Annotated in this window: 54 protein-coding genes (1 of these 54 cut by a window edge); 12 read left to right on the forward strand and 42 right to left on the reverse strand. The window is 66.1% G+C overall.

Features of this window, described 5'->3' with window-relative positions:
- Window positions 1-257 precede the first annotated feature (257 nt).
- The 7 genes from NLR35_RS29650 to NLR35_RS29680 form a co-directional block, all read right to left on the reverse strand.
- A complete protein-coding gene (locus NLR35_RS29650; RefSeq protein ID WP_257170083.1) occupies window positions 258-581 on the reverse strand; it encodes a hypothetical protein in 324 nt (107 codons plus the stop codon).
- 119 nt (window positions 582-700) lie between these two features.
- Entirely contained in the window at window positions 701-895 is a 195-nt protein-coding gene (locus tag NLR35_RS29655) for a hypothetical protein (RefSeq protein ID WP_257170084.1), read from the reverse strand.
- 42 nt (window positions 896-937) lie between these two features.
- Entirely contained in the window at window positions 938-1171 is a 234-nt protein-coding gene (locus NLR35_RS29660) for a type II toxin-antitoxin system HicB family antitoxin (RefSeq protein ID WP_257170085.1), read from the reverse strand.
- Window positions 1168-1767 (reverse strand): hypothetical protein, encoded by a 600-nt coding sequence (locus NLR35_RS29665; protein ID WP_257170086.1) that lies wholly within the window; start codon window positions 1765-1767, stop codon window positions 1168-1170. Before NLR35_RS29665 ends, NLR35_RS29660 begins: the two co-directional genes overlap by 4 nt.
- 167 nt (window positions 1768-1934) lie before the next feature.
- Window positions 1935-2393: a hypothetical protein gene (locus NLR35_RS29670; RefSeq protein ID WP_257170087.1), complete on the reverse strand. Its 459-nt coding sequence runs from the start codon at window positions 2391-2393 to the stop codon at window positions 1935-1937.
- 472 nt (window positions 2394-2865) lie between these two features.
- Entirely contained in the window at window positions 2866-3192 is a 327-nt protein-coding gene (locus NLR35_RS29675; protein ID WP_257170088.1) for a hypothetical protein, read from the reverse strand.
- Between the two features lie 62 nt (window positions 3193-3254).
- The gene (locus tag NLR35_RS29680; protein ID WP_257170089.1) at window positions 3255-4184 is read right to left on the reverse strand and encodes a hydrogen peroxide-inducible genes activator; all 930 of its coding nucleotides are present in this window, start codon (window positions 4182-4184) and stop codon (window positions 3255-3257) included.
- Window positions 4185-4413: 229 nt separating this feature from the next.
- Here NLR35_RS29680 and katG point away from each other — a divergent pair, with 229 nt between their 5' ends.
- The gene (gene katG / locus NLR35_RS29685; RefSeq protein WP_257170090.1) at window positions 4414-6594 is read left to right on the forward strand and encodes a catalase/peroxidase HPI; all 2181 of its coding nucleotides are present in this window, start codon (window positions 4414-4416) and stop codon (window positions 6592-6594) included.
- A 301-nt stretch (window positions 6595-6895) separates the two neighbouring features.
- Here the strand turns inward: katG and NLR35_RS29690 are convergent, their stop codons facing one another.
- Window positions 6896-7711: a lytic transglycosylase domain-containing protein gene (locus NLR35_RS29690; RefSeq protein ID WP_257170091.1), complete on the reverse strand. Its 816-nt coding sequence runs from the start codon at window positions 7709-7711 to the stop codon at window positions 6896-6898.
- A 363-nt stretch (window positions 7712-8074) separates the two neighbouring features.
- Between NLR35_RS29690 and NLR35_RS29695 the strand changes: the two genes are divergently transcribed.
- Together NLR35_RS29695 and NLR35_RS29700 are read left to right on the forward strand one after the other, a co-directional pair.
- Window positions 8075-9238, forward strand: coding sequence for a patatin-like phospholipase family protein (locus NLR35_RS29695; protein WP_257170092.1), 1164 nt, complete (start codon window positions 8075-8077; stop codon window positions 9236-9238).
- Between the two features lie 114 nt (window positions 9239-9352).
- Window positions 9353-9937, forward strand: coding sequence for a PepSY domain-containing protein (locus tag NLR35_RS29700; protein ID WP_257170093.1), 585 nt, complete (start codon window positions 9353-9355; stop codon window positions 9935-9937).
- A 66-nt stretch (window positions 9938-10003) separates the two neighbouring features.
- Here the strand turns inward: NLR35_RS29700 and NLR35_RS29705 are convergent, their stop codons facing one another.
- The 9 genes from NLR35_RS29705 to NLR35_RS29745 all read right to left on the reverse strand — a co-directional run bounded on the left by NLR35_RS29705 (window position 10004) and on the right by NLR35_RS29745 (window position 19791).
- A complete protein-coding gene (locus tag NLR35_RS29705; RefSeq protein ID WP_257170094.1) occupies window positions 10004-10696 on the reverse strand; it encodes a TetR/AcrR family transcriptional regulator in 693 nt (230 codons plus the stop codon).
- A 150-nt stretch (window positions 10697-10846) separates the two neighbouring features.
- Window positions 10847-11569, reverse strand: coding sequence for an HAD-IA family hydrolase (locus tag NLR35_RS29710; protein WP_257170095.1), 723 nt, complete (start codon window positions 11567-11569; stop codon window positions 10847-10849).
- On the reverse strand, window positions 11566-12510 hold the full coding sequence (gene cbbX, locus NLR35_RS29715) for a CbbX protein (protein WP_257170180.1): 945 nt from the start codon (window positions 12508-12510) through the stop codon (window positions 11566-11568). Before cbbX ends, NLR35_RS29710 begins: the two co-directional genes overlap by 4 nt.
- Before the next feature lie 162 nt (window positions 12511-12672).
- The gene (locus tag NLR35_RS29720; protein WP_257170096.1) at window positions 12673-13092 is read right to left on the reverse strand and encodes a ribulose bisphosphate carboxylase small subunit; all 420 of its coding nucleotides are present in this window, start codon (window positions 13090-13092) and stop codon (window positions 12673-12675) included.
- 73 nt (window positions 13093-13165) lie between these two features.
- The gene (locus NLR35_RS29725) at window positions 13166-14626 is read right to left on the reverse strand and encodes a form I ribulose bisphosphate carboxylase large subunit (RefSeq protein WP_257170097.1); all 1461 of its coding nucleotides are present in this window, start codon (window positions 14624-14626) and stop codon (window positions 13166-13168) included.
- 35 nt (window positions 14627-14661) lie between these two features.
- Window positions 14662-15744 carry a class II fructose-bisphosphate aldolase gene (gene fba, locus NLR35_RS29730; RefSeq protein WP_257170098.1) on the reverse strand — a complete coding sequence of 361 codons (1083 nt, stop codon included), beginning with the start codon at window positions 15742-15744 and terminating at the stop codon, window positions 14662-14664.
- A gap of 44 nt (window positions 15745-15788) precedes the next feature.
- Window positions 15789-17813, reverse strand: a complete 2025-nt coding sequence (gene tkt / locus NLR35_RS29735) for a transketolase (protein ID WP_257170099.1) — start codon at window positions 17811-17813, stop codon at window positions 15789-15791.
- Window positions 17810-18685, reverse strand: coding sequence for a phosphoribulokinase (locus tag NLR35_RS29740; protein ID WP_257170100.1), 876 nt, complete (start codon window positions 18683-18685; stop codon window positions 17810-17812). Before NLR35_RS29740 ends, tkt begins: the two co-directional genes overlap by 4 nt.
- 50 nt (window positions 18686-18735) lie before the next feature.
- Window positions 18736-19791: a class 1 fructose-bisphosphatase gene (locus NLR35_RS29745; protein ID WP_257170101.1), complete on the reverse strand. Its 1056-nt coding sequence runs from the start codon at window positions 19789-19791 to the stop codon at window positions 18736-18738.
- A gap of 146 nt (window positions 19792-19937) precedes the next feature.
- Here NLR35_RS29745 and NLR35_RS29750 point away from each other — a divergent pair, with 146 nt between their 5' ends.
- Complete coding sequence (locus NLR35_RS29750; RefSeq protein ID WP_257170102.1) at window positions 19938-20858, forward strand: LysR family transcriptional regulator; 921 nt, start codon at window positions 19938-19940, stop codon at window positions 20856-20858.
- Window positions 20859-20918: 60 nt separating this feature from the next.
- On the opposite strand, the gene bchJ is transcribed toward NLR35_RS29750, so the two are convergent.
- From bchJ to bchF, 16 genes are all read right to left on the reverse strand, one after another.
- Window positions 20919-21560, reverse strand: a complete 642-nt coding sequence (gene bchJ, locus NLR35_RS29755; protein WP_257170103.1) for a bacteriochlorophyll 4-vinyl reductase — start codon at window positions 21558-21560, stop codon at window positions 20919-20921.
- A 1-nt stretch (window position 21561) separates the two neighbouring features.
- The gene (gene bchE / locus NLR35_RS29760; protein WP_257170104.1) at window positions 21562-23166 is read right to left on the reverse strand and encodes a magnesium-protoporphyrin IX monomethyl ester anaerobic oxidative cyclase; all 1605 of its coding nucleotides are present in this window, start codon (window positions 23164-23166) and stop codon (window positions 21562-21564) included.
- A gap of 99 nt (window positions 23167-23265) precedes the next feature.
- Window positions 23266-24477, reverse strand: coding sequence for a 5-aminolevulinate synthase (gene hemA, locus NLR35_RS29765; protein WP_257170105.1), 1212 nt, complete (start codon window positions 24475-24477; stop codon window positions 23266-23268).
- Window positions 24474-25511, reverse strand: a complete 1038-nt coding sequence (puhE, locus tag NLR35_RS29770) for a putative photosynthetic complex assembly protein PuhE (RefSeq protein WP_257170106.1) — start codon at window positions 25509-25511, stop codon at window positions 24474-24476. The genes hemA and puhE overlap by 4 nt, the downstream gene beginning before the upstream one ends.
- 13 nt (window positions 25512-25524) lie before the next feature.
- Complete coding sequence (gene acsF, locus NLR35_RS29775) at window positions 25525-26586, reverse strand: magnesium-protoporphyrin IX monomethyl ester (oxidative) cyclase (protein ID WP_257170107.1); 1062 nt, start codon at window positions 26584-26586, stop codon at window positions 25525-25527.
- Window positions 26583-26888, reverse strand: coding sequence for a hypothetical protein (locus NLR35_RS29780; RefSeq protein ID WP_257170108.1), 306 nt, complete (start codon window positions 26886-26888; stop codon window positions 26583-26585). Before NLR35_RS29780 ends, acsF begins: the two co-directional genes overlap by 4 nt.
- Entirely contained in the window at window positions 26885-27376 is a 492-nt protein-coding gene (puhC, locus tag NLR35_RS29785; RefSeq protein ID WP_257170109.1) for a photosynthetic complex assembly protein PuhC, read from the reverse strand. Before puhC ends, NLR35_RS29780 begins: the two co-directional genes overlap by 4 nt.
- 10 nt (window positions 27377-27386) lie before the next feature.
- Complete coding sequence (puhB, locus tag NLR35_RS29790) at window positions 27387-28040, reverse strand: photosynthetic complex putative assembly protein PuhB (RefSeq protein WP_257170110.1); 654 nt, start codon at window positions 28038-28040, stop codon at window positions 27387-27389.
- Window positions 28037-28816, reverse strand: coding sequence for a photosynthetic reaction center subunit H (gene puhA / locus NLR35_RS29795; protein WP_257170111.1), 780 nt, complete (start codon window positions 28814-28816; stop codon window positions 28037-28039). The genes puhB and puhA overlap by 4 nt, the downstream gene beginning before the upstream one ends.
- Window positions 28817-28835: 19 nt before the next feature.
- The gene (locus NLR35_RS29800) at window positions 28836-30263 is read right to left on the reverse strand and encodes a BCD family MFS transporter (protein WP_257170112.1); all 1428 of its coding nucleotides are present in this window, start codon (window positions 30261-30263) and stop codon (window positions 28836-28838) included.
- Window positions 30260-30961: a magnesium protoporphyrin IX methyltransferase gene (gene bchM, locus NLR35_RS29805; protein WP_257170113.1), complete on the reverse strand. Its 702-nt coding sequence runs from the start codon at window positions 30959-30961 to the stop codon at window positions 30260-30262. The genes NLR35_RS29800 and bchM overlap by 4 nt, the downstream gene beginning before the upstream one ends.
- Before the next feature lie 13 nt (window positions 30962-30974).
- On the reverse strand, window positions 30975-31880 hold the full coding sequence (gene bchL / locus NLR35_RS29810; protein ID WP_257170114.1) for a ferredoxin:protochlorophyllide reductase (ATP-dependent) iron-sulfur ATP-binding protein: 906 nt from the start codon (window positions 31878-31880) through the stop codon (window positions 30975-30977).
- Complete coding sequence (locus tag NLR35_RS29815) at window positions 31877-35470, reverse strand: magnesium chelatase subunit H (RefSeq protein WP_257170115.1); 3594 nt, start codon at window positions 35468-35470, stop codon at window positions 31877-31879. The genes bchL and NLR35_RS29815 overlap by 4 nt, the downstream gene beginning before the upstream one ends.
- Window positions 35445-37001: a ferredoxin:protochlorophyllide reductase (ATP-dependent) subunit B gene (gene bchB / locus NLR35_RS29820; RefSeq protein WP_257170116.1), complete on the reverse strand. Its 1557-nt coding sequence runs from the start codon at window positions 36999-37001 to the stop codon at window positions 35445-35447. Before bchB ends, NLR35_RS29815 begins: the two co-directional genes overlap by 26 nt.
- 1 nt (window position 37002) lies before the next feature.
- Window positions 37003-38289 carry a ferredoxin:protochlorophyllide reductase (ATP-dependent) subunit N gene (locus tag NLR35_RS29825; RefSeq protein WP_257170117.1) on the reverse strand — a complete coding sequence of 429 codons (1287 nt, stop codon included), beginning with the start codon at window positions 38287-38289 and terminating at the stop codon, window positions 37003-37005.
- Complete coding sequence (gene bchF / locus NLR35_RS29830) at window positions 38286-38876, reverse strand: 2-vinyl bacteriochlorophyllide hydratase (protein ID WP_257170118.1); 591 nt, start codon at window positions 38874-38876, stop codon at window positions 38286-38288. The genes NLR35_RS29825 and bchF overlap by 4 nt, the downstream gene beginning before the upstream one ends.
- Before the next feature lie 93 nt (window positions 38877-38969).
- Here bchF and NLR35_RS29835 point away from each other — a divergent pair, with 93 nt between their 5' ends.
- From NLR35_RS29835 to NLR35_RS29860, 6 genes are all read left to right on the forward strand, one after another.
- A complete protein-coding gene (locus NLR35_RS29835; RefSeq protein ID WP_257170119.1) occupies window positions 38970-40004 on the forward strand; it encodes a B12-binding domain-containing protein in 1035 nt (344 codons plus the stop codon).
- 138 nt (window positions 40005-40142) lie between these two features.
- Window positions 40143-41510: a transcriptional regulator PpsR gene (ppsR, locus tag NLR35_RS29840; RefSeq protein ID WP_257170120.1), complete on the forward strand. Its 1368-nt coding sequence runs from the start codon at window positions 40143-40145 to the stop codon at window positions 41508-41510.
- Between the two features lie 60 nt (window positions 41511-41570).
- A complete protein-coding gene (gene chlG, locus NLR35_RS29845; RefSeq protein ID WP_257170121.1) occupies window positions 41571-42485 on the forward strand; it encodes a chlorophyll synthase ChlG in 915 nt (304 codons plus the stop codon).
- Window positions 42482-43813, forward strand: coding sequence for a BCD family MFS transporter (locus NLR35_RS29850; protein ID WP_257170122.1), 1332 nt, complete (start codon window positions 42482-42484; stop codon window positions 43811-43813). Before chlG ends, NLR35_RS29850 begins: the two co-directional genes overlap by 4 nt.
- A 2-nt stretch (window positions 43814-43815) precedes the next feature.
- Window positions 43816-45021: a geranylgeranyl diphosphate reductase gene (locus NLR35_RS29855; RefSeq protein ID WP_257170123.1), complete on the forward strand. Its 1206-nt coding sequence runs from the start codon at window positions 43816-43818 to the stop codon at window positions 45019-45021.
- Window positions 45022-45032: 11 nt separating this feature from the next.
- The gene (locus NLR35_RS29860) at window positions 45033-45296 is read left to right on the forward strand and encodes a hypothetical protein (RefSeq protein WP_257170124.1); all 264 of its coding nucleotides are present in this window, start codon (window positions 45033-45035) and stop codon (window positions 45294-45296) included.
- Between the two features lie 265 nt (window positions 45297-45561).
- Here the strand turns inward: NLR35_RS29860 and NLR35_RS29865 are convergent, their stop codons facing one another.
- Window positions 45562-45996, reverse strand: coding sequence for a cytochrome c family protein (locus NLR35_RS29865; protein WP_257170125.1), 435 nt, complete (start codon window positions 45994-45996; stop codon window positions 45562-45564).
- 327 nt (window positions 45997-46323) lie between these two features.
- On the opposite strand from NLR35_RS29865, the gene ppsR (NLR35_RS29870) reads away from it, so the two are divergent.
- A complete protein-coding gene (gene ppsR, locus NLR35_RS29870) occupies window positions 46324-47694 on the forward strand; it encodes a transcriptional regulator PpsR (RefSeq protein WP_257170126.1) in 1371 nt (456 codons plus the stop codon).
- Window positions 47695-49869 carry a GAF domain-containing protein gene (locus tag NLR35_RS29875; RefSeq protein ID WP_257170127.1) on the forward strand — a complete coding sequence of 725 codons (2175 nt, stop codon included), beginning with the start codon at window positions 47695-47697 and terminating at the stop codon, window positions 49867-49869.
- 439 nt (window positions 49870-50308) lie between these two features.
- Here NLR35_RS29875 and NLR35_RS29880 read toward each other — a convergent pair whose 3' ends face one another.
- From NLR35_RS29880 to bchY, 8 genes are all read right to left on the reverse strand, one after another.
- Complete coding sequence (locus NLR35_RS29880; protein ID WP_257170128.1) at window positions 50309-50986, reverse strand: biliverdin-producing heme oxygenase; 678 nt, start codon at window positions 50984-50986, stop codon at window positions 50309-50311.
- 17 nt (window positions 50987-51003) lie between these two features.
- A complete protein-coding gene (gene pufM, locus NLR35_RS29885; RefSeq protein WP_257170129.1) occupies window positions 51004-51930 on the reverse strand; it encodes a photosynthetic reaction center subunit M in 927 nt (308 codons plus the stop codon).
- Between the two features lie 18 nt (window positions 51931-51948).
- Window positions 51949-52794, reverse strand: coding sequence for a photosynthetic reaction center subunit L (gene pufL / locus NLR35_RS29890; protein WP_257170130.1), 846 nt, complete (start codon window positions 52792-52794; stop codon window positions 51949-51951).
- A gap of 180 nt (window positions 52795-52974) precedes the next feature.
- Window positions 52975-53163: a light-harvesting antenna LH1, alpha subunit gene (gene pufA, locus NLR35_RS29895; RefSeq protein WP_006615514.1), complete on the reverse strand. Its 189-nt coding sequence runs from the start codon at window positions 53161-53163 to the stop codon at window positions 52975-52977.
- A 16-nt stretch (window positions 53164-53179) separates the two neighbouring features.
- Complete coding sequence (pufB, locus tag NLR35_RS29900; RefSeq protein WP_006615513.1) at window positions 53180-53407, reverse strand: light-harvesting antenna LH1, beta subunit; 228 nt, start codon at window positions 53405-53407, stop codon at window positions 53180-53182.
- Between the two features lie 173 nt (window positions 53408-53580).
- Entirely contained in the window at window positions 53581-53808 is a 228-nt protein-coding gene (locus NLR35_RS29905; RefSeq protein ID WP_257170131.1) for a hypothetical protein, read from the reverse strand.
- Between the two features lie 31 nt (window positions 53809-53839).
- Window positions 53840-55291 carry a chlorophyllide a reductase subunit Z gene (bchZ, locus tag NLR35_RS29910; RefSeq protein ID WP_257170132.1) on the reverse strand — a complete coding sequence of 484 codons (1452 nt, stop codon included), beginning with the start codon at window positions 55289-55291 and terminating at the stop codon, window positions 53840-53842.
- On the reverse strand, window positions 55291-56098 hold the 3' portion of the coding sequence (gene bchY / locus NLR35_RS29915) for a chlorophyllide a reductase subunit Y (protein WP_257170133.1). Its footprint extends 740 nt past the window's final position; 808 of the gene's 1548 nt are visible here — the last part of the coding sequence; its start codon lies off the right edge, out of view; it ends in the stop codon at window positions 55291-55293. The genes bchZ and bchY overlap by 1 nt, the downstream gene beginning before the upstream one ends.

Here is a 56098-nt window from a genome sequence, read left to right on the forward strand (position 1 = left end):
TCGGCCTTCTTGCCCCCATTTTGCGACAACGCGCCTTTGGCGCGTGCGCGGACCTCAGCATCGAGAGGCCAGGACCACACGACTTCGCCGTCCGCAACGCCTACGCTCGTCTGGCGCAGCCGTCACGTCCATCGCAGCCCACCTCCCGTATCGTGACGACGCGTACGTCCCTCTGCTCGAGGCGGGTTGCAGGGATAAGACCATGAATTCTGAAAAATAGCAAGATATTTTTACTTCAGCGAACAGGATGGTCGGCGTCAGCCGGTCTGGGACTGGCCAGCCCTGTCCTTCAGAACCTCGCGCGCCGCGGCCGCGATGCGCTGACACAGAGACAGCGCGGTCTCCCTGTCCCGGACATGGAAGATCTCGTCGCTGATCAGGCGGTCGTCGAGCCAGGCGCGAAAGGCCTGCTCGCTGTCGAGGGTGAACGTGCCCTCCTCGTAGAGGAAGCCGCTCAGCGGCCCCTCGATCACGAAGTCGGTATCGGCGGCAAGCTGCGAGGCGCGAGCGCATTGCGCCCAGATGCGGCCATCGGGGCCGACGAACGCCAGGACACCGTCGTCACGTTGCTCTACTCGCATCTTGGAATTCCCCGCACGACTATTGAAGCGAACTCTCTCCACGTCATTGCGGGCGGAAACAGATTGCCCTTATCGGCCACCGAGGACGCAGAGAGACAGCGAGCGATGCGCTCGCGCCACTAGCCCTGCTCCGGACAGCGGATCTCCTTGTAGACGGCATCCGCGAAGGCCTTGATGCCGGTGTTGATGCGCAGGGGCGAGGTCAAGGTCTGGTAGGTGACGATGCCACGGGTGATCGACAGCACCTTGTAGCTCTCGGCGATCCTGGTCTTGTAGCACTTGCCGACCTGGATGGCTTCCTCGGTCAATGGCATGATCCCTCCTCCTCGCTCAACCCTTCGGCCTCATGTGACGACTCACGCCGACGGCGCTGCCGCGCGGCGCGCGCCCGGGACGGGCGGCTCGCGGTCGACGGCCTTAAGCGCGTCGAGAGCCGCAAGCAGCGCCAACCGTCCGTCGGCGATCGCCTGTTGCGCGGTCTCGCCGATGCCGATGACCCCGGGGATGTCGGGAAAGATGACGAGAAAGCCGCCGCCGTCCCCGGCCGCCAACTCCGTCACGTCATAGAGATAAGCGTCGACATCGTTCATCGCGCGGCCTCATCCATGCCGTCGATCATCGCCACGAAGGCGCGGATGTGCGGCGGCCTGATCGGCGCCTTCAGCGGAATGGTCACGCAATGCGGCACCGAGGGATGCAGGAAGACCTCGTGCGTGCCGGTGATCTTGCGAAACTTCATCGCATATTGCGAGGCGATGATCTCGAGATCGACCGGCTTCCAGTCGTCACGCGGATTGGCGCGCAGCGCTTCGACGCGTTGGCTGTGTGTCCTGCCGTGTCGTTTTTCCGACATCGCGCCGGGCAACGGCGCAGCATTGTCGGTCGCAGCGCTGCCGTCCTCGGGCTGGACCAGGCGAACAAAGGCCAGGATGAAATCGCCGACGCTGTCGTTGCGATGGGCAAGCCGCCAGTTCTGCGACAACACGAGCCTCGCACCGCTGCGGGCGTTGTGGAGCGCGGCGAGTTCATCCATCATGGTCAGGACCCTGACGGCGCTGAGATTATAGGGCTCCTGCGTGAACTTGCGCTTGAGGTCGATGCGCTCCTTGCGCAGGCTGGCGTTCTTGACTAGCCAGTCGACGACCGTTCCGGCCCAGAATGCCTCGGTGTTGACAGCCTCAGACATGACCTTTCTCCGGACCACGCGCCGTGGGCGCGCGGCCGCTGCCCGGAGATCGATACAAGACCCATGCCACGGAGTCTCAACTGCCGGGCGGAAGCGCCGGCCCGGCCTATCAGTCCGTCTGCGCGAAGGCTCGCGCAGACGGCTTGCCGTGCTCCGTCAGCCGAAGCTCACCACAACGGGCCGCCCCAAGGTCCGCCACCCCAGCCGCCATAGTAACGGCGCGCATAATAGGGACGGCCGTAATAGGGCGCATAGCCGACGCCGACATAGCCGTAGGGGCCGCCGCCATAATAATAGGGGTCGTCGTCGTAGTAATAGGGCGTCGCCGCCGCCGCGATGCCCGCGCCGAGCAGTGCCCCGGCGGCCAGCGCGCCGCCGCCCCAGCCCCATCCGCCGCCACGCCAGCCACCACCGCGCCAGCCTCCGCCGCCGCGCCAGCCGCCACCATGCCAGCCGCCACCGAAACCATGGCCGCCATAGCGCACTTGCGTGGTGCCGAGCGGCGCGGCGTCGGGCTTCGCGGCTGCCGACAGCGCCGTCATCGGAGCAGACATCGCCGGCGCATTCACACCGGCCAGCAGCGCACCCGACAGGGCCAGCGCCGCCACGACATTCAAGCTTCGCATCACCAGGACTCCTCGACTGAGATCATCACGCATGGCGGCACCATCTGGATCGGGTGCCGCTGTCCGCCGCGACCGCGACGGCTTGGAGCACGTGAGTTGCTCGAATGCTACGAACGGCCGGTCCGCGCGGCCGTTCCACGCAAAGCGCCGGCCGTTGCCGGAACACGGGCGTTTGATGCAGCAGCCTGCCCCACCGCCGGTGCGCTCCCCTCCCCCTTGCGGGGAGGGGTTGGGGGTGGGGGTCTCCGGGCGCTGAACTTCGTCGTGAACAAGGTCCCCTTGACGATAGGAGAGATCACACGAGTGGCTGACGAGTCCGGTCATCATCACGGAGAGCGCGTTTCCGGGACCTCCACCCCCGCCCCCTCCCCGCAAGGGGGAGGGGAGTTCACTGCCGTTGCGGCTTGAGCTTGAATCCCAACTCGCTGCGTTGTGAGGGGCGACCAGCCAACAATGCTCACCCCGTCCGGCTTCAATGCCGGCCGAGATTGCTGGAGCTCCCGGAATTGTCGTCGCCGGTGCTCGGGCTGTTGTTGTTGAGCGAGCCGGTCGCATCATTCGGCGCCGACGGCGTGCGGCCCGATCCATTGCCGGGCGAGGCTGCGTCGTTCGAACTGCCCTGCCCCATGCCGGTCGTGCCGGTGTCGCTTGGCGCGGTCCCCGGTGCTGCCGTGGGCGCGGGATGCGAGGGCCCTGCGCTGCTGCCGCCGGTGCCGCTGCTTCCGTCCCCACTGCTCTGAGCCGCTGCGAGCGAGCTCGACAGCACGAGGGCGGCGGATGCGATCAAGATACGTTTCATGAGGACGTCCTTCGTTCGAGAAGGACGACAAGACAGGCTTGGCCGGGACGTTCCTCGGCGTGTCAGCTGCGCCGCTTGCGGCCCTGGCCCGCGGCGGCCTGCTTGCGCAGGCTCTCGGCGGCGCCGCCGACGATCTCGGAGATCTGCATCAGCTGCTTGGCGAGCGGGCTGGTCTTGCGCCAGACCATGCCGATGCTGCGCTGGGGCTGCGGCTCGGCGAAGCGCGCCAGCGACACCGAGGCCGAGCGCGTCTCGACGCCGACCGCCATCTCCGGGATCAGGGTCACGCCCATGCCGGCCCCGACCATCTGCACCAGGGTGGAGAGCGAGGAGGCATCGAGCATCTCGCGCGGCGCCTGCATGTTGCAGAACGACAGCGCCTGGTCGCGGAAGCAGTGCCCCTCCTCCAGCAGCAACAGCCGCATCTCGCGCAGGCTCTCGCTATTCGGCACCGCGGTGCCTTCATATTCGGGCGGCCGCACCAGCAGAAAATTCTCCGAGAACAGCGCCACCTCGGTCAGCGACGGTTCCGACACCGGCAGCGCGACGATGGCGGCATCGAGCCGGCCCTCGACCAGCTCCTCGATCAGCTTCGGGGTCTTGGATTCGCGGACATGGATGTCGATCTCGGGATGCTTGCGGGTGAGATCGCCGATCACTTTCGGGAGAAGATAAGGTGCGACGGTCGGGATCATGCCGAGCCGCAGCCGGCCCGTGAGCTTGTCGCGCGAGGCACGCGCGAAATCGCCGAGCTCGTCGACGGAGCGCAGGATCTCGCGGACACGCTCGGCGAGCTGCTCGCCGAACCGCGTCAGCACCACCTGGCGCGCATTGCGTTCCAGGAGGACCCCCCCGAGCGCGTCCTCCATCTCCTTGATCTGCATCGACAGCGCCGGCTGCGAGATCGCGCAGGCCTCGGCGGCGCGGCCGAAATGGCCGAGACGCGCCAGCGCGTCGAAATAGCGAAGCTGCCGCATCGTCAGATGGATCATCAGATTATCTTATCGTTCGTTGCTGCCGAGTCAAACTTTCCTGACCACAATCCCAGGATGCATCGACAACGCACAGTGCCGCGCTGCGTTGGGGCGCCGTCACATCATGTTCATCAGATAATCTTATCGTTACGATCATCAATCTCAATTTCCCCTGATCGGAGGAGCCGCGTAGGGTCCCGCCACCCACCCCAGGGGGGAACAATGCCGTGCAGGTCAGGAGGCAAACATGGATGACGTCAGCAAGTGCCCGTTTTCGGGCGGCTTGAAGGGATTCAAGAACAAGGACTGGTGGCCGAACCAGCTCGATCTGTCGGTGCTGCATCAGCATTCGAACCTCTCCGATCCGCTCGGCGAGGCGTTCGATTACGCCAAGGAATTCAAGAGCCTCGACCTCGACGCGGTGGTCAAGGACCTGACCGCGCTGATGACGGATTCGCAGGACTGGTGGCCGGCCGATTTCGGTCATTACGGCCCGCTGTTCATCCGCATGGCCTGGCATGCCGCCGGCACCTACCGCATCGGCGACGGCCGCGGCGGCGCCGGCACCGGTCAGCAGCGCTTCGCGCCGCTGAACAGCTGGCCGGATAACGCCAACCTCGACAAGGCCCGCCGCCTGCTGTGGCCGATCAAGCAGAAGTACGGCCAGAAGATCTCCTGGGCCGACCTGTTCGTGCTCACCGGCAACGTCGCGCTGGAATCGATGGGCTTCAAGACCTTCGGCTTCGGCGGCGGTCGCGCCGACACCTGGGAGCCGGAGCAGGACATCTATTGGGGTCCGGAAGGCAAGTGGCTCGCCGACGAGCGTTATAGCGGCGATCGCGATCTCGCCGGCTCGCTCGCGGCCGTGCAGATGGGCCTCATCTACGTCAACCCGGAAGGTCCGAACGGCAACCCCGACCCGGTCGCTGCCGCGCGCGACATCCGCGAGACGTTCGGCCGCATGGCGATGAACGACGAGGAGACGGTCGCGCTGATCGCCGGCGGTCACACCTTCGGCAAGACTCACGGCGCGGGTGATGCGTCGCTGGTCGGTGCGGAGCCGGAAGGCGCCGATATCGCGCAGATGGGTCTCGGTTGGGCCAACAAATACGGCTCGGGCAAGGCCGGCGACACCATCACCTCGGGCCTCGAGGTGATCTGGACGTCGTCGCCGACGAAGTGGAGCAACAACTTCTTCTGGAACCTGTTCGGCTATGAGTGGGAGCTGACCAAGAGCCCGGCCGGCGCGCATCAGTGGACGCCGAAGGGCGGCGCCGGCGCCAACACCGTGCCGGACGCACATGACAAGTCCAAGCGCCACGCGCCGTCGATGCTCACCACCGACCTCGCGCTGCGCTTCGATCCCGAGTACGAAAAGATCTCGCGGCGCTTCCTGGAGAACCCGGATCAGTTCGCCGACGCCTTCGCCCGCGCCTGGTTCAAGCTGACCCATCGCGACATGGGCCCGAAGGTGCGCTACCTCGGCCCGCTGGTGCCGAAGGAGGACCTGATCTGGCAGGATCCGATCCCGGCGCTCGATCACCCCGTCGTCGACGACAAGGATATCGCGGATCTCAAGGCGAAGATCCTGGCGTCGGGTCTCTCGGTGTCGCAGCTGGTCTCGACCGCCTGGGCCTCGGCCTCGACCTTCCGCGGCTCGGACAAGCGTGGCGGCGCCAATGGCGCGCGCATTCGCCTGGCTCCGCAGAAGGACTGGGCGATCAACAACCCGGCTGAACTGTCGAAGGTGCTCAGTAAGCTCGAGGGCATCCAGAAGGAGTTCAACGGATCGGCCAGCGGCGGCAAGAAGATCTCGCTCGCCGACCTGATCGTGCTGGCCGGTAGCGCCGGCGTCGAGGCGGCGGCCAAGAAGGCCGGCGTCGAGCTGACGGTGCCGTTCGCACCGGGCCGCACCGACGCCTCGCAGGAGCAGACCGACGTGGAGTCGTTCTCCGTGCTCGAGCCGACCCATGACGGCTTCCGCAACTATCTCAGCGGCAAGCAGTGGCTGTCGGGTGAGGAGCTCCTGGTCGACAAGGCCCAGCTGCTCAACCTGACCGCGCCGGAGATGACCGTGCTGGTCGGCGGCCTGCGTGTGCTCGGCGCCAATGCGGCCGGCTCCAAGCACGGTGTCTTCACCGCGCAGACGGAGACGCTCTCGAACGACTTCTTCGTCAACCTGCTCGACATGGGCGTTGCGTGGACTCCGGTCGACCAGGGCGAGCACACGTTCGAGGGCCGCGACCGCAAGTCCGGCGCCGTGAAGTGGACCGCGACCCGCGCCGACCTGATCTTCGGCTCGCACTCGCAGCTGCGGGCGCTGGCCGAGGTCTATGCCAGCTCGGATGCCAAGCAGAAGTTCGTCAAGGACTTCGTCGCCGCGTGGACGAAGGTGATGAACCTCGACCGGTTCGAGCTGAAGGCCTGAGGCAAAAGCCTGACTGACAACAGGCGGCGCTCCAGCGATGGAGCGCCGCTTTTTTGTTTGTTCAGGGGGCCTCATGGTTCGAGACGCGCGCAAAGGGCGCGCTCCTCACCATGAGGATCAAGAGCCGAGGGCGGCACTGCACACCGACCATGAACACGCCGAGAGGCGTGTTCATGAAAAGGAGTTGGCATTTCGCCGCGAACTCAGTCCTCGTCCTGAGGAGCCCGCCGGAGGCGGGCGTCTCGAAGGACGGAGGCGAGCACGCTGCCGGCGACAAGCTCTGCCGTTCCGGAGCAGCCCGTCAGCGCTCCGCGGCGGAGCCGCCGCCGTCGATCTGGCGGCCCATCAATGCGATGGCCTTCTGATAGACGCCGGCGGCGTTCCAGGCTTCGATGGCGGCGAAGTTCGGCTCGCCCGGCTGATAGCCGGCGCCGGCCTTCCAGCCATTGGCGCGCAGGAAGTTGGCAGTCGAAGCCAGCGCGTTCGCCGCAACGTCGAGATTGCCGACGCCATAGGCCAAGATGTTCTTCGGCATGAACTGGGTCTGCCCGACCTCGCCATGCATCGAGCCGCGGGTGTTGCCCGAGAGCACGCCGCGATCGATCAGCTTGAGCGCGGCATAGAGCTGGTCGGTGAAGAATTCCGGCCGGCGGCAGTCATAGGCCAGCGTCGCGATCGACGACAGCATGTGCTGGTTGCCGCGCTGGCTGCCGAACGCGCTCTCCATGCCCCAGATCGCAATCAGCGGCCCCGGCGGCACGCCGTAGCGCTGCTCGATCGAGGCGAACATCGCCGCCTGCGACTGCTTGAGCTGCCGGCCGCGCGCGACGATCGCAGGTGCCCCGCGCTTGGCGAGGAACTGGTCAAGCGACAGTTGGAAGCTGCGCTGGCCGCGATCGGCGGCAATGGTGGCCGAGGCGTAGTTCGTCTGCATCAGCGCCGATATCGCGGTGCCGCCGACGCCCTTGGCGCGCGCCTCCTCGCTGAACTCGCGTTTCCACGCCTCGAAGCCCGCCGGCGACGAGCCGCATTGCGCCGCCTGCGCACCGCCACCGAAAGCCGCGAACAGCGCAGCGACAGCGAGAGGAATCGTGAGAATGGCTCGGCGCTTGATCATCGATGCTCCTGTGGTGGCGTCCGGTCACGCGGGCCTCTGATGACACCGCCCGACATCGCAAGACGCAGCCGCGGCAATATCGGCCGCTGGGTTGAAACCGCGACAACCTATCGGAAATCGAAAAAAATCATAGCCGGTCACGCCGACCGCCGCGCGAGGTTTGCATGTCGACTGCGTGACACGACGTCGGCAAGTCTTGTCGACAAGTCTTGTCGGCAAGACTAGCCGGAAAGACTTGCCCGCAGGTTCCCCCACTCCGCTCCCGCAATCGTGATCAGCTCGCAACGGCGCCGCCGCCTCGCCCTTGATCAATCGGCAATAACAATACTATACGGTTCCGTTTATAGCGTTGGGAGTCAGCGGGTGCGATCGCGTTCGGTATTTGCGGCTGGTGGTCTGGCCGGGTTGTGCAGTCTCGTTCTGTTGCTCGGCGGCTGCGCCTCGGTGGAGCAGCGCACGGCCTATTCGGCCGATGATGCGAAGCGCGCCAGGATCGAAGGCTTCCAGGCGATTCGGATGTGGGCGGACGCTCCGGCCGAGAGCTTCGACAGTGCGTCGTTCAAGCCGCGGCCCCAACCCGGCAAGCCGTTCGCCTATCTGGCCTTGTCCGGCGGCGGCGGCGATGGCGCGTTTGGCGCCGGCATTCTCAACGGCTGGAGCGAGAGCGGCGCACGTCCGGAGTTCACCATCGTCTCCGGCGTCAGCACCGGCGCGCTGATCGCGCCGTTTGCGTTCCTCGGGCCGGCCTACGATCCGACCTTGAAGGAGATGTACACCAGCGGCCTCGCCAGTTCGTTCGCCGCTTCGCCCAATGCGCTGGGCGCGCTGTTCGGCTCGTCCGTCTTCGACGGCCAGCCGCTCCGCGACGCGATCGCGCATTACACGACCCCGGAGCTCCTGGAGGCGATCGCGAGGGAGCACGCCAGGGGGCGCCGGCTGTTCGTCATCACCACGGATCTCGACGCCGCGCGGCCGGTGCTGTGGAATATGGGCGAGATCGCGTCCGCACGGACGCCACGGTCGTTGCAACTATTCCGCCAAGTGCTGACCGCATCCGCCAGCGTTCCCGTCGCGTTTCCGCCGGCGCTGATTGCCGCCTCTTCCGACGGCAAGCCGATCGAGGAGATGCATGTCGATGGCGGCGTCTCGACCCAGGTCTTCACCTTTCCCGATCGCCTGCTGATGCAAACGGGATCGTCGCAGCGCCTGGCCGCCAAACCTGCCATCTACATCATCATGAACGGGCGGACGTCGGCTGATTTCCAGCCGGTCGAGAACAGCACCAAGGCGATCGCGATCCGGTCGCTCGGCATGAAGAGCAAGCGCGAGATCCAAAGTTACCTCTCGGCCACCTACCAGTTCGCCAGGCGCAACGGCATGGCGTTCAACATGACCGCGATCGATCAGTCCGTTCCCGAGAGCCAGGGCATCGGGTTCGATACCGACGACATGCGCGCGCTCTACGCGCTCGGTCACGACAGCGCGCGGTCCGGCCGGTTCTGGGCGCAGACGCCGCCGCTGCCTTGAGCTTGACAGCCGCCCGCCACGGAATTACAAAACTATACAGTTTCGTTTTATCACAACCGTTTCCCTGGGGATTGCTCTACAAGCACCGACCGAGATCGGAGACAGCAGGCCGCCATGAGACGATTCGCTCTGTTCACCATCATCCTGCTGTCCTGGACGTCGCTGGCGCACGCGGCCGTCGGCGCCGCCGCGACCGATCCCCAGGCCAGGGATCCGCAAGCCTCCACAGATCCTGCCCTGACCCAGGAGGCGATCGACCGCGAACTGGACAAGTTCCGCAAGACGGAGGTGTCCTTGCACCAGGCATTGCGGATCGCCGAGAAGATTCATCCGGGCTCCAGGACCGCGGACATCAGCTTCGAAGGCGGGCTCGACGTCCCCGTCTACAAGGTTCGCACCTTGCAGAGCGGGCAGATCTGGGAGTCCGACATCGATGGCGCGACCGCCAAGGTGCTCAACACCGCCCTGTTCTCGACCGTGCAGGGCCTGAACGAGAGCGACCGCAGCAGCCTTGCCGCGCTCGACACGATCAGCCTCAACATGTCCGATGCCATCAAGATCGCGGAGCGGTCCGCCGCGGGCAAGGCCATCAGCGGCGGCCTGACGACCAAGGACGGCAAGGTCGCCTTCATCATCGTCGTGGTCAGCGGCAAGAACCTGAAGCAGGTCACGCTCGAACCGACGCTGCGGCGGCGCTAACTCAGTCCGGGCTTCGCGCGGTCGCGGGACGCACGCCGCGACGAATGCCGATCCGGAGCTGCGACATCATGACTTGGTATGAAGGGCGAGGAAGATCTTGACTCGTTCTCGCACGAAGCCAGGCATCTCCTTACGGATCGTCTTCTCCTTCACCCCCATCAGCGCGCGCATCAACAGCGGCAGCACGATGAGGTCGATGAAGATCTCGGCGGACGCTTCCGACGTCTTGGACGGTCCCCGCTTTGCGCTCGCGGACACGCCGATCGTCTCTGCCAGCAGCACCGCGACCGGTTGAGTCGCCCGCTTGCGCGAGACCTCGTGAAACTGGCAGCTGAGATCGGGAAAGCGGTAGGCTTCGCCGATCGTGACGCGCAACAGTCCAAGCGACTGCTTCAGCACGCGGTCCACGATCGCGATCGCAACCCCAACCAGCTTCTCCTGCACCGTTCCCGGCGGAGGCGTGTAGGAGGGGCCGAGGTTCATCACCTCTTCGATCGAGCGCTCGACGATCGCGGCAAACAACGCCGGCTTGCCGGCATAGCGCGCATAGATGGTCGGCTTGCTGGCCGGGGCCCGCTCGGCGATCTCATCGATGCTGGTGCCGTCGAATCCACGCTCCAGGAAGACCTCGCGCGCCGCGTCGAGAATCCGCTCCTCGATGTTGCCGGCCAGGGCTTTCGGCGGCCGGCCCACCCGGCCGCGCGTCGTCACCGCGCGCGCGACGTCACTTCGTTTAACCTTGGCCTGGGTACGGGCCATACTCAACGACCTCGACTCGACATGTCCAACATGCCCAGCAAGGGATTACACGTTCTCTGCTGAACGGCAATAGAACGCGTGTATCGGAGCAGCTATGCGCCTTCTGTCATACATAATAAGCAATGCTTGCATGCCTTTCGATCAGGCACATCAAACAAAGAGCTCGCCGAGATCCTCCAATACCCCGAGCGCGCCATCGAACGTATCGTCATGAAAATAGAGGCTGCGCGTAATCAGGACGGGCACGCCGGCGCGGGTGGCGGCCAATAACCCATTACCGGAGTCCTCGATCGCGATGCAGCTCGCCGCGGGGAGATCGAGCTGCGACAGCACCTCCAGATAGACATCGGGCGCCGGCTTCTTGCGCGCGACGTCATCGGCCGCGACGACCGCGGCAAATCTGGTTTCCCAATCGCTGCCCAGCACGGGAGCCAGCAACGCGTCGATATTGACGCGCGTGGTGGTGGTGGCGATGGCGACACGCTGCTCGCGCGCCCAGGCGTCTTCGAGCAGCGCCTTGATGCCGGGACGTAAGGCGCATCCCTTGTCGGCCATCAAGGCGGCAAATCTTTCCGTCTTGATCCGGTGAAGCCTGGCGATCACGGCGTCGCTCAAGGGCGGACCCGAGCGCCGCATCTGGTCGAAGGCGCGAATGCGTTCCTTGCCGCCGGCGACGCGCAACAGCTCCTTGTAGACCCGCCGGCCCCAATGCCAGTCGATGCCGACGGCCACGAACGCCTCGTTGAACGCCTCGCGATGGATCTCCTCGGTCTCCGCCATCGTGCCGTCGACGTCGAAGATCAAGGCGCCGGCATCGGCAATTCTTTGCCGCAGAACATCGAATGGTGAATTCTTCACCAGCGCGAGACTCATGACTGGGCCTCCTCCTTGGTCTCACTCTTCACCTCGCTCTTGGCGAACACCCGGCTCGCCAGCACGTCGCTGGCCTCGATCGACATCACGTCGTCGGACGTCAGCACCCGGTCGAGCCGCGACACCAGCCGGTTGGCCTGGCGCAAGCGAATCCGATCCAGCGCATTCCGGATCGAGCGCGCGTTGGAGAACAGGGGCTGGGTGCGACGAACCACGATGTATTTTTCGAACGCCGCCCGCGCCTCGGGCGTGAAGCGATAATTCTGCCCCTCCAGCATCATCTCGGAAATCGTCAGCAGCTCGGCTTCGGAATAGTCCGGGAAGTCGATGTGATGGGCGATGCGCGAGCGGAAGCCGGGATTGCTCTGGAAGAATTTTTCCATCCGGTCGGCATAGCCGGCAAGAATGACCACGAGGTCCTCGCGCTGCGATTCCATGATCTGCAGCAGGATCTCGATCGACTCCTGGCCATAGTCGCGCTCGTTCTCGGGACGGTACAGGTAATACGCTTCGTCGATGAACAGCACGCCGCCCATCGCCTTCTTCAGCACCTCCTTGGTCTTCGGCGCGGTATGGCCGATATATTGGCCGACGAGATCATCGCGGGTGACGCTGATGACATGACCGCGGCGAACGAAGCCGAGCCGGTGCAGGATGCCGGCCATGCGCATTGCCACCGTGGTCTTGCCGGTGCCGGGATTACCCGTGAACGACATGTGCAGGGTCGGAAACGTCGTCGCCAGGCCCATCTTGCGACGGATCCGCTCCATCATCAGCAACGAGGCGATCTCGCGGATTCGCGTCTTGACCGGGGCGAGGCCGACCAGCTCACGGTCGAGCTGCTCGAGGACGGGCGCGATCTCGACGCTCTCGAACTCGCGGCGCAGATCGATCGTATCGACCGGCGTTGCCTCCTGGGCGTCCGCCTGCGTAGCCTGCATCATGGACTGGTGCTCCGCTTGCCGAAGTTCGCACACGCTGGCGGCAGCTCCTCCCGCGAACTCCGGCAAGCGGGGACGCCGTCAAATCGGGTCTCAATCAGTGCAGCAGAGCCGGTGCTGAAGTCCCCGCCTCGATCGGCAAGGACTTCAGCACGGCCGTCTTTAGGAGTAGCGCTCGCCTTCGGGCCGCTCGGCCGCGTAGGACCGCGTCGAGTAACGCTGATTGCGCCCGACGGTTTCCTGACGATCGAGCCGGAAGCCGGGCTCGTTCTTCGGACGGTTGACGATGAAGGAGAGCCGGATCGACTCCCAGCCGTGGGTGGAATCGAACGCCGAGATCCGGATGTAGCGGTCGCCATAGATCTTCCGGCACTCGGCGAGCTCCCGCATGATGCCGGCGGCATCCCGCAGATCGAACATCGGCAGGCCCCACATCTCCCAATAGGTGTTGCGGGGATGCGGGTCGTCGGTGAACTCGATGTTCACGGCCCAGCCCTTCTCGAGGCAGTACTGGATCTGGGCGGTGATCTGATCGTCGGTCAGATCGGGCAGGAAGGAAAAGCAGCCTTGGGTCACGCGCATGGTGAAATCTCCTGATGTTGGGCCGGGCGGGCCGGTGTCCGGCCCGCAGCGCGGCGATGCATCGAACAAGGTTTTAAGCGGCGGGAGTCACGGTCGGCACGAAGTCCGGCGTATCCGTCGATTCGTAGTTGAAGGTGACGTCCTTCCAGATCTCCAGCGCCTCGCGCAGCGGCGTGCAGGTCTGCGCCGCCTTGGCGAGGATCTCCGGGCCCTCATGCACGTAGTCGCGGCCCTCGTTACGGGCGAGGATCATGGCTTCCAGCGCAACGCGGTTGGCGGTGGCGCCGGCCGCGATGCCGCGGGGATGACCGATGGTGCCGCCACCGAACTGCAGCACGACATCCTCGCCGAGCAGGTCGAGCAGCTGGTGCATCTGGCCGGCATGGATGCCGCCCGAGGCGACCGGCATCAGCTTGTTCAGGCTCGCCCAGTTCTGGTCGAAGAACACACCATGCTCGAGCCGCATCGGATTGAAGTCCTCGCGGCAGATGTCGTAGTAGCCCCGCGTGGTGTTCGGATCGCCTTCGAGCTTGCCGACCACGGTGCCGGCGTGGATGTGGTCGACGCCGGCGAGCCGCATCCACTTGGCGATGACGCGGAACGACACGCCATGCGAGCGCTGCCGCGTATAGGTCGAGTGCCCTGCGCGATGCAGATGCAGGATCATGTCGTTGCGGCGCGCCCACTTCGCCATCGACTGGATCGCGGTGTAGCCGATCACGAGGTCGATCATGACGATGTTGGAGCCGAGCTCCTTGGCGAATTCGGCGCGCTCGTACATGTCCTCCATCGTCGCAGCGGTGACGTTGAGATAGGTGCCCTTGATCTCGCCGGTCGCCGCCTGGGCCTTGTTGACCGCCTCCATGCAGTACAGGAAGCGCTCGCGCCAATGCATGAAGGGCTGCGAGTTGATGTTCTCATCGTCCTTGGTGAAGTCGAGCCCGCCTTTCAGCGCCTCGTAGACGACGCGGCCGTAGTTGCGGCCCGACAGGCCGAGCTTCGGCTTGACGGTGGCGCCCAACAGCGGACGGCCGAACTTGTCGAGCCGCTCGCGCTCGACGACGATGCCGGTCGCCGGGCCCTGGAACGTCTTCACATAGGCGACCGGCAGCCGCATGTCCTCCAGCCGCAGCGCCTTCAGCGGCTTGAAGCCGAACACGTTGCCGATGATCGAGGCGGTCAGGTTGGAGATCGAGCCCGGCTCGAACAGGTCGAGATCATAGGCGATATAGGCGAAGTAGCTGCCCGGCGAGCCCGGCACCGGCTCGACCCGGTAGCACTTGGCACGATACTTCTCCGCGGCGGTGAGACGGTCGGTCCACACCACGGTCCAGGTCGCGGTGGAGGATTCACCGGCCACCGCAGCGCAGGCTTCGGTCGGATCGACGCCGTCCTGCGGGGTGACACGGAACAGCGCGATGACATCGGTGTCCTTGGGCTGATAGGAGGGCTCCCAATAGCCCATACGCTTGTATTCCATCACGCCGGACTTGTAGCGATCCTTGCCGCGGACGGTGATCGACGGGTCGTTCATGTGTTCCTCCTGCTTGTTTCGTTGTGGCTTGGACGTCACGCAGCTTCGGTCATTCCCCCAACTCGTGGATCGAGCGCACCGGAGCGGTAGCGCTTGGCCATCTCGGCGAGCGGAATGACCTTGATCCTGGATGCATTGCCGGCGGCGCCGAACTGCTCGAAGCGCTCGCGGCAGAGGTCGCGCATCGAATCCATCGCCGGCTTCAGGAACTTGCGCGGATCGAATTCGCTCTTGGAGGACGAACCGACCTTGCGGAAGATCGCGGTCATCGCCAGCCGGCAGTCGGTGTCGATGTTGACCTTGCGGACGCCATGGCGGATGCCGCGCACGATCTCCTCGACCGGCACGCCCCAGGTCTGCGGCATCTCGCCGCCGAACTGGTTGAACATGTCCTGCAGCGACTGCGGCACCGACGACGAACCGTGCATGACGAGATGCGTGTTCGGCAGCCGGCGATGGATCTCCTCGATCACGTTCATCGCGAGGATGTCGCCATCAGGCTGGCGCGAGAACTTGTAGGCGCCGTGCGAGGTGCCCATCGCGATCGCCAGCGCATCGACCTTGGTGGCGCGGACGAAATCGACCGCCTGGTCCGGATCGGTCAGCAGCTGATCGCGGCTGACCTTGCCTTCGAGGCCGTGGCCATCCTCCTGCTCGCCGCCGCCATGCTCGAGCGAGCCGAGCACACCGAGCTCGCCCTCGACGGAGGCGCCGACCCAATGCGCCATGTCGGTGACGCGGCGGGTGATGTCGACATTGTACTCATAGTCGGCGGCGGTCTTGGCATCGGCCTTGAGCGAGCCGTCCATCATGACGGAGGTGAAGCCGTATTTGATCGCGGTCGCGCAGGTCGCCTCGTCATTGCCGTGGTCCTGATGCAGGCAGAGCGGAATCTGCGGATACATCTCCTCCAGCGCGTCGATCATCTTCGACAGCATGATGTCGCCGGCATAGGAGCGCGCGCCGCGCGAGGCCTGGATGATCACGGGGGCGTCGACGGCGGCGGCCGCCTCCATGATCGCGAGCCCCTGCTCCATGTTGTTGATATTGAAAGCCGGCACCCCGTAGCCGCGCTCGGCGGCATGGTCCAGCAATTGTCTGAGCGTGATCCGCGCCATGTTCGTCTCCGTCCCTGTCTCGATGCTCTGTTATGCGGCGCGGCTCAGGACGCGCGCGCCCGGATGATGTTGCGCATGGCTGCATCGGCCACGGCGGCAGGCGTGATGCCGAACTCGCGGTAGAGCACGTCGGCCGGCGCCGAGGCGCCGAAGCCGTGCATGCCGACGAACTCGCCGGCATCGCCGAGCCAGCGCGCCCACTCGCCCTCGATCGCGGCCTCGACGCCGATGCGCGGCGCGCTGCCGAGCACCTCGGCGCGATACTCCGCGGTCTGCTTGCGGAACAGTTCGAAGCACGGTGCCGACACCACCGCCGCATGGACGCCTTCGGCCTCCAGCAGCCTGGCCGCCTCCAGAGCGATCGCCACCTCCGAGCCGGTCGCAATCAGCGTCACGTCGCGACCGCCTTCCGGTTCGACCACCACGTAGGCGCCGAGCGACACCTTGTTGTCAGAGGCCTCGGTCCGAAACGCCGGCAGCGCCTGCCGCGACAGGCACAGCACCGATGGCGAGGTCTCGGCGCGCAGCGCGCAATCCCAGGCTTCCGCCGTCTCGACCGCATCGGCGGGACGGAACACCAGGAGATTGGGAATGGCGCGCAGGCTCGGGACATGCTCGACCGGCTGATGCGTCGGGCCGTCCTCGCCGAGGCCGATGGAGTCGTGCGTCATCACATGGATGACGCGGATGCCCATCAGCGCCGCCAGGCGGATCGCCGGCCGGTTGTAGTCGGCAAACGCCAGGAAGGTGCCGCCATAGGGAATGAAGCCGCCATGCAGCGCGACGCCGTTCATGGCCGCAGCCATCGCATGCTCGCGCACGCCATAGTGGACGTAGTTGCCGTCCATGGTCGAGGGCGTCACCGACTTGTGCGTCTTCGCCTTGGTCAGGTTGGAATGGGTCAGATCGGCCGAGCCGCCGAGCAGGTTGGGCAGCACCGTCGCGATCACATCGATGACGTTCTGCGACGCTTGGCGGGTGGCGATCTTCGGCCGCTCGGCGGTGAGCTGCGCGATGAACTGCGCCATGCGCTCGGTGTAGGCGGAAGGCAGCTTCTTGTTCAGCGCATCGTGACAGGGCGAACGGTCCGCGGTGCATTGCTTGCGCGAACGCTCCTTCCAGGCCTGGCGAACGCTGCGGCCACGCGCGCCGATCTCGCGCCAGCTCACCAGCACGTCGGCCGGAATCTCGAACGGCCGGTGCGGCCAATGCAACGCCGCGCGTGTCTTCTCGACCTCCTCCGGCCCGAGCGGCGCGCCATGCGCCTTCTCCGAGCCCTGCCGACCCGGCGAGCCGAAGCCGATGGTGGTGCGGCAGGCGATCATGGTCGGGCGATCGCTCTGCCGTGCGGCGGCGATGGCGGTCTCGATCGCCTGGGGATCATGGCCGTCGATGCGGCTGGTCGCCCAGCCCGACGCCGCGAAGCGCGCGAGCTGATCGTCGGAGCAGGCGAGGCCCGTCGAGCCGTCGATCGAGATGCCATTGTCGTCGAACAGCACGATCAGGCGGTTGAGCCGGAGATGGCCGGCGAGCGACATCGCCTCGTGGCTGATGCCTTCCATCAGGCAGCCGTCGCCGGCGATGACATAGGTGTAGTGATCGACCAGATCGTCGCCATAGCGCGCGTTCATCAGGCGCTCGGCAAGTGCCATGCCCACGGCGGTCGCGATCCCCTGCCCGAGCGGCCCGGTGGTGGTCTCGACGCCCGGCGTGTGACCATATTCCGGATGCCCCGGCGTCTTGGCGCCCCATTGCCGGAACGCCTTGATCTCGTCGATCGTCACCGCCTCATAGCCGGTGAGATGCAGCAGCGCATAGAGCAGCATCGAGCCGTGGCCGGCCGAGAGAACGAAGCGGTCGCGATCCGGCCAGGCCGGATCGGCCGGGTCGAACTTCATGAAGCGGGAGAACAGCACGGTGGCGACGTCGGCCATGCCCATCGGCATGCCCGGATGACCGGACTTCGCCTTTTCCACGGCGTCGATCGCGAGGAAGCGGATGGCATTCGCCATCTCGGCATGCGCCGGATCGGCCTTGACGGCAGGCTTGTGCAGGGCGTTGGCGGTCATAGCGTGCGCCTCTTTCGGTCCATCAGTTGCATGATCATCGGGGTGAGAATGAGCTGCATGGCGAGGTCGAGCTTCGAGCCATGGATCACGATCGAATTGGCGCGCGACATGAAGCTGCCGTGGATCATCGAGAGCAGATAGGGAAAGTCGATGCCGCGCGGGTTCTTGAGGCGGATCACGACCATCGACTCGTCCGGCGTCGGGATCCAGCGCGCGATGAACGGATTGGAGGTGTCGACCGTCGGCACGCGCTGGAAGTTGATGTCGGTCTCGGAGAATTGCGGGATGATGTAGTTCACATAGTCAGGCATGCGCCGCAGGATCGTGTCGGTGACGGCCTCGGTGGTGTAGCCGCGCGAGGCGCGGTCGCGGTGCAGCTTCTGGATCCATTCGAGATTCATCACCGGCACGACGCCGATCTTCAGGTCGGCATGCTGCGCGATGTTGACCTTCTCGGTGACGACGGCGCCGTGCAGGCCCTCATAGAACAGCAGATCGGACTCAGCCGGCAGCTGCATCCACTCGGTGAAGGTGCCGGGCCGGGCGTCGTAGAGCCGCGCCTCCTCCTCGTCATGCACGTAGTGGCGCGTGGTGCCGGTGCCGGTCTCGGAATAGTCGCGAAACGTCTTCTCGAGCTCCTCGAACAGGTTGGTGTCGGGGCTGAAATGGCTGAAGTGCTTGTTGCCGCGCTCGGCCTCCTCGACCATCTTGCGGCGCATCTCCTCGCGGTTGTAGCGATGGAAGGCGTCGCCCTCGATGTAGGCGGCCTTGACGTTCTCGCGGCGGAAGATGTTCTCGAAGGTCTTCTTGACCGACGTGGTGCCGGCGCCCGACGAGCCCGTGATCGAGATGATGGGATGACGACGTGACATGACTTTTCTCCGGAAGTCGCGCTGAACGTGGCGCGTTCAGCAGTGTTCGCTCAGCGGAACAGGCCGCGGCGGGCGAACAGGGGCGCATCGCTGGTTTCGAACAGCGGCTCGACGCCCTCATGCAGCTGATCGACATCGCGGACGAGACGGACGTCACCCATGATCAGCGGCGCCCGCTGGTGCGGCGAGCGCGCCGACAATTCGAGGATGCGCGCGCGGCCGCTCGAGGCCGAGCCGCCGGCCCATTCCATGATCAGCGCCATCGGATGCGCTTCGTACACCAGCCGCAGCCGGCCTTCGCGATAGCCGGGACGAGAGTCGGCGGGATAGAGAAACACGCCGCCGCGCATCAGGATGCGATAGGCCTCCGCCACCAGCGAGGCGATCCAGCGCATGTTGAAGTCGCGGCCGCGCGGGCCGGCAGCGCCCGACAGGCACTCGTCGACATAGTTGCGGACCGTGCCGCTCCAGTGCCGGCGGTTCGAGGCGTTGATCGCGAACTCCGGCGTATCCTGCGGGATGCGGATGCCCGACTTGGCGAGAATGAAGTCGTGCAGGGTCGGGTGCAGCACATAGAGGTCGACGCGATGGTCGATTGCGAGCACGAGGCAGGTCTGCGGCCCGTAGACGAAGAAGCCGACGGCGAGCTGCGCGGTCCCGGGCTCGAAAAAGCTGGAGAGCACGTCGCGGCCGCGCGGCCGGATCGAGAAGATGGTGCCGACGGAGATGTTGTTCTGCAGGTTCGAGGAGCCGTCGAGCGGATCGATCGCCACGCAAAGTGGGGCAGCCTCATTGACCGTTTCCGGCCGATCGCCCTCTTCCGAGAGGATGCCCGCGACCGGCGCCCGGCGCAGCGCGTCGCGCATCAGATTGTCGGCGACGATGTCGAGCGCCTTCTGGATGTCGCCGTCGGTGTTGACGGTGGCTGCACCTTCGTCGACGCCGGAGAGCGGCGCGATGGCGATCTGGCGCGCGAGCTCGCGCGCGGCGTCGGCGAGGGCCTCGATGACCGCAGCACAATCGGCGTCCGCGCCCTGCGCAGCCAGATGGGCCTGCAATGTCTGATGATGATCAGTCTGGTCATTCATGGGCCACTCCCTCGCCATCAGCTCCTCTGCCGGGAACTTGATGAAGCCGCACGAAATGCGTCGTGCCGCACTGCTATGAACACTCGATTTGCCTGATTAGGGAAATTTCAATATCTTTGGATCGACCAAAGTTTTCCTTATGCGATCGATAGCACGAAGGTTCCATGAGCCGCCACTTCTCCCGCGACCTCACCATCCGCCAGCTTCGCGCGCTGGTAGCCGTCCAGAACTCGGGATCGGTCACGTCAGCGGCCGGGCGCTTGAACCTGACCCAGCCGGCCGTGACGCTGCAGATTCGCAATCTTCAGGAGCTCGCCGGGCTGCCGCTGATCCAGCGCACCACAGACGGCATGATCCTGACCGAGGCCGGGCGCAGCGTGCTGGCGCTGGCCGAGCGCGTCGAGGCCGCGCTGCAGGATTGCGAGCAGGCGCTCGACATTCTCGCGGGGCGCAGCGGCGGCCGGGTGGCGATCGGCGCGGTCAGCACCGCGAAATATTTCGTGCCGTTCGCGATCGCGGAGTTTTCGCGGCGTTTCCCCAAGATCGACGTGACGTTGCGGATCGGCAATCGCGACAGCCTGCGCGAGGCGTTGCGCGGCTATGATCTCGACATCGCCATCATGGGCCGGCCGCCGGCGGACATTCCCGTCGACATGCGGCCGTTCGGCAAGCATCCGCACATCATCATCGCGCCGGCGGGCCACCGCCTGGCGCGGCGCAAGCGCATCGCCGCTGAGGATCTCGCCGGCGAGGTGTTCATCACCCGCGAGCCGGGCTCGGGAACCCGGCTGCTGATGGAGACCTTCTTTGCCAAGCACGGCCTGCAGCCCAAGACCAGCATGGAGATGGACAGCAACGAGACCATCAAGCAGGCGGTGATCGCCGGCCTCGGCATCGCCTTCATCTCGCAGCATACGGTGGCGCATGAGCTCGGCGAGGGACGGCTGGTGATGCTGAAGGTCGCGGGCCTGCCGATCATCCGGCACTGGCACGCCGTGCGGCGCGCCGACAAGCTGCTGCTGCCGCCGGCGCAGGCGATGCTGGACTTCCTCGGCAAGGAGGGCGCGCGCTTTTTGCCCAAATGACCATCTGAATGAGCGCCGGTTCCGAAGCCATGACCTTGTCGCTTCGGGCATGGCTTGGTCTCACCAGTCGATCTCGAAGCGGCAGGCGGAAGCGCCCGCGGCTTCGCAAGCAATTTCACGCGCCCGGGCTTCGGGATGCACCAGCGTCCTGAACAGTGTCTCGAATGTCGCGGCGTAGAAGTCGCAGATCGCATGATCGCCGTGATGGCCGCGGCACAAAGGACAATGGCTGATCTCGTAGACGGTCGGCCGTCCCGCACGCGCGGTGAAAATGCCGGTGCCGGCGAAGGTCCAGGCATGCGCCGAGATCGCGCGCGATAGCGCCCGGCTCGACAGCCGCGCCGGCAGCAGCCTCAGCACGCGCTGGGCAGCCTTGGGAATGCGATTCGCGAGCAGATAGGCGGCGGTCAGCTGCCCTGCCTTGCCGCTGACAGCGCGCGCGGTGTCGTCGTCGAGCAGCGTCCGAAGCGCACCATGCAACCTGATGACCTCGGCCTCGTCGACCATCTCGGCCGGCGGCGTGCTGAGATAGTCTTTAAGCCGCGCGGCTGCGAACACGCGGCCGGTTGCATCCTCGCCCAACAGCAGACGCAAGGCCTCGGCCGTCTGGATGATCGCATTGGGGCCGATACGCCCGGCTGCATGATGAGACGCATCGGCAGCGCGCGGCAGCTGAAGGGGCTGGGCGCGCGTGCCGTGCATGTCAATGCACCCTGGTCTCGGCCTCTTCGCTCATCTGCTCGGTGCCGCCGCCGCAGGCCATCGCCTGCGCCTGCTGCGGTCCGGTCAGCTTGCGATTATGGCTGGTCTTCCATTCGATCTTGCCGGGATCGGCGCGCTTGCGCGAGTTGTCGAAACCGAAATCGACCTTGCCCTTGGATTGCGGTCCCCAATAATTGACGCGGCCGAGATCGTAGAACTTACGCTCGAAGCCGGACTTCAGGAACGCCTTGAGGCAACCGAGCAGATAACGCCGGCGCTCGCCGGAGCCGGCCCAGGGATACGAGAACAGCGCCTTGTGCATGTAGAAGCGCCGGTAGTTGTTCATGACGCCGTCGAGCAGCTCGCCGCGGTCCATCGCGTCGGGCTTCATGATCGGGGTGACGAAATTGTACTTCTCGTAGTCGAAGATCTCGACCTTGTCGCCGAGGTCGCGGAACAGGTCGGAGAACGGCCATGGCGTGTACATCGCCCAATTGGCGAGGTCCGGCTTCCAGTCGCGCGCCATCTGGTAGGTCTCTTCCAGGGTCTCGCGGGTCTCGTTCTCCAGCCCGACGATGAACTGCGCCTCGACCACGATGCCGGCGTCGCGCAAGAGCTGGATCGCCTTCTTGTTCTGCGCGACCGTGGTCTCCTTGTTGAAGCGGTCGAGCTTCATCTGCGCGGCGGCTTCGGTGCCGAGCGAGACGTGGATCAGACCCGCCTTTCGATACAGCGGCAGCAGCGCCTCGTCGCGCAGGATATCGGTGACGCGGGTGTTGATGCCCCAGAGGATCTTGAGATCGCGGCGGATCAGCTCCTCGCAGAACGCGACGAATTTCTTCTTGTTGATGGTCGGCTCCTCGTCGGCGAGGATGAAGAAGCCGACATCGTGCTCGCGCATCAGGGTCTCGATCTCGTCGACCACCTTCTTCGGGTCGCGGATGCGATAGTCGCGCCAGAACTTCCACTGCGAACAGAAGCTGCAGGTGAACGGACAACCGCGCGCCATGTTCGGGATCGCCACGCGCTTGTTCATCGGGATGTAGATGTACTTGCTCCATTCGAGCACGCTCCAGTCGGGCGTGATCGCATCGAGATTCTTCACCGTCGGCGCCGCGACGGTTGCCACGACCTCACTGCCGTCGCGATAGGCGATGCCCTTGATGCTGCGGCGGTCGCTGTCCCAGCGGCCGTCCTCGCGGGCCCGCATCAAATCGACGATGATCTCCTCGCCCTCGCCGCGCACGATGGCGTCGATCCATGGCGCTTCGGTCAGCACCTGCTGATACATGAAGGTGGCGTGGATGCCGCCGAGCACGGTGAGCGCGTCCGGATGTTCGTCCCTGGCGATCTCCAGCAGCCGCTCGGCCTTGTAGATCGAGGGCGTGATCGCGGTGCAGCCGATCACATCGGGCTTCTCAGTGCGCAGGATGCTGCGGACCTGCTCCTCGGAGAGATCGTTGGTCATCGCGTCGATGAAGCGGAGGTCGGTGAATCCGGCCGCCTTCAGCGCGCCGGAAATATAGGCCGCCCAGGCTGGCGGCCAGTTTCCGGCGATCTCGGCACCGCCGGAGTGATAATTCGGATGCAGCAACAAAATCCGCACGGCGTTCTCCCCCGATTATCAATTTGTACTCCCAGCTTAACGTCAAGCTGAATTGACAAATTGATCTGGCTCAAACGCCGCGCGAATGATGCGCTGCGATCAGGCCGCCAGGGCGAGACCCATCTCGGCCCAGATCTCCGAGAGCGCCGACACCAGGTGCTCGATATCGGCATCGGAGTGATAGGGCGACGGGGTGATGCGCAGCCGCTCGGTGCCGCGCGGCACCGTCGGGTAGTTGATCGGCTGCACGTAGATGCCGTAGCGATCGAGCAGGATATCGCTGATGCGCTTGCACAGCACGGCATCGCGCACCATCACCGGCACGATGTGGCTGGGATTGTCGAGATGGCTGACTCCCGCTTCATCCAGACGGCGGCGCAGCCGCGCGACACGGTCCTGATGGCGCGCGCGCTCGACATTGCTGCCCTTCAGATGCCGGATGCTGGTGAGCGCGCCGGCCGCCACCGCCGGAGGCAGCGAGCTGGAGAAGATGAAGCCGGAGGCGAAGCTGCGGACGAAGTCGCAGACGGTGTTGGAGGCCGTGATGTAGCCGCCGATGACGCCGAACGCCTTGGCCAGCGTGCCCTCGATGACGGTCAGCCGGTCCGCGACGCCGTCGCGCTCGGAGATGCCGCCGCCGCGCGGGCCGTACAGGCCGACAGCATGGACCTCGTCGAGGTAGGTCAGCGCGTTGTATTCGTCGGCGACGTCGCAGATGTCCGAGATCGGCGAGATGTCGCCATCCATCGAGTACACGCTCTCGAAGGCGATCAGCTTCGGCACCTTCGGGTCGAGGTCGGACAGCTTGTCCCGGAGATCGGCGACGTCGTTGTGGCGCCAGATCCTTGTCTCGCAGCGGCTGTGGCGGATGCCCTCGATCATCGAGGCATGGTTGAGCTCGTCGGACAGGATCACGCAGCCGGGCATGCGCGCCGCCAAGGTCGACAGCGAGGTCCAGTTCGAGACGTAGCCGGAGTTGAACAAGAGTGCCGCCTGCTTGCCGTGGAGATCGGCGAGCTCCTCCTCGAGCAGGATGTGATAATGGTTGGTGCCGCTGATGTTGCGGGTGCCGCCGGCGCCGGCGCCGCAGCGGTCGAGCGCCTCGTGCATCACCTCCAGCACCTTGGGATGCTGGCCCATGCCGAGATAGTCGTTGGAGCACCACACCGCGACGTCACGCTCGCCATGCGGACCGCGATAGGTCGCGATCGGGAAGGCTCCCGCCTTGCGCTCGAGATCGGCGAACACGCGATAGCGTCCTTCGCGCCTCAGGCCGTCGAGCTGGCGGCGGAAATAGTCTTCGTAGTTCATGGTACTCCCCCCTGTGCTGTCGTGTTCGGATCGACTCCGGTTGCGATGGATGCGGTCAATCCGGTGATGGTTTGCGCCTGCGCGTCGGCGCGAGACTGGCGATAGGCCTGGCGAAACTGTTCTTCCAGCCGCTGCCGCGCCAAGGCGGCGGCCGTCTTCTGCGCCGACATGGGGCGCGCCGCCTGCGGCGGAGCCGGCACGACCGCGAGCACCGGCCGCGCCAACGGCGTCACCGGCGCGGGCAGGCCTGCGGGAGAGGCCGCGACCGTCGCCATGGCGGGCTCGGCCGGCGCGCTCCAGCGCCACATGTTGATGACGGGCATCGGCAGCGCCATGAAGCCGTGTTCGAGCAGGCCCAGCGCGATCAACGATGCCAACAGCGACAGCGCGACGCCGTCGAAGGTCGATTTGGCACCTAGCGCCGCGGCGGCGACCAGCACCGTGGCGGCTGTGGCGCCGGCGATCGAAAACGGAAACAGCAGGTTGATCGACTTCTTGGCGAAGTAGCTGCGCATGAAGCGCACCTGCTGCGGCAGCAGCTCGTCGTTCAGGGTGCGCACGCCGAGGAACAAATTGATCTTCGCGCTTTGCCTGAGCACCAGCAGTGCAGCGAAGGTCCACCAGCTCAGACGGTTCGGCGCGCCCGACGTCACCGCGAAGACGAGACCCGCCGTCGCGATCAGCGCCAGCTCGTGATAGGCGATCGCCTGCAGCGCGAAGCCGACGCGCGAGGCCGGCGTGCAATCCCGCGGACAGGGCTCGGGCCGCGGCCCAGTGATCCAGCCGGCGAGCAGCGACATCTCCACCGTGCCCCACAGCAGGATGGCGCAGGTGAAGGCGCAATAGGCATTGGCGTCCTCGGCGGCCTGGCTGGACACCGCGACGCCGGACAGGGCCGCGACGAAGGCCGCGGCCGTGCCCCATTTGAACGCGGCCGGATAACGGGCGGCGAGCCCGACCAGCGCCAGCACGGCGCCGGTCGAGAACCACCAGACGAACACGACATAGGGAATGGCAATCGCGGTCGCGCCCATGGCCGGCTCCTTGTCACCAGGCGGGTTGCAGCCTGATCTCCCGTGGCAGCGCGTTGCTCTTGGCCGGCAGCAGATACAGCCGGCCGAAGGTCAGCGCCGCCTTGAGCGGCAGCACGGCACGCTTGATCGTGCCCATGATGCCGCCCTGTGCCTTGGCATCGGCAATCGCTTCCGAAATCTCGCGCAACCGCTTCAAGCCTTCCCAGAAGCGCGGATTGTCGATGTCGAGCATGACCGGGAAGACCTGGCGCGAAATCTCCGAGGTGATGCGGAATACCCGCATGTCGTACTCGTCGACCGGCATGCCCAACGCCTCGTAGAAGGCGGGGCGCATGTGGTCGCGGACATGCATGGTGGCGAACACCGCGAGCAGGAAGAACTTGATCCAGAGCTTGTTGAGCCCGCTCAGGAGCTTCGGATCGGCGCGCATCAGGAGCGCGAACGCCTCGCCGTGGCGGAACTCGTCGTTGCACCACCGCTCGAACCACTTGAAGATCGGGTGGAACTGGCGCTCCGGATGCCGCTCCATCTGGCGATAGATGGTGATGTAGCGGGCGTAGCCGATCTTCTCCGACAGATAGGTCGCGTAGAAGATGAACTTCGGCCTGAAGTAGGTGTACTTCTTTGTCTTGGTCAGGAAGCTCAGGTCGACGCCGATGCCGTGATCCTTGAGGATTTCGTTGATGAAACCGGCGTGGCGGGCCTCGTCGCGGCTCATGAACTGGAACAGCTCGCGGATGTCGGGGTTGGTGATCCGCTTCTTGATCTCGGCATAGAGCACGCAGCCGGAGAATTCAGCGGTCAAGGACGACACCAGGAAGTCCTTGAACTCGGCGCGAAGCGCCTCCGGCAGCTCGTTGAGATCCTTGTCGAACTCCGGCGTGCGCACGAAGTGCTTGCGGTTGTGGTCGGCGCGCAGTTCGGCCATCACAGCATCCCATTCGCGGCGCACCAGGTCGACATTGAGCCGGTCCATCGCCGCGAAGTCGGTGGTGTAGAAGCGCGGCGTGAGGATCGTATCCTCCAGCGCCATCTTGGTGGAGATATTGCCGGATCCGCCTTCCATTGCGATCATCTGACCCTCCCGTCCGAAAAGCTGACGTCGTACAATTCCGTGAGTTCGAGATAGCCCGCGACATGCATCATCATGCGCTTCAGCGGCCCTGCCCGGACCACGGTCGCGGTGCGCCGCAGGTTGAGCTGCTCGCCGAACTTGACCGTGATCGGGTCACCATGAATGACCACCTCGTCGCCCGGGCGGATGCCGACGTCACGGTCGAGCGTGACATGGGCATGCAGGGACTCGGAGGTCTGCTCGACCTCGATGCTGCAGCCGATGTTGAAGCTGCGGGGCTCGTTGGCCCATAATCCTCTCATCGCGTTTCTCCCATCGTCATCAGCTCCGTGAACCGGCGCTTGCTGTCGTTGCCGAACGGCCCGAGATCGACGCGCCGTCCGGTCGACGGATCGTCCAGGCTCATGCGGCCGTCGGCCCAGCGATTGATCGTAAAGGCCGGCCCCGAGCCGATCGCGTGACGCTGGCGGTCGAACGCCATGCTGCGCAGGACCGTGCGCAGCAGGCCGTCGCCGCCGGCCTCGACGATTCCGACGACCTTGCCGCTGTCGGGCGACACGACGGAGATGCCGCCGTCGGGACGGTCGACGAAGCGCAGCGCCACGGTCTGCACGGCGGCGACGTGATCGGTGTGGACGGTGCCTACGCCCGTCCAGCGGCCGGCGCCGGCTGCGACCAGGGAGAAAATGACCAGCGCGAAGGCCGCGCGCAGCGCGCCCTTCGGAATGACGATCTCAGGTTCGGCGTGAACATCGACATGACGTCCGACATGGCCCTCCGCTTGGCTCATGACACCCTCCTCACGCCGCGCTGGCGACAGCGCCCGCAGGCGACGCGCCTTGCGGCTGTCCATTGCCCGCGGCGATCGGCTGCGCCGCCACCGCGCCATCCGAGGCCGCGACCAGCGCCTTGGCGAGGATCTCGGCCGCTTCGCGGGCGTTCGCCACGCCGCGCAGCATCGGCTCGACCTCGTTCAGCCGCCAGGGACGCGCATGCGGCCACAGCAGCAGATAGGACAGCCGCTGCTGGGCGGTGACGCTGAGCGGCAGATCGCCGGAGCCGTCGGAGAACAGCTTCACGTCGGCGCGCGAGACCTGCTTGAACGGCACGTTCAAGGTCATCGGCAGCACCGCGCCGAACTGCAACAGGACGCGGCGGCTGGTGATGGTGTAGCGCGTGGTACGGCTGTAAAGCACCGCGAGCCCGGTGAGCAACACCGTCGCGATCGCCACCGGCATCACCAGCGACGACGCGCTGGCGAGCGAGGCCGCGAGCGGCTGGTGGTCCAGCATGCCCGTCACCACGCGCGCGCCGAACAGCGCGGCGAAGTAGGCGAGCACCAGGCGCAGGTGGAAGACGCGCAGCAGCAGCGCCTTCACCGTGGGCTGTCCCTGCCAGAGCAGGCGCTCGCCTGCCGGCAGCATCAGCTGATCCTGGTCCCGACGCGTGCTCACAGCAGCGGCTCCTGGCGCGCAGCGGTCGCATAGAGGTGTCCGCCGCCATAGTAGCCGACGATCTTGTCCTCCTCGAGCTTCGTCACCTGATCGGGCTTCGCGAGGCCGGGCACGTTGGCGAATTGCGAGCCGAGGATGGCATCGACGAGCACCGCCTTGCGCGACTTGTCGACGACGCACATGGTCATCGGCAGCAGCACGTGACGTCCGACGATGCCGTCGACCTCGACTTCGAGATAGCGGATCAGCATCTCGGCGCGGTCGACCCAGACTTCGCGGATCTTGCCGCCGAGCCTGCCATCACAGCCGAACACCGGCATGCCGCGCGGATCCGGATCTTCCGTGGCGATGAAGATGCTGCCGTCGACGCGCAGCGGCACGATCGCCGGGATGTTGTCCATGGTCAGCTCCGGCTCGTCCTTGCGCGCGGCGAAGGAGCCCGGTCCGACGCCGTCAAGCATCGGATTGCCGGTCGGCAGATACGGCGTGCCCGGCCAGGCATACATCGGCGTGACCGGCGCATCGGCGCGATCGTTGTCCCAATTCGGCAGGGTCGCGGTGCGGCCGCCATGCATGTGATAGGTCTTCGGGCTCGGCGGCGTCGGGAAGCCGTTGCCGCTCGAAGGGACCTGCCGGCCGATCCGGCCCTCGAACTGCAGCGGATAGCCTTCGCGCTTGTCCTCGGTGCGCAGGTAGAAGATCAGGCCTGCGAAGAATATCCAAAAGCCGTAAAGCACGACCTGGGCGACATCGATGTAGCTCGTGAAAGACGTCATGGCTTCCTCCCCGACTGGGTTAACCTGGAAATTCCGCTATTCCGAATTGTAGTTGTTGGGGCGCTGACTGGCGCCGCACCAGCGGCCCGATGACCGCGAGCGTGACGAACAACAGGCCGATCTCGATGTGGTAGACGATGCTGTAGCCGGTCGCGGGACCTGCGAGCGCAACGCCGAGCCGGCCATCCAGCGCCAGCTGCGACATCACATCGCGAATGGCGCCACCACCTGCGATGGCCACACCCGCGGCAGTCGCCTGCACCGCGCCCCAGGCGCCGAGCGCAAGCCCGCTCTCGCCATTCTGCACCAGCGCCATCGCCGCCGTCAGCGTGCCCACGGCGAACAGGCCGCCGCCGAAGCCGATCAGCGTGGTGCCGATCCGGAACACCAAGGGCGAGGCGAGCGGTGCCGAGAAGATCACGGCAGAGAAGGCGAACAGGCCGACGAGCCCGCCGAGCGCGGCGATGCGATAGGGATCGGAGCCCTTGCCGAGCCGGCGCGCAGAGAGACCGAAGCCGGCGAGCGTCCCCGCGGCGAACAAGGCCGTCAGCGCGGTGGTCTCGCCGACGGTGAGATGCAGGATCTCCGCGCCATACGGCTCGAGCAGGATGTCCTGCATCGTGAATCCGGCAGTGCCGAGCCCGACGGCGACCAGCACGCGCATCGAGCCGCCGGCCGCGCGGAACTGGCGCCAGGAATCGCCGAAGCGCGGCCGCTCGCGTGAAGCCGACGTGCGCGAGGGATCACGCGCCTCCTGCTTCCACAGCGCGATGACGTTGAGCACCATCTCGGTCAGCGCCGCGCCCTGGATCACCTGGATCAGCCGCATCTCGCTGAAGTCCGCGAGCAGCCCGCCGAAGGTCAGCGCGCTCGCCATCATGCCGAACATCAGCATGACGTAGAGGAAGGCGACCACGCGCGGGCGCGAGTGCTCCGGCGCGATGTCGGTGGCGAGCGACAAGCCGGCGGTCTGTGTGGTGTGCAGCCCGGCGCCAACCAGCAGGAAGGCCAATGCCGCGCCGGCGCGGCCGGCGATCACCTGGGCCGGCGCATCGGCCGCGGACAGCAACAGCAGCGCGAACGGCATGATCGCGAGGCCGCCGAATTGCAGCAAGGTGCCCATCCAGATGTAGGGCACGCGGCGCCAGCCGAGCACGGAGCGATGATGATCGGACTTGAAGCCGATCAGCACGCGCAAGGGCGCGAACACCAGCGGCAGGGCCACCATGGTCGCGACCAGCCAGGAGGGCACGCCGAGCTCGACGATCATGACGCGGTTGAGCGTGCCGTTGAGCAGCACCACCGAAATTCCGATCGAGACCTGGAACAGCGACAGCCGCATCAGGCGCGGCAGCGGCAGCTCGGTCGAGGCGGCATCCGCAAACGGCAGATAGCGCGACGACAGCCGCGTCCACAGTTGCAGAACTGATGGTGCGCGCACGCTCATGACGGGCGAAGCTCCAGCGCTTGCGAGATGTAGAAGCCGTTGGCGATGCGGCTGCTGCGCGCGCAGCGCCAGTCGGCGAGATCGGGGTGATCGGCGATCAGGCGAGACAGCTTCTGCTCCGCGACCGGCTCGATCGCCGGGGCGCGATTGCCGCGCGGAAACAGGCCGCCGACGGCATGCATGACGGCCAGCAGCGGCGTCCGCGGGGCATAGGTCATCAGGATCGATTCGGAGGTGCGCGCCGCGAGGCCTGCGACGATGCGCACCGCATCCTCGGCGCGGTAGTGGATGAACGAATCCATCGCCACGACGAAGTTGAAGCCGCCATGCTTGGGATCGAGCATGTCGCCGGCGACGAAGCGGATGGCATTGCGGCTGATGTCGTCGGGCAGCCGGCGCTGCGCGATCTCGATCAGGGTCGGCGAGATATCGACCGCCACGACCTCGGCGCCGCGGCGTGCCGCCTCGATCGAGAAGCTGCCGGTGCCGCAGCCGGCGTCGAGGATTCGCGCGCCGCGCAGATCGAGCGGCAGCCATGACAGCAACGTCCGCCGCATCTCGTCGCGGCCGGCGCGCACGGTGGCGCGGATGCGACCGACAGGCGCGTCCGAGGTCAGCCGCGTCCAGGCGGCGACCGCGGTGCGGTCGAAATAGGTCTCCACTTCACTGCGGCGGGCGAGATATTCCGCTGTCGTCATCGGCTAGCCCCACTCAATCGAAGCCAAGGAGATCGAAGATGTCGCGGTCCTTGAGCGGCATCGCCTGGATCGGCTCGACGCCGGCGAGCAGCGAGGCGGCGAGCCGCAGATATTCATTCTGGGCGCGCTCGACGTTCGGCGACGGCTCCATCTCGAACAGCGTGCACTTCTTCAGCCGGCTCTTCCGGATGACGTCGAGATCCGGGAAATGCGCCAGCGTCTTCATGCCGATGCGCTCGTTGAACTTGTCGATCTGATCGGTCGCAGCACTGCGGTTGGCGATGACGCCGCCGAGCCGTACCGGATAGTTGCGCGACTTGGCCTGGATCGCCGCGACGATGCGGTTCATGGCGAAGATCGAGTCGAAGTCGTTGGCGGCGACGATCAGCGCGCGATCGGCGTGCTGCAAGGGCGAGGCAAAGCCGCCGCAGACGACGTCGCCGAGCACGTCGAAGATCACCACGTCGGTATCCTCGAGCAGATGATGCTCCTTGAGCAGCTTCACGGTTTGGCCGACGACATAGCCGCCGCAGCCGGTGCCGGCCGGCGGCCCGCCGGCCTCGACGCACATCACGCCGTTGTAGCCCTGGTAGACGAAGTCGTCAGGGCGCAGCTCTTCGGAGTGGAAGTTGACCTGTTCGAGGATGTCGATGACGGTCGGCACCAGCCGCTTGGTGAGCGTGAAGGTGGAATCGTGCTTGGGATCGCAGCCGATCTGCAGCACGCGCTTGCCGAGCTTCGACAATGCCACCGAGAGGTTCGACGACGTCGTGCTCTTGCCGATGCCGCCCTTGCCGTACACCGAGAACACTTTCGCGGTGCCGATGACCACGTTCGGATCGAGTTGCACCTGGACGCTGCCGGCCCCGTCAGGGCGGCGCGGCGCCGTCGTCAGCGGAGGTCTCAAGGTCACGTTCATGCGGCAACTCCCACGCCTTCGAGGCGATCTTCGAGCTCTTCCCCGGCCTTGCGCAGCACGTCGAGCATCTCGGGGTCCGGGGTCCAGTAATTGCGCTCATGCGCCTCGATCAGGCGGTTGGCGATCTTCGCCGACGCGGCCGGATTGAGCGAGGCAAGCCGCTCACGCATCGCGGGGTCGAGCACGAAGGTCGTCGTGATCTGCTGATAGACCCAGGGCGCAACCTGGCCCGTGGTGGCCGACCAGCCGACGGTGTTCGTCACATGCGACTCGATCTGGCGGACGCCCTCATAGCCGTGGGCGAGCAGCGCCTCGTACCATTTCGGATTGAGGGTGCGGGTGCGCGTCTCCAGCGCGACCTGCTCCGACAAGGTCCGTACCGTACCTTCGCCGCGGGTCTGGTCGCCGATATAGACCGGCGCCGCCTCGCCCTTGGCGCGCTTCACCGCGCGGCTGATGCCGCCGAGCGTATCGAAATAATGATCGATGGTGGTGACGCCGAGCTCGACCGAGTCGACGTTCTGGTAGGCCGCGTCAACGCCGGCCAGGACATGGCCGAGCAGCGCGTCGCGCCGCACGGGCCGGCCGTCGGTGCCGTAGGCAAAACCCTTGCGGCGAGTGTAGACGTCGGCGAGTTCGTCCTCGTCGGTCCAGGCGCCGCAATCGATCAGGTGATTGACGTTGGCGCCGTAAGCCCCCTCGGCATTGCCGAACACGCGGAGCGCGGCATCCGCGATCTCACCACCATGCGCCGCCTGGAAGGCCAGCGCGTGCTTGCGGACGTAGTTGAATTCGACGGCCTCATCCGCCGACGCGGCGAGCAGCGCGGCTTCGGCCAGCAGCTTGGTCTGTAGCGGCATCAGGTCGCGGAAGATGCCGGACAGCGTGATCACGACGTCGATGCGCGGGCGTCCGAGCTGCTCCAAGGGGATCAGCCTGGCGCCGCACAGACGGCCATAGCTGTCATGGCGCGGCGCGGCGCCCATCAGCCACAGCGCCTGCGCGATCGGGCCGCCCTCGGTCTTCAGATTGTCGGTGCCCCACAGCACCAGCGCGATCGTCTCCGGGAGCTTGTGGCCCTCGCCAGCATGGCGATCGAGCAGCCGCTCGACCTGGCGCTCGGCATCCTTCAGCGCGAAAGCGCTGGGGATGCGGAATGGATCGAAGCCGTGCAGGTTTCTGCCGGTCGGCAGCACGTCGGTGTTGCGCAGCAGGTCGCCGCCGGGCACGGGGCGGATGTAGCCGCCGTCGAGCGCATGCAGGATCGCTGGCGTCTCGCTGTCGGTGGCCAGCAGTTTGTCGAGCTCGGTGCGCTTGGCCGCGTCGGTGATGCCGGCGAGGTCGAGCAGCTCGGCGCGCTGCTCTTGCGGCAGCGGAGCGCCGACGACGTGCAGACCGTGCGGAATCAGCGAATATTCCAACTCCAGCACGCTCGCTGCCAGCGATGCGATCCGCGCGGTGCGCTCGTCGCCCCAGAGCGGCTCGGCCACGGCGAGATCGACCGCCGCCGCCTGTGCCTGGATCAGCGCGGCACTGTCTGCCCTCACCTGCTCGGTCGCATCCGGCGACAGATTGCGCCAGGCGTCGAGTGAAGACTTCAGGTCGGCGAGGCCCTTGTAGAGCCCCGCGCTGGTGATCGACGGCGTGAGATAGCTGATCAGCGTCGCACCGCCGCGGCGCTTGGCAAGCGCGCCCTCCGACGGGTTGTTCGAGGCATAGATATAGAAGTTCGGGAGATCGCCGATCAGCCGCTCCGGCCAGCATTCGGCGGAGAGACCGGCCTGTTTGCCCGGCATGAATTCGAGCGCGCCATGGGTGCCGAAATGCAGCACGGCATTGGCGCGGAAGTCCTCGCGCAGCCAGCGATAGAACGCGGCGAAGGCATGCGTCGGCGCGAAGCTGCGCTCGAACAGCAGCCGCATCGGGTCGCCCTCGTAGCCGAAGGCGGGTTGCAGGCCGACGAACAGATTGCCGAACTGCTCGCCCAGCACCATCAGGCTGGCGCCGTCGGTCTGGTGACGGCCCGGCGCCGGGCCCCATTGCTTCTCGATTTCGGCGAGATGCCGCTCGCGCCGGACATGCTGATCGACCGGGATGCGCGCAGCGACATTGGCCGCCGTGCCGAACCGCTCGGCATTGCCCTTCAGCACGCGCGCGCGGAGCTCATCGACCGTGGCGGGCACGTCGATCGTGTAGCCGGCTGCCCGCAGCGAGGTCATGACGTTGTGCAGTGACTCGAACACCGACAGATAGGCTGCGGTGCCGGCGCTGCCGCCGTTCGGCGGGAAGTTGAACAGCACGGCCGCGATCTTGCGTTCGGCGCGCGCCGAACGGCGCAGCTCGACCAGCCGGGCCACGCGCGCGGCGAGCTGCGCGGCGCGCTCCGGCAGGCTCGCCATGTCGCGGCCGGCGTCGGCCATCGCGGAGCGGCCGCCGAACACGGTCGGACCGACGGCGCCGTCGAGTTCGGGGATCGCGACCATCATGGTCGCCTCGACCGGCGTCAGCCCGCGCGCATCGTCGTGCCACTGCTCGACGGTCTGGAATTCCAGGGGATGCGCTGCGATCAGCGGCACGTCGAGGCCGGCCATGACCTCCTCGGCGGCGCGGGCGTCATTGTAAGCGGGGCCGCCGACCAGCGAGAAGCCAGTCAGCGACAGCACGGCATCGACCGTGGCGACGCCGTCCTTCTGGAAATAGCGCTCGATCGCCGGACGCGAGTCGAGCCCGCAGGCGAAGACGGGGACGACCGCGAGGCCGCGCGCTTCCAGAGCGGAGATCACGCCGTCATAATGCGCGGTGTTGGCGGCGAGCAGATAGGAGCGCATCAGGATGACGCCGACGCGGCCGACCGGCTTCTGCGGCAGCGGCACCTGGTCGGCACGCTCGACGATCCGCTGCGACAGCCGCGGATGATAGAGGCCGACATCCGGATAGGTCACGGGCTCGGCGGCATTGGTCTTGCCGCGCAGCGCGGCGCGCGGGCCGTCGGCGTAACGGCCGACCAGAAAGCGCACCATGTTCGCAAAATTCTGCTCGGAGCCGGCGAGCCAATATTGCAGCGTCAGGAAGTAGGCGCGCAGGTCCTGCGCGGTGCCGGGGATGTAGCGCAGCAGCCGCGGCATCCGCTGCAGCATCTTCATCTGGCCCTGGCCACTGGCGCCGTTGCCGGAGCGGTTGCTGCCGCGCAGCCGCTTCAACAGGCCGAGCACGCCGGTGGCCGAGCCCGACATCGTCAGCTTGCCAAGGCGGGTGAGCCGCACGACCTCGCCGGCCGACAGGCAGCCGATCATCGCGTCGCAATGGTCGCGGCGCGCCTGCAGGGCCGGCAGCACCGGCTGGATGTGATCCTCCATGAACAGCATGGTCGCAACGACGATGTCGCCCGTGGCAATGTCGCCGAGGCAGTGTTCGAGCGCGGTCGGGTTGCAGCCCCACTCGTCGGCCGCATGCACCTTGAGATCGAGGCCGGGCAGCTCCACCTGCAAGGTCGTGCGCGCGCGCACGGCCGCGGAGGCGAGATGGCTGTCCATCGTCACGATCACCACCCGGATGGGTGTGACGTCAGCGACCGAAATGCGCTTTGGCATCGTACAAGGTCTCGAGCGTGATCAGGTTGACGTTGCGCTCGCGCGCGTAGCGTTCGGTGTTGCGGCGCGCCTTGCCGCGCACGAAGAAGGGAATCTTGGTCAGCTCGCGCTCGGCGTCGGACGCCCAGGCGAGCTCAGTGGATGCGACGGTTTCGACGACACGCAGCTGCGGCTGCTGCGGCGGGGCAGCGGGCGCAGCGCCGAGATGCGACGGCGCGTGATCGGCGAATTCATGATCCTCGCGGAACATGCCGAGCAGATGCTCCTCCAGGCCCATCATCAGCGGATGCACCCAGGTGTCGAACAGCACGTTAGCGCCTTCGAAGCCCATCTGCGGCGAGTAGCGCGCCGGAAAATCCTGCACGTGGGTCGGCGACGAGATCACGGCGCAGGGAATGCCGAGGCGCTTCGCGATATGGCGCTCCATCTGGGTGCCGAGCACCAGCTCCGGCCTGAGCTCGCTGACGCGGGCCTCGACCTCCAGGTAATCATCGGTAATCAGCGGCTCGACGCCGTAGGTCGCGGCGGCCTCGCGGATCTCGCGGGCGAACTCACGCGCATAAGTGCCGAGGCCGACGACCTCGAAGCCGAGCTCCTGGGTCGCAACGCGCGCGGCGGCCACGGCGTGAGTCGCGTCGCCGAAGATGAAGACGCGCTTGCCGGTGAGATAGGTCGAGTCCACCGAGCGCGAATACCAGGGAAGTCTGCTCTCGGCGCGCGACAGAACGGGCGCTGCATCGACGCCGGCAAGATTTGCGACCTCCTTGATGAAGTCGCGCGTCGCGCCGACGCCGATCGGAATCGTGCGCGTATAGGGTTGGCCGAACTGACGCTGCAGCCATTGCGCAGCGGTCGCGGCGATCTCGGGATAAAGCACGATGTTGAAATCGGCTTGCGGCAGGCGGGCGAGATCTGATGGCGTCGCGTTCCATGGCGCGACGACGTTGATCTCGATGCCGAGCTCCACAACCTGCCTGGTCACTTCCGCGAGATCATCGCGGTGACGGAAGCCGAGCGCCGTCGGACCAAGCAGGTTGCAGACTGGACGAGCGCCTGTCTCCTTCTCACGGCGGGGGGAGCCATCAGCGGAAGACGCAGCCAACGCCCGTACAATCCGGTAGAATGTTTCCGAGGCGCCCCAATTCTCCTTGCGCTGATACGCCGGCAGCTCGAGCGGGATCACCGGAATCGGAAGCTTCAACGCCAGCGCAAGGCCGCCGGGATCGTCCTGGATCAGCTCGGCCGTGCAGGACGCGCCGACCAGCATCGCCTGCGGCTGGAAGCGCTCATAGGCAGCGCGCGCCGCGCTCTGCAGCAGATCCGCGGTGTCGCCGCCGAGATCGCGCGCCTGGAACGTGGTGTACGTCACCGGCGGCCGGCGGTCGCGGCGCTCGATCATCGTGAACAGCAGATCGGCGTAGGTGTCGCCCTGCGGGGCATGAAGCACGTAGTGCACGTCGCGCATCGCGGTCGCGATGCGCATCGCGCCGATATGCGGGGGGCCTTCATATGTCCAGACCGACAGCTGCATCTCACACCGCCAATCTGGTTTGGCGCAGCAAGGGCCGCGCGAACAGCTCGGCGAGATCGCCGGCCTGCTCGAAGCCCTGGATGGGCGTGAAGATCAGCTCGATCGACCATTTGGTCGTGAGGCCCTCGGCTTCGAGCGGATTGGCGAGGCCGAGGCCGCAGACGACGAGATCGGGACGCGCCGCGCGACAGCGATCGAGCTGGCGCTCGACGTCCTGCCCCTCGCTGAGCTGCGTGCCCGCGGGCAGCATCGCGAGCTCGGCGGCGAGGTGATCGCGGTGCAGATAGGGCGTGCCGACCTCGACCAGCTCCATGCCGATCTCGCGCGCCAGGAAGCGCGCCAAGGGGATCTCGATCTGCGAGTCCGGAAACAGGAAGACGCGCTTGCCGGCGAGCTGCGCGCGGTAACGGGCCAGCGCCTTCTCCGCCCGCGCCTTGAGCGGCGCGATGGTGCGCTCGACATGGCTGCGCGAGACGCCGAACGCGTCGGCCGCGGCCGCGAGCCACAGCGCCGAGCCTTCGCCGCCGAGCGGGAACGGCGCGGCGATGCGCTGACAGCCGCGCTCCTCCAAAGCGCGCGCGGTGTCGCCGAGGAACGGCTGTGCCAGCAGCACGCGCGTATTCGGACCGATCGCGGGAAGCTCTGACGAACGGCGCGGAGGCAGGAAGGCAACCTGGTCGATGCCGAGCGCGGCGAACGTCCGCTTGAACTGATCCTCGACCACATCCGCGAGCGCACCGACCACCAGCAGCGATGGCCGCGCGTTGCGATCGGCGGTCGGCAGCACCGGCACCAGCGCCGCGAGGCAGGCGTCCTCGCCCTGCGTGAACGTCGTCTCGATGCCGCTGCCGGAGTAGTTGAGCACGCGAACGCCGGGCGAGAAGCGCTGCGACAGCCGCAGCGCGGCGCGCGACAGATCGAGCTTGATCACCTCCGACGGACAGGAGCCGACCAGGAACAAGAGCTTGATGTCCGGCCGCCGCGCCAGGAGCTGCGCGACGATGCGGTCGAGCTCGTCATTGGCGTCGACGAGACCGGCGAGATCGCGCTCCTCCATGATCGCGGTCGCGAAGCGCGGCTCGGCGAAGATCATGACGCCGGCGGCCGACTGGATCAGATGCGCGCAGGTACGCGAGCCGACGACGAGGAAGAACGCGTCCTGAATTTTCCGGTGCAGCCAGACGATGCCCGTGAGGCCGCAGAACACCTCGCGCTGGCCGCGCTCGCGCAGCACGCCGTCCGGGGACGCGGTCGATGTCACGGCACAGGCTTGCGCATGAGCATTCATGACGCACGCTCCGCACTGGCTCGCGCCATCGCCTGCTCCTGCAGCCGCGCTGCGCGCAGCTTGAGCAGGAATTGCGTGGCGTTGATCGCGTAGGCCGCGTAGGCCGCGAGCACCAGCAGCATCTGCTGCTGCGCCGAGCCGATGTGCCCGATGATCGCGGCCAGATAGGCCGTATGCAGCGCGATCACCAGCATCGAGAACACGTCCTCCCAGAAGAAGGCCGCGGCGAACAGATAGCGCCCGAACACGATCCGCTCCCAGATCGAGCCGGTGATCATGATGGCGTAGAGCAGCGTCGTCTTCAGAACCACCGAGGCCGTGGCGAGCCACAGGCCCTCGCCCGTCGCGAGATAGCGCGCCACCAATCCGAGGCTGATCAGGAAGACGAGAAACTGCAGCGGCGCCAGGATGCCCTGCACCAGGGTCCAGGGCGTTTCGTCCCGCCGGCGCTTTTCCTCAGGCGTGTAAAGCGCTTGCCGCTTTGCACGCGGCGCGGCCTCGGGTGTGAAGCAGAGTTGGCCCCACAGCGACGGATCAGCGGCGGACGTGAATTGCGCGTCACACGATGTGTAAAGATGATTTGACAACATCGGTGCCCAGTGGTGCGATGACGACAACCACAGGGACATTTGTGGTGCACCGCACTCGGTCTGGTCAACGTGACGTTGTGCAGTTTGCAGGTGGCGCATCGCAAATCCCCGGAGTGCGGGCCCGATGGGGAAAAAGCTAGACCCGGGTCGGAAGAGTGTCAACCAAAATTGACGTCAAAGAATATTGACGCAACGAGTGACGTGCGCTCATATGGAGGGGAGGCGCTTATGACCGAGCTCAATGAAACAGCCCGATTCTCGCGAGCCCGCTTTCGGACGAAGCGTGGCCAGGCCGGCTTTCATCCGCCGGCAGCGCCGCGCGTCAACATTCCCTTACACAGCACGCGTCATCCCCAGCTGAACGGAGCGATCGAAGCCGAGATCATTCCGCGGCTGGTGATGGCGCATGCCTCCGCGCTCGAGCGCGTGCCGGCGATCATCACCGCCTCAGCCCAGGACGCCGCCCACTTCGCCGAGCTGGTGCTGGACGCCGACGAGGACGGTGCGGTGGCCTGCATCCAGGCGCATCGCGACCACGGTGAAACGCTGGAGCGGATCTATCTCGATCTGCTGGTGCCCACCGCCAACCATCTGCGCCATCTGTGGGCCGACGACGAGCGCGACTTCGCCGATGTCACGCTGGCGCTGTGGCGGCTGCAACAATTGTTGCGCCACTTCAGTCCCGCGTTCTGCGCCGAGCTTGGTGTCCCGCCGACCGGGCTACGCGTGCTGCTGACGACCGCTCCGGGTGATCGGCGCGAGATCGGCCACATGATGTTCGGCGTCCTGCTCGCGGGCGAGTTCTTCCGCCGCGACGGCTGGGACAGCTGGATCGAGCCAGATACGGCGGATCGCGGCTTCGTCGATGCGCTTCGCACGCAATGGTTCAACGTCGTCGAGTTTTTCGCCACGAGCGACAAGAAGCTTGACGATCTCGCCTCAAACATAAGGATGGCCAGGCGCGAGTCCTCCAACCAGGACATCGGCGTGCTGGTCTGCGGTCCTGCGTTTATTGAACGGCCTGAACTCGTTCTTCTGGTCGGCGGCGACGGTGTCGTCTCCGATCCGAGCAGAGAGGCTTCGCAAGCCCGGCACGTCGTCAGTCTTCTGACCGAACGGCGATAGCTGAGGGTGCAGTGAAGATGAATGCTGGAACGAGACTTGCCGCGCGAAGGCTCCTTGATTGGGAGGACAACGGCGTTGGTGAGGGCGTTCAGAGCTCCGAAAGAGTCGCTTGGCGATCTCAATGCGGACGTTGCGGCCATGCTGGTGGCCGCAGCCTCCGACATTGCGCTCGCGCTCGACGCCGACGGCAACATCCAGGACCTGGCCTTTCAGCAGGCCGGCCTACCCCTTGAATTGAGAAACACAGACGAGTGGATCGGCCGATCCTGGCAAGCAACAGTGTCCGAGGAAAGCCAGACCAAGCCAGAGCTGATGCTCACCGAAGCCTCGGAGCGCAAGGTGTCGCGCTGGCGCGAGGTGCGCTATCCGGCCGCGCGCGGGCCTGACATCCCGATCCTGTTCGCGGTCGTCGCGATCAAGGGCGCGGCCCGCTACATCGCGGTCGGCCGCGACGTCCGCGCCACGGCCGCGCTCCAGCAGAAGCTGATCGAGGCGCAGGTCGCGATCGAGCGCGACTATTCGCGCATGCGCAATGCCGAATCGCGCTACCGGATCCTGTTCCAGATCACCGCCGAGCCCGTCCTGATCATCGACGCGACCAGCCACCGAATCGTCGAGGCCAATCCGGCCGCCGCCACCCTGCTCGACCACGGCGCCGCCAACCTGATCGGCAAGTTGTTTCCGGATGCGCTGCTGATCGACGACCTCTCGATGTCGCAATCGCTGTCGCTGACGATTCGCTCGCAAGGCAAGATCGAGCGCGCCAAGGTGACGCTCGACGGCGGCCGCGACTATCTGCTCGACGGCACCTTCTTCCGCCAGGACACCTCCGCCTTCTTCCTGCTGCGGTTCTCGCCGCAGCATGGGCAGCCGGCGCTGCCCAAGGCGTCCGACGTCAACACCCAGCTGGTGCAGTTCGTCGAATCGGCGCCCGACGGCTTCGTCATCACCGACATGGACGGGCGGCTGCTGCACGCCAATGCCACGTTCCTGCAGCTCGCTCAGATCGAGAACATGCACCAGATCATCGGCGAGACCATCGACCGCTGGATCGGCAAGTCGGCGGTCGACTTCTCGGTGATGCTGAGCAACCTGCGTCAGCACGGCACCTTGAAGCTGTTCTCCAGCGTCGTCCGCGGCGAGCACGGCTCGCCGGTCGACGTCGAGATCTCCGCCACCACCGTCGGCGCGCCCGGCCAGGCCCGGCTCGGCTTCACCATCCGCAATGTCGGCCCGCGCATCTCCGCCGACGGCGGCGACCACGCCTTCATCCCGCGCTCGCGCGAGCAGCTCGCCGAGCTGATCGGCCGCGTGCCGCTGAAGGAGCTGGTGCGCGAGACCACCGACGTGATCGAGCGGATGTGCATCGAGACCGCGCTCAAGCTCACCGGCGACAACCGCGCCACCGCCGCCGAGATGCTCGGGCTGAGCCGTCAGAGCCTGTATGTGAAGCTGCGGCGCTACGGCCTCGCCGAGCCGAGCGAAGAAGACAGTCAGTTGGAATAGTCGCAGTTGGAAGAGTCGCAGCTGGAAGAGTTGCAGTTGGAAGAGTTGGATCGCTTGCCCATGACCGAGATCGCGCCCGTCCCGCTCGTTTCAAGGCTTCCCTCGAGGCTTCAGCCCGCGGCCGTTCTCGAATTGTTGAAGCCGATCACCTGGTTTCCGCCGATCTGGGCGTTCGGCTGCGGCGTGGTGTCGTCGGGCGCGCCGCTGGCGCCGCGCTGGCCGATCGTCATTGCAGGCCTGGTGCTCGCCGGCCCAATGGTGTGCGCCACCAGCCAAGCGGTCAACGACTGGTTCGATCGTCATGTCGACGCGATCAACGAGCCGGGCCGGCCGATTCCCTCGGGCCGCATCCCCGGGCGTTGGGGGCTTTACATTGCACTGATCTGGACCGTGCTGTCGCTCGGCGTCGCCACTTTGCTCGGCACCTGGGGTTTTGCCGCAGCAGCGCTCGGCCTCGCGCTCGCCTGGGCCTACAGCGCGCCGCCGATCCGGCTGAAGCAGAACGGCTGGTGGGGCAACAGCGCCGTCGGGCTGTGCTACGAGGGCCTGCCGTGGATCACGGCGGCAGCGATCATGAGCGGAACGGCGCCGTCCTGGCCCGTGCTCGCGATCGCGCTGCTCTATAGCGCGGGCGCCCACGGCATCATGACTTTGAACGACTTCAAGTCGATCGGCGGCGACCGCGTCAGCGGCGTCAACTCGCTGCCGGTGCTGCTCGGGCCAGAGCGCGCCGCCCGCCTCGCCTGCATCACCATGGCGCTGGCGCAGGTCGCCGTGCTCATCCTGCTGGTGATGTGGAGCCGCCCTGCGCATGCCATGATCGTGGCCGCGCTGATCGCGGCCCAGCTGGTGCTGATGCGACGGCTGATGACCAATCCGCGCGAACTCGCGCCCTGGTACAACGGGACCGGCGTGCTGCTCTACGTGCTCGGCATGCTGGTGACCGCCTTCGCTCTCGCCGGAATGTCGGCATGACGACGGCGCCCGCTCCCCTCTCCTGGTTCGGCATCATCAGGCTCGGCCTGGTGCAGACCGCGCTCGGCGCCGTCGTGGTGCTGACGACCTCGACCCTGAACCGCGTGATGGTGATCGAGCTGGCGCTGCCGGCCATGATCCCCGGCCTTCTGGTGGCGATCCACTATGCGATGCAGGTGCTCAGGCCGTGGCTCGGCCACGGCTCAGATATCGGCGGGCGCCGCTTCGCCTGGATCGTGGGCGGCATGGCGGTGCTCGCCGCGGGCGGCCTGCTTGCCGCTGTCGCCACCGCGCTGATGGCGAGCCAGCTCGTCCTCGGCCTCGTCGTTGCGGTGATCGCCTTCATCATGATCGGCATCGGGGTCGGCGCCGCCGGCACCTCGCTCTTGGTGCTGCTCGCCAAGCGCACCGCGCCAGGGCGACGCAGCGCCGCCGCCTCGATCGCCTGGATCATGATGATCGCGGGATTCATCGTCACCACGGCGGTCGCCGGCAAGGCGCTCGATCCGTTCTCCGGCGAGCGGCTGATGCTGGTGTCCGGCACGGTGTCGGCCATCGCGATGGTGCTGACCCTGCTCGGCGTCTGGGGCATCGAGCAGCCTGAGATCTCCACCGAAGCAGCGTCGGCACACGCCCAGGGCGGGGGCTTCATGGAGGATTTCCGCGAGATCTGCCGGGAGCCGCAGGCGCGGCGCTTCGCGATCTTCATCTTCGTCTCGATGCTCGCTTATAGCGCCCAGGACCTCATTCTCGAGCCGTTCGCCGGCAGCGTGTTCGGCATGACGCCGGGCCAGACCACGCAGCTCTCCTCGGTGCAGCACATGGGCGCGCTGATCGGCATGATCCTGATGCCGGCCATGGCCAGCCTGCACGCCGACTGGCGGACGCGGCCGCAGCCCTGGATCATCGGCGGCTGCCTCGCCTCGGCGCTGGCGCTGCTCAGCCTGGTCGCCGCCGCCACCGTCGGCCCCACCTGGCCGCTGCGCGCCTCGGTGCTGCTGCTCGGCATCACCAATGGCGTCTACGCGATCGCCGCGATCGGCGCGATGATGAACATGGTCAGCGAGGGCCGCGACAATCGCGAGGGCACAAGGATGGGCCTGTGGGGCGCCTCGCAGGCGATCTCTTTCGGCATCGGCGGCTTCGTCGGCACCGCAGCGGCGGACGCCGCGCGTCATTTCATGCCGTCGACCGCCTCGGCCTATGCCGCGGTGTTTGCCGCCGAAGCCGCCCTGTTCGTTCTCTCCGCCTGGCTCGCGATCTGGATCAAGCGCCCGCGCGAGCAGGCCTCGACGCTGCAGGCGCAGCCGGCCAATCAGGGAGCCTAGCGATGAGCACCTCGTCCGAGACGTTCGATGTCGTGGTGGTCGGCGGCGGCCCCGCCGGCGCCACCGCTGCCAATGATCTGGCGCGCCAGGGCCACCGCGTCCTGCTGCTCGACAAGGCCGGCCGCATCAAGCCGTGCGGCGGCGCCATCCCGCCGCGGTTGATCAACGAGTTCGAGATTCCCGACCATCTGCTGGTGGCGCGGATCTCGTCGGCGCGCATGGTGTCACCGAGCAACCGCGACGTCGCCATGCCGATCGACGGCGGCTTCGTCGGCATGGTCGATCGCGAGCATTTCGACGAATGGCTGCGCAAGCGCGCCGCGGACAGCGGCGCGATCCGCCTCACCGGCACCTACAGCCATATCGCCCACGATGATGACGGTACGGCCGTCGTCCACTACGAGCGTCGCATGGACGATGGCAGCCTGCGCGGAGACTGCGTGCGGGCCCGTGCCGTGATCGGGGCCGACGGCGCCGTGTCGGCCGTGGCGCGCCAGTGCATCCCGGAAGTCGCCGAGATGCGCTACGTCTTTGCCTATCACGAGATCATCCGCTCGCCCGACTGCGGCCATCCGCTGTTCGATGCCACCCGCTGCGACGTCGTCTACCGCGGCCAGCTCTCGCCCGACTTCTACAGCTGGGTGTTCCCGCACGGCCCGACCACCAGCATCGGCACCGGCAGCGCCCACAAGGGCTTCTCGCTGCGCGGCTCGGTCGCCGCGTTCCGCAAGGCCGCCGCCTTCGACGATCTCGAGACCATCCGCCGCGAGGGCGCGCCGATCCCGCTGAAGCCGCTGTCGCGCTGGGACAACGGCCGTGACGTCGTGCTCGCCGGCGATGCCGCGGGCGTGGTGGCGCCCGCCTCCGGCGAAGGCATCTACTACGCGATGGCTGGCGGCCGCGCCGCGGCCAACGCCGTCGCGCTGTTGCTGAAGACCGGCGACGCCGCGGCGCTCGCCACCGCGCGCAAAGCCTTCATGCGCAAGCACGGCGCCGTGTTCTTCATCCTCGGCATGATGCAGCGCTACTGGTACACGAACGATGCCCGCCGCGAGCGCTTCGTCGCGATCTGCCGTGACAAGGACGTCCAGCAGCTGACTTGGGACGCCTACATGAACAAAGAGCTGGTGAAGGCCAAGCCGCTGTCGCACGTCCGCATCTTCGTCAAGAACATCGCCCACCTGACCGGGCTCGCGAAGGCGGCCTAGCAGCTCACGCGATGGATGAGCTGTTTCGCAGCCCTGAGGTGGTGGACCTGATCCTGCTGGTGGTGGCGGTGGAGTTGATCGCCGTCACGCTGGTCTGGCGGCGCTATCGCCGCGGCATCAGCCCGCGGGCGCTGCTGCCTAACCTGCTCGCCGGGGTTTTCCTGCTGCTGGCGCTACGTTGCGCGCTGACCGGGGCGCCATGGTTCTGGCTGGCAGGCTGTCTGGCCGCCTCGGGCGTTGCCAACATTGCCGATCTGCGGCAGCGGTGGCGATGAGGGCGTGGTGGCCGAATGACCAGGATCGGCAGCTCCGCAGCTGCCGTTCGTAGGTCCCTGCCACCAACGGCACCCAGAGCTGTGATTCCGGCGAACCCCGGGATCCATAGCCACAGGCGGTCAATTGAGGCACGAAAGGTTCAACGCGCATCGTGCCTCAAGGGAGATCACGCGGTACGGGTCCCGGCGTTCGCCGGGACGACACGGGTGCGTGCGGATGGCGCGAGGGCAACTGCTCAGGACCAGAGCGGCGCGCCGTCGCGGCTCACTTCTTCTCCGAGAACGTCTTCAGATAGGCGATGACGTCCTTGCGTTGCTGCTCGTTGGCGAGCTTGAACACCATCTTGGTCGAGCCGGTGGCCTGATCGGCCTTGCCCTTTTCCGTCAGGTATTTCTTGAGGAACGCGCTGGGGTCGACGAGGTATTCGAAGATGTTGTCGTCGGTCCAGACCAGCCCGGCTTCGCCGGCGTGCTTGTTCAGCTCGGAATAGGCAAAGCCCGGATAGGTCCCGGTCGGGCGCCCCACGACGCCGGTGAGAACCGGGCCGACGGCATTCTTGGCCTCCGGCCCAATGCGGTGACAGGTCATGCACTGCTTGAAGACCTGCTCGCCCTTGGCGGCGTCACCGCCTTCCAGCGCCGACGCGGCGCCTGCCGACGTTGCAATCACGACAGCCGCAACCAAACCTGCCTTCAGCATGCGTATCCTCCTGATGTGCCGTTTCGTTAGTGCATGTAATTTTGCATTACAGCTATCAATGTCATGAACGCTTGTCATGCTCATATGAAAAGAAAGTGAGCGAATAAGTCGCAGTTCGACCATGCAATGGGCGCAGGAATACCGACGAAAGTTGGATGCTTGGAAATAAGCCTTGACACTGAAGGCGCTGCGTGGACTAACGACATTCTCAAGACTCTCAATACGTTAGCGGGATGCGGCGCAATACCTTCAAAATGCGCGCCAAACCGATCGGCCGCGATCCTGTGAGCGTCTTTCGAGGGTGCCAAGATAACGGGTGCCAAGACCATGGCCGAGTTTCACGGTCCACGAGCCGACGTGACATTGCTGCTCGACATGGACGGTGTCATCCGTGAGGCGACGCTGTCTCCCAACATGTCGGCTGAGAATGTCGACGTCTGGCTCGGCCGTCAGTGGTCCGAGATCGTGGATGATGCGAGCGAGAAGATCGAACGCATCATGCAGGACACCAAGCGGACCGGAATTTCCGCCTTCCGCCAGATCACGCAGCGGTTCCCGAGCGGCCTCGAGCTGCCGATGGAATTCACCACCGTGCTGCTCGGTGGTCGGGCCGGCATGCTGGCGATCGGCAAGAACCTCCAGGCCGTCGCCGAGTTGCAGGCGCGGCTGATCTCGGCCCAGCAGACCATCGAGCGCGACTATTGGAAGCTGCGCGAGATCGAGACTCGCTACCGGCTGGTGATTGAGGATTCCAACGAGGCGGTGCTGCTGACCAAGGTCTCGGACCTTCGCATCATCGAAGCCAATCGGACCGCCGCCGCGGCGCTCGGCGCATCCGCGCGTCGCCGGGACAATCTCGTCGGCCGCGAATTCCTGCATGAAATTCCGCAGAAGGAGCGCGAGCCGGTCGAGCTGATGCTCAGGCGGGTGCGCGATCAGGGCAAGGCCCCGGGCATCGTGATTCATCTCGGCGAGGACGCCGCGCCCTGGATGCTCCGGGGATCGCTGATGACCAGCGATACCGCGCCGATGTACCTGCTGCAGATGGCGCCGATCGGCAAGTCGGCGCAGCCGGGACCGGTGTCGGACGACCCGGAAGGGCTGATCGACAATCTTCCCGACGCGGTCATCAGCATCGACGGCACCGGCACCATCAAGCGCGCCAACCGCGCCTTCCTGGAGCTCGTCGAGATCGGCTCGAAAGAGGCCCTGATGGGCGAGAAGCTCAGCCGCTGGTTGACCCGTCCCGGCGCCGACCTGTCGGTGCTGATATCCAACGTCGAGCGCCATGGAACCGTTCGGCTGCTGTCGACCACCATCCAAGGCGAACTCGGCAGCGAGACCGAGGTCGAGATTTCCGCTGCGGCCCATGGACTGGACGGCCAGCGCCGCATCGGCCTGATCATGCGCAACATCGCCCGGCGTTTGTCGCCTGCGGCGGAGCACGACAATCTGCGGGCGGCGCTCGCCGGACTGAACGAATCGGTCGGCAAGACGCCGCTGCGCGATCTCGTGAGGAGCACCGTCGAGGTCGTGGAGCAGCATTACGTGCGCGCCGCCCTGGAACTGGCCAACGGGAACCGGACATCGGCCGCCGAAATTCTCGGCCTCAGCCGCCAGAGCCTTTACGCCAAGCTCGATCGGTATAATCTAAGTCAGCTCGAAGAAAGCGACGAGGAAACCGAAAAGGGGAGCTGATTGCCCGTTCCGCTGACAACGCCGGCCTTCGGCCACGCTACTCTTGCGGATTGCGAGCGCGAACAAATTCACCTCGCAGGCTCGATCCAGCCGCATGGCATTCTGCTGGCGGTCAAGGAGCCGGACAACGTCGTCATTCAGGCCAGCACCAACGCCGCCGCCTTCCTCGGCGCCAGCTCCGTCGTCGGCCGTCCGCTGCGCGATCTCGGCGGCGACCTGGCGCTGCAGATCCTGCCTCACCTGAGCGGCCCGCTGCACCTTGCGCCAATGACCCTGCGCTGCAACGCCGGAACGCCGCCGCGCCGGGTGGACTGCACGATTCACCGGCCCTCCAATGGCGGACTGATCGTCGAGCTGGAGCCGGCAACCAAGATCACTGACATCGCGCCCGCGCTGGACGGCGCCTTCCACCGCATCACCTCGGCCTCCTCCCTGATCGGCCTGTGCGACGAGACCGCGACCATCTTCCGGGAGATCGCCGGCTACGACCGCGTGATGGTCTATCGCTTCGACGAAGAGGGCCATGGCGAGGTGCTGTCGGAGCGGCGGCGGCCGGATCTCGAGGCGTTTCTCGGCAATCGTTATCCGGCCTCGGACATTCCGCAGATCGCGCGGCGACTCTACGAGCGCAACCGCGTGCGGCTGCTGGTCGACGTCAACTACATGCCGGTGGCGCTTCAGCCGCGCATCTCGCCGCTCAATGGCCGCGATCTCGACATGTCCCTGAGCTGCCTGCGCAGCATGTCGCCGATCCACCAGAAATATCTGCAGAACATGGGCGTCGGCGCCACCCTGGTGTGCTCGCTGATGGTGAGCGGCCGTCTCTGGGGGCTGATCGCCTGCCATCATTACGAGCCGCGCTTCCTGCCGTTCGATATCCGCGCCGCCGGCGAGGCGCTGGCCGAGACCTGCGCGATCCGGATCGCGGCGCTAGAGAGTTTTGCCCAGAGCCAGTCCGAACTCGTGGTGCGCAGGCTCGAGCAGCGGCTGGTCGAGGCGGTGTCGCGCGATGGCGAGTGGCAGGCCGCGCTGTTCGACGGCTCGCAATCGCTGCTGCAACCGCTCGGCGCAAGTGGCGCGGCGCTGTTGTTCGAAGGCCAGGTGATGACCGCCGGCGACGTCCCGTCGACGCAGCGCATCCGCGATCTCGCCGCCTGGCTCGACCGCCGTCGCAAGACGCCGGACGCGCCGGCGCAGGGGCTGACGGTGACCGCCTCGCTGACGCTCGACGAGCCGTCCTTCGCCGACATCCGCTCGGTCGCCAGTGGCGTGATCGCCGCGCCGCTGTCGGCAAGCGAGGGCGAGTATCTGCTGTGGTTCAGGCCGGAGCAGGTCAGGACCGTGACCTGGGGCGGCGATCCGCTCAAGGCGGTCATCATCGGCGATGATCCCTCCGACCTGTCGCCGCGCCGCTCCTTTGCGCAGTGGCATCAGCTGGTCGAGGGCAAATCCGAGCCCTGGTCGGCTGCCGAACTCGCCTCGGCGCGAGTGGTCAGCGAGACCGTCGCCGATGTGGCTCTGCAGCTGCGCTCGGTGCGCATGGTGATCGCGCAGGACCAGCTCGCCACGATCAGCGCCCAGGTGCTGCGCTCGGAGCAGCCGGTGATCATCGCCGACGTCGAGGGCCGCATCCTGCTGATGAACGAGGCGTTCGAGCAGCAGCTGCGGGCGTCGCATCCGCATATCCCCTATCTGCGCGATCTCGGCGCGTATTGCACGGCGCCGGCGGAGTTCCGCGCCAATCTCGACGACCTCATGCGCAACAAGCGCAGCTGGCGCGGCGAGCTGACGCTCACCGGCGGCACTTCGCCGCAACGGCCTTTGATGGTGCGCGCCGATCCGGTGATCGCGCCTTACGACCGCGTGCTCGGCTTCGTGCTGATCTTCTCGGACCTCACCGAGCGCAAGACCGCCGAGGAGGCCCGCGCCCGCTTCCAGGAGGAGATCGACAGCGCGCGCCGGCCGAGCCTGCGCCTCGATCAGAGCGCCAGCCTGATCTACAAGGAGCTCGCCGCATCTACGGTCGAGAACGCGCAACTCGCCGCGCTCGAAGTGACCCACGGCGCCCAGGCCGGCAGCATGCCCGACATGCTGGAGAGCATCCGCAATTCGACGGCGCGAACGCTGGGCATCCTTGAGCACTTGGTTTGGTATCGCTCGCAAAGCGAGGAGTGAGACCAGGCGCGGTCGCATTGGGTGCGTGAGCGATGTGGGGACATCGTCATTCGACACAGCAGGCGCACGCTGATGATGTGATCCGAGGATTAGGTGACCCGAGATCGTCCCACGATCGCGATGCGCCCCCCTCCCCCTTGCGGGGAGGGGTCGGGGGTGGGGGTCCGCGCACTCCGAAGGCAATGGTGGGCGCAACACCTATTCAGGCGCACCACAGCTTACATGGGCGATGATCTCTCGATGTCACTACTTCGAGGCACACAAGCGCAAGAATACGGAGATCAATCAGAAGCAGCGCGCCCCGTGGACCCCCAACCCCAACCCCTCCCCGCAAGGGGGAGGGGAGCCGACCTGTCACGGAAGCTGATCGGCTCCAACGAGTTGTGTTCGATCGCGTCGTCGAAACAGCGCCCGGTGTGAGTCTGCCACTCGCCTGAACCTAACCGCCGAGCCCCGCCGCCACCTGCAGCGCCTGCGAGAGGGTGATGTTCAGCTGAAACGCGATGGCGGCTTCCTCGACGACGTCGTCGTGATCCGCCATGCCCGCACCGGCCCGCTCCAGCGCGTCGCGGTACTCGGTCTTGAAGCGCGGGATGTCTGCGATGGCTGGAAACTCATAGAACGACAGCGCCTCGGGCTCCAGTGCGAGCGAGCGCGCCAGAATCTTCTTGATGATCTGGCCGCCGCTGAGATCGCCGAGATAGCGCGTATAAGCATGCCCTAGCAGCGCGTGGCCCGAGCCAGATCCCGCGTCCTTGACGGCACGGGCATATGCGATCGCTTCGGGCAGCAGCGGCAGATCGCTTGCGTCGAGCGCGGCGAGATCGGCCTTGATCGCCGGGCACCTGTGCAACTCGGGCCGCACCGTCGGGCCGATCACGGCAGATGACTGATGACGAATGAGCTGCGCTTCGAGCGCCTCATATACCGGCAGCAGATTGCGCAGCAGCAGCGCGTAAGCCCGAACCGTGCCGCGGCCACGCAGCAGCTCGGCGACGATCCCGGTCCGCTCGGCGGTCACATGCAGCGTCTTGGTCCGCTCGCGCATCGCTTCCAAAAGACTGGCCGGGCGCGTGCTGCGCCCGGCCATCTCGATCTGTTCAACTCTGTCCAACATCTCTCGACCTGAAGGACTTAGCGCGGCGGCGCCAGCCCGTGTTTCACGCCCCAATCGAACCAATTGTCGACGACGGTGCCCGACAGTAGGATACCGATGCCGCCGGTCAAGGTGCAAAGCACGGCGAACCACCAGGCCCAGCGATGGATCGACTCGGCCGTCGCATTGAAGCCCATCGTCCAGCGCCAGAACAGCGCACCGCGTTCGAAGGCCGTGCCGCGGTCGACGATCTGCTCCAGCTCGCGCTCGCCGCCGTAACGGCTGATCGCCAGCACCGTCGCACCATGCATCGCGAACAACAGCGCCGACCCGTACAGGAAGGCGATCGAGAGCATGTGGAACGGGTTGTAGAACAGGTTGCCGTGGGTGATGGAGAAGTTGTTGGTCCAGTCGAGGTGCGGGAAGATGCCGAACGGCACCGCCTCGCTCCAGCTGCCCATGAAGATCGGCCGGATGAAGCCGAGCACCAGGTACAGCCAGATCGCGGAAGCGAACGCCCACGACACATGCGTGCCGAGGCCGAGGGCGCGAGCGCGGCGATAGGTGCGCGCCCACCACAGCAGGATCGACGTCGTCAGGAAGAAGCCGGCCATCAGCCACCAGCCGCCCTCCTGCAGCGGCGGGAAGATCTGCAGGCCGTATTCCGGCGCCGGCGGCTGCAAGGACAGCCAGAAGAACTGACGGATGAACTCCAGCGGACTCCAGTTCACCGAGGCCAGCATGTTGAGACCGATGATCTCGATCGCAACGAAGCCGGACATCAGCGAGGCCAGCCCGAGGAAGCCGAGATAGACCGGGCCGACCTGGGCGTCGCCGAGCTTGCCGAACCAGTAATTGAAGCTGCCCTTGCCGAGCCGCTCCCAGACGCCGGGCTCGATCGGAATGCCCGGATAGATCGCACTACGGACTTGGATCTGCGTGAAGATGTTCTGGTATTGGGCCATGACGACCTCTCCTTGAACTCATTGCGGCGGCGACCAGATCGGGACGTGACGCCACCAATCCCACCAATCCGACCAGGCATTGCCTTCCGGCATCAGCCAGGCGGGGCCGGAGATGACGATGCAGACGGCGCTGAAGAACACCGCCGAGAGCGCCAGGAACAGGCCCAGGCGATGGATGCCGAGCGTGCCGATGGAGTAGCCGAGGAGATCGCGGAACATGGTGTTCTCATGCTCCGGCGACTTCATTTCCTGGCCCTTGCCCGGGTTGGCGGCCGACAGGATCAGCGAGCCGTGCAGCGCGAGCGCGAGACACGTCGTGAAGAAGAACGTGATCGCGATCATGTGCGCGGGATTGTAGTGGAAGTTGCCGAACTGATAGCCGGTGTTCGACACCCAATCGAGATGGGTGATGATGCCGTAGGGGAAGGCGTAGCTCCACGAGCCCATCAGCACCGGACGGATCACCTCCAGCGTGAAATAGGCGAAGATCGCAAAGCCGAAGGCGAACGGCACGTGATAGCCGATCGCGAGCTTGCGGCAGATCTCGACCTCGCGCAGCGCCCATGAGACGAACGCGCCATGCGCGCACACCGTGATGAGCTGCCAGAAGCCGCCCTCCGTCAGTGGCGCGAACGAGAGTCCGTATTTGGCGTCGGGCGGATTGATGCTGATCTGCCATAGGTTCCACGTCGGTCCGAGCGCCGTGGCGTAGAGGATCAGCGCCACGCCGACGAAGGTGAAGAAGATCGTCGTCACGCCGAAGAAGCCGACGTAGAACGGTCCGACCCAGAAATCGAAGAGATCGCCGCCGATCAACGTGCCGCCGCGGACGCGGTATTTTCGTTCAAAGCTGAGCATTGCCATCGGTCCTGCCTCCGCTGCCCGTCGCTCGATATATGACGTGTCGTATCGCGAGGTCGTGAACTCGGAGAGCCCCAGAAGAGTTGGAGCCCTCGAGATTTGAAAGCGTCAAAGATTTGGGAAGCGGGCGAGCAAGGTCTGCCGCCGAGCCTGCGCCCGCTTCCCATTGTTGGAGCCGAAGCTCTAGGTGAGCTTCACCGGCGTGACCGGAGCGGAGATCGACGACGTCTTCGCCGCGCGAGGTCCTTCCAGCCAGTTGAAGCGGTTCGTGCTGAGCAGGATGAAGTGAATCACCAATGCCAGACCGAACAGGAAAACCCCGAGAGCCACGAGAACTCTGCGCGGATCGAACAGCAACCACAAGCGCCACATAGTTTTCTCCTTTCGATCAGGTCAGGTAGGAGATCGCGAGAGTGGCGTAGTGGGTTGCCCCTTCCAGCGCCGCCTTGTAGCCAGTCGGTCCGGGCAGCCATGGACGCCACATCCAGGCGAGAATGTGGGCGACGATCGCAACCGCCGTGAAGACCACAAAGCTCGTCATGAAGATGCTATGGAATTCCCTAGCCTCCGATTCGGTCAGCCCCGACAGAGAGCCTCCCTTGTTTGGTTCCACCATAGTAGTACCTCCTGGTGTTGGCCTTTCGGCCGGATGCCGCTCACCGAGATGAGCGGCGTCGAAGCGCCACCCCGTTGCCGGGATGACATCCGTGCGGCGAGCCGCACGAATTCCTTGCAAGACTTGCGGAGCTCGAACTCACAGCCCCGAGACTCGAAACCGCAGGGCGCGCGTCACAGCCCCATGAAGGACGAGGTCGCGCAGTTCGCCGCCTTGAGCCGCGCCTCGCCGAAGATCGTGCCGAGCGGCGCCGGACGATGGCCCGTGATGATCGAGCCGACCCGGCGCAGCACGCCTTCGACCATCAGCACGGCGAAGCACACCGCGTAGACGAGAAGATAGTCGATCCGCTCGCGCGATTTCGGCGCGACGTCACGATCCATGCGTTCGTATAACGACATCGTCCTCTCCCTCTCCGCCTCGTCCCCTTGCCTACGCTGCCTGGCCCGTTGCGAGCCGTGACCGCGCCTGCGCGAGAACGTCCTCCGTCACCGTGTCTAGCCCCGCCTGGCGCGCGCCGCGCTCAGCCGCGTCGCGCAGCCGCTTCGCCGCCGAAATCCGCACCAGCACCGGCTGTGTCTCGATGATCTGGTCCAGCGCCAGCCTGGCGCCGTCGTCCCATGGCAATTCGCGCTCGAGACGCGCGGGGGTCGCCGCGATCTGATCGAGCTGGGTTGCGAGCGGCAGGATGTTGAACAGCGCATCGAACAGCGCGTTGCAGACCTCCTGCACGATGTAGGTCGCGCCGGCATAGCCCATGAACGGCGTGCCAGTGTGGCGGCGGATCACCGTGCCCGGGAACGAGGCCGGGATGTAGATCGCGCGGTTTCCCGCTTCCGCCGCATACATGCGCTCATTGTAGCTGCCGAACAGCACCAGCGGCGGCCGCTCGTGGATCATCTTGCGGATCGCGTCATTGTCGGTCTTGGCGCCGGCGCAGCGGGAGATCGCGAAGTGGCAGGGCAGCCCGAGCTCGGTCTCCAGGAAATTGCGCAAGCCCCGTGCGTAGGTCTCGGAGGCGACGATGCCGAAGCTCGCGGTGCCGAAGAAGTCCTGCGTCACCGAGCGCCAGAGATCCCACACCGGCTTGATGGTGGTGTGCTTCTCACGCGCAATGAACGGCTCGGGATCGAGCCCGAGCATCTCGCCCAGCGTGCGCAGGAACTTGGTCGTCGAATGCAGCCCGATCGGCGCCTGCAGATACGGCCGCTCCAAGGTCTCGCACAGCAGCCGGCCGAACTCGCGATACATACAGATGTTGACGTCGGCGTTGACCAGCTTCGACACGTCGGCGAGGTGACTGCCGAGCGGGAAAACCATGTTGATCTCGGCGCCGATGCCCTCGACCAGGCGGCGGATCTCGGCGAGATCCGACGGCATGTTGAAAGTGCCGTAGATCGGCCCGATGATGTTCACGCGAGGCTTCTCGCCCTCGGCGCGCGGCTCGCGCTCGGGGATCTTGCGCGAGCCGTATTCGCTCCATAGCCAGCTCAGCGCGCGGTTGGCGCTCTGCCACTGGTCCTCGTCGATGGTGCGCGGCAGGAAGCGCTTGATGTTGGAGCCTTCGGGCGTGACGCCGCCGCCGATCATCTCGGCGATCGAGCCGGTGACGACGACCGCCGGCAAATCCGGATCGAGCGCGGCGCGGGCGCGCTTCATCGCCTGCTCGGTGCCCTTCTGGCCGAGCTCGTCCTCGCCGAGGCCGGTGACGACGATCGGCAGCTCGTGCGGCGGCAGGCCGTCGGTGTAGTGCAGCACCGAGGTCACCGGCAGGTTTTCGCAGCCCACGGGGCCATCGATGATCACCTGCAGGCCCTTGATCGCGGTGAACGCGTAGACCGAGCCCCAATAGCCGCCGGCGCGATCGTGGTCGAGGATCAGCATCACACCATCTCCTCGGACTTGCGCTTCTTGGCCTGCGCCGCGACCGCCTTGCGATACTTGTCGCGGAAGTCAGGACGCGCGACCGGAGTGCCCTGCCACACGCCCGCAGTGTCGCCCTCACCGACACCTTCGAAGAACTCGCGCATCTCGTCGAAGCGCGCCTTGCCTGATATCGCGGCATTGACGACCTGCGCCAGCGAGCCGGCGCCGGAGACGCCGAACAGCGGGCGCGCCGAAATCAGATTGGTGAAGTACAGCGACGGAATCGCGCGCGCCTTGGCCTTCTGGACGACCGGCGTGGTGCCGATCGCAAGATCCGGCGCGAATTCATCGACCGCGGCGAGATCCTGCTCCAGCGAGGCACGATATTGCACGCGCACGCCGCGCTGTTCGAGCCAGGCACAGTCGGCCTCCGACCAGCGCGTGCGCGGGCAGGCGGTGCCGACATAGCGCAGATCGGCGCCGCTCTCGACCAGCAGACGGCCGACCAGAAGCTCGGAGCCTTCGTAACCCGACAGCGTGATGCGGCCGCGGATCGGCTTGTCAGCGAGCGCGCCGCGGATCGCCGGCAACACCGCATTCTTGGCAGCATCGATCTGCGCGCGTCCGACGCCACAGACACTGCCGACCGCCTCGAGCCAATCCGCGGTGCCATCGCAGCCGACCGGCGCCGAGCCGATGATCGGCCGTCCCGCCGCCTCGAACTCGCGGATCGAGGCCGTGTAGAACGGATGGATTGCCGCGACCGCCGCGCAGTCGAGCGCGCCATACAGCTCGCGCCACTCGCGCGTCGGCACCGTTGGTCCG

Source organism: Bradyrhizobium sp. SRS-191 (genome assembly GCF_024586915.1).
Lineage (GTDB): Bacteria > Pseudomonadota > Alphaproteobacteria > Rhizobiales > Xanthobacteraceae > Bradyrhizobium.

Excerpts from the sequence above, each read along its gene's own strand:
- NLR35_RS29680 (WP_257170089.1), bottom strand. The coding sequence starts at position 4,184 with ATGATCCATCTGACGATGCGGCAGCTTCGCTATTTCGACGCGCTGGCG.
- bchB (WP_257170116.1), bottom strand. The coding sequence starts at position 37,001 with ATGCAGCTGTCGGTCTGGACATATGAAGGCCCCCCGCATATCGGCGCG.
- NLR35_RS29880 (WP_257170128.1), bottom strand. The coding sequence starts at position 50,986 with ATGTTGGACAGAGTTGAACAGATCGAGATGGCCGGGCGCAGCACGCGC.
- NLR35_RS29745 (WP_257170101.1), bottom strand. The coding sequence starts at position 19,791 with ATGGCGAGGGAGTGGCCCATGAATGACCAGACTGATCATCATCAGACA.
- NLR35_RS29750 (WP_257170102.1), top strand. The coding sequence starts at position 19,938 with ATGAGCCGCCACTTCTCCCGCGACCTCACCATCCGCCAGCTTCGCGCG.
- fba (WP_257170098.1), bottom strand. The coding sequence starts at position 15,744 with ATGGCGCGGATCACGCTCAGACAATTGCTGGACCATGCCGCCGAGCGC.
- hemA (WP_257170105.1), bottom strand. The coding sequence starts at position 24,477 with ATGAACTACGAAGACTATTTCCGCCGCCAGCTCGACGGCCTGAGGCGC.
- NLR35_RS29865 (WP_257170125.1), bottom strand. The coding sequence starts at position 45,996 with ATGCTGAAGGCAGGTTTGGTTGCGGCTGTCGTGATTGCAACGTCGGCA.
- bchL (WP_257170114.1), bottom strand. The coding sequence starts at position 31,880 with ATGAACGTGACCTTGAGACCTCCGCTGACGACGGCGCCGCGCCGCCCT.
- NLR35_RS29660 (WP_257170085.1), bottom strand. The coding sequence starts at position 1,171 with ATGAACGATGTCGACGCTTATCTCTATGACGTGACGGAGTTGGCGGCC.
- pufB (WP_006615513.1), bottom strand. The coding sequence starts at position 53,407 with ATGGTGGAACCAAACAAGGGAGGCTCTCTGTCGGGGCTGACCGAATCG.
- NLR35_RS29710 (WP_257170095.1), bottom strand. The coding sequence starts at position 11,569 with ATGAGTCTCGCGCTGGTGAAGAATTCACCATTCGATGTTCTGCGGCAA.
- NLR35_RS29815 (WP_257170115.1), bottom strand. The coding sequence starts at position 35,470 with ATGCCAAAGCGCATTTCGGTCGCTGACGTCACACCCATCCGGGTGGTG.
- katG (WP_257170090.1), top strand. The coding sequence starts at position 4,414 with ATGGATGACGTCAGCAAGTGCCCGTTTTCGGGCGGCTTGAAGGGATTC.
- NLR35_RS29690 (WP_257170091.1), bottom strand. The coding sequence starts at position 7,711 with ATGATCAAGCGCCGAGCCATTCTCACGATTCCTCTCGCTGTCGCTGCG.
- pufL (WP_257170130.1), bottom strand. The coding sequence starts at position 52,794 with ATGGCAATGCTCAGCTTTGAACGAAAATACCGCGTCCGCGGCGGCACG.
- puhE (WP_257170106.1), bottom strand. The coding sequence starts at position 25,511 with ATGGGCGCGACCGCGATTGCCATTCCCTATGTCGTGTTCGTCTGGTGG.
- NLR35_RS29850 (WP_257170122.1), top strand. The coding sequence starts at position 42,482 with ATGACGACGGCGCCCGCTCCCCTCTCCTGGTTCGGCATCATCAGGCTC.
- NLR35_RS29670 (WP_257170087.1), bottom strand. The coding sequence starts at position 2,393 with ATGCGAAGCTTGAATGTCGTGGCGGCGCTGGCCCTGTCGGGTGCGCTG.
- NLR35_RS29905 (WP_257170131.1), bottom strand. The coding sequence starts at position 53,808 with ATGTCGTTATACGAACGCATGGATCGTGACGTCGCGCCGAAATCGCGC.
- NLR35_RS29675 (WP_257170088.1), bottom strand. The coding sequence starts at position 3,192 with ATGAAACGTATCTTGATCGCATCCGCCGCCCTCGTGCTGTCGAGCTCG.
- pufM (WP_257170129.1), bottom strand. The coding sequence starts at position 51,930 with ATGGCCCAATACCAGAACATCTTCACGCAGATCCAAGTCCGTAGTGCG.
- NLR35_RS29725 (WP_257170097.1), bottom strand. The coding sequence starts at position 14,626 with ATGAACGACCCGTCGATCACCGTCCGCGGCAAGGATCGCTACAAGTCC.
- NLR35_RS29665 (WP_257170086.1), bottom strand. The coding sequence starts at position 1,767 with ATGTCTGAGGCTGTCAACACCGAGGCATTCTGGGCCGGAACGGTCGTC.
- ppsR (WP_257170120.1), top strand. The coding sequence starts at position 40,143 with ATGCTGGTGGCCGCAGCCTCCGACATTGCGCTCGCGCTCGACGCCGAC.
- NLR35_RS29855 (WP_257170123.1), top strand. The coding sequence starts at position 43,816 with ATGAGCACCTCGTCCGAGACGTTCGATGTCGTGGTGGTCGGCGGCGGC.
- cbbX (WP_257170180.1), bottom strand. The coding sequence starts at position 12,510 with ATGCAGGCTACGCAGGCGGACGCCCAGGAGGCAACGCCGGTCGATACG.
- chlG (WP_257170121.1), top strand. The coding sequence starts at position 41,571 with ATGACCGAGATCGCGCCCGTCCCGCTCGTTTCAAGGCTTCCCTCGAGG.
- NLR35_RS29655 (WP_257170084.1), bottom strand. The coding sequence starts at position 895 with ATGCCATTGACCGAGGAAGCCATCCAGGTCGGCAAGTGCTACAAGACC.
- NLR35_RS29780 (WP_257170108.1), bottom strand. The coding sequence starts at position 26,888 with ATGAGAGGATTATGGGCCAACGAGCCCCGCAGCTTCAACATCGGCTGC.
- NLR35_RS29740 (WP_257170100.1), bottom strand. The coding sequence starts at position 18,685 with ATGTCACGTCGTCATCCCATCATCTCGATCACGGGCTCGTCGGGCGCC.
- ppsR (WP_257170126.1), top strand. The coding sequence starts at position 46,324 with ATGGCCGAGTTTCACGGTCCACGAGCCGACGTGACATTGCTGCTCGAC.
- NLR35_RS29860 (WP_257170124.1), top strand. The coding sequence starts at position 45,033 with ATGGATGAGCTGTTTCGCAGCCCTGAGGTGGTGGACCTGATCCTGCTG.
- NLR35_RS29720 (WP_257170096.1), bottom strand. The coding sequence starts at position 13,092 with ATGCGCGTGACCCAAGGCTGCTTTTCCTTCCTGCCCGATCTGACCGAC.
- NLR35_RS29650 (WP_257170083.1), bottom strand. The coding sequence starts at position 581 with ATGCGAGTAGAGCAACGTGACGACGGTGTCCTGGCGTTCGTCGGCCCC.
- NLR35_RS29700 (WP_257170093.1), top strand. The coding sequence starts at position 9,353 with ATGAGACGATTCGCTCTGTTCACCATCATCCTGCTGTCCTGGACGTCG.
- puhC (WP_257170109.1), bottom strand. The coding sequence starts at position 27,376 with ATGAGCCAAGCGGAGGGCCATGTCGGACGTCATGTCGATGTTCACGCC.
- NLR35_RS29825 (WP_257170117.1), bottom strand. The coding sequence starts at position 38,289 with ATGAATGCTCATGCGCAAGCCTGTGCCGTGACATCGACCGCGTCCCCG.
- tkt (WP_257170099.1), bottom strand. The coding sequence starts at position 17,813 with ATGACCGCCAACGCCCTGCACAAGCCTGCCGTCAAGGCCGATCCGGCG.
- NLR35_RS29705 (WP_257170094.1), bottom strand. The coding sequence starts at position 10,696 with ATGGCCCGTACCCAGGCCAAGGTTAAACGAAGTGACGTCGCGCGCGCG.
- bchZ (WP_257170132.1), bottom strand. The coding sequence starts at position 55,291 with ATGCTGATCCTCGACCACGATCGCGCCGGCGGCTATTGGGGCTCGGTC.
- pufA (WP_006615514.1), bottom strand. The coding sequence starts at position 53,163 with ATGTGGCGCTTGTGGTTGCTGTTCGATCCGCGCAGAGTTCTCGTGGCT.
- puhA (WP_257170111.1), bottom strand. The coding sequence starts at position 28,816 with ATGACGTCTTTCACGAGCTACATCGATGTCGCCCAGGTCGTGCTTTAC.
- bchJ (WP_257170103.1), bottom strand. The coding sequence starts at position 21,560 with ATGCACGGCACGCGCGCCCAGCCCCTTCAGCTGCCGCGCGCTGCCGAT.
- acsF (WP_257170107.1), bottom strand. The coding sequence starts at position 26,586 with ATGATCGCAATGGAAGGCGGATCCGGCAATATCTCCACCAAGATGGCG.
- NLR35_RS29800 (WP_257170112.1), bottom strand. The coding sequence starts at position 30,263 with ATGAGCGTGCGCGCACCATCAGTTCTGCAACTGTGGACGCGGCTGTCG.
- bchM (WP_257170113.1), bottom strand. The coding sequence starts at position 30,961 with ATGACGACAGCGGAATATCTCGCCCGCCGCAGTGAAGTGGAGACCTAT.